Source organism: Streptomyces sp. PH10-H1, from assembly GCF_030063355.1.
In the GTDB taxonomy this organism is placed as follows: Bacteria; Actinomycetota; Actinomycetes; order Streptomycetales; family Streptomycetaceae; genus Actinacidiphila.
Genome location: NZ_JASISZ010000068.1, coordinates 3035 through 44903 on the forward strand (window position 1 = coordinate 3035; position 41869 = coordinate 44903).

Genomic DNA, 41869 nt, shown 5'->3' on the forward strand with positions numbered 1-41869 from the left:
GCGGCGTGCGGGCGCGCAGCGTCTGCACTTCCCTCGGTGGTGCGCAGCACCACCGTTCCCGCTTCTCGGGGAGTGGTTGAACCTCAGCCCCCACGGCGGGTGTCGCTCTTTCGGGGTACTGGCCGCCGGGCTGCGCATGTCGGCCTTGCTGCGCCGGGGCAGAGGGCCCGTCAGGGCACGGGCTTTCAGCGGCTGCGCCGCTCCGCCCCCCTGAGGGCTTGTGCGCCCGCCTGACGCCTTGCTGCGCCCCGGGAAAGACCTAGGCCCCGCCGACCCGTCACCGGCCAGCGGGAGCCCATATAGGCGCAGGTGTTGCTACTCGGTTGCGCGCTCCTCCTGGCCCTGGCCCAACGCGCGGCGCGCGGATCCCTCCTGTGTGGGCCGCTGCGTTGCGGGGTCGAGATGCGGCGCCCGCTCAGCAGCGCTGAGGGCGCGTTGATGGGACGAGGTCGCGGTCTGGCTTTGCGGTCCGGTCCCCAAGGGCCGGCGGCTGGTCGTCGTCACGCACGTCAGTCTCGCCGACGTATCACCTAGCGCGGCGCCTTGGGGAGCTTGCTCCCCCGCCGACGATCCAGCAGCGCCGTTGTGACGTCGTCCGGGTCGGGCGTGGTGCCCGGTGCGAGATAGCGGATGCCGGGGCCGGTGGGCGGGTCGCCAGCCGCGGCATGCGGCTGCGCAGCATCGGCTGCGGTGCGCCAGCCGTACCGCTCATCCCAGACCAGCGCGCTGCCGTCTTCCAGCGGTACGGCGGCCGCGGCCGCGCCGCCGGGCCGTACCGTGAGCGCAGGTTCGTCGTCCTCCTGGTCGACCGGCGCGCCGGCGCTCCGGGCGGCCTGGACCACGGATACCAGGTAGGGCATCGCGGCACGGCCGCGGATCCGGGCTCCGGCCGTGGCCAGTGCTGTACGCGCCGCCCGCGCCGGATAGCCCAGGCGGGCCGTCACCTGGCTTAGGTCCAGTCCCGGATGGGCGGTCAGCAGCTCCTCGACGCGCGCGGCCCGGACGGCGGCCAGGGCGCGGGTGGCGGTGTCTGGGTGGACGCCAACTGCCGCGCCGGCCTCGGCCGCGGTGAGCGTCGGGTTGGCGTCGAGCAGCTGCTCGATGCGCGGCTGGATGTCCTCGCGCGGGACCAGGTCGCCGGTGCCGGCCGGACGTCCGCCACGGTGACGATTCCCCTCGGCGCCCGGACGGGCGGCGTCCCACGCCACGACGGCATGGCGCGGCCAGTGCTCCACCCCCCCGACGTCGCGGACGTGGTCGGCCAGCGCCTGGTCGCGTTTGTAGACGTCCCAGGAGGAGGCGGTCACGGGCTTGGCCAGGATCGCGCCGGCCTCGTGCCGGTCGAGCAGGTCGGCGGGGTCGTCCTGGACGGGGAGTTCGGGTACGGGTCGGCCGGCGAGGTAGGCGTCGACCTGTTCGCCGTCGAACAGCAGCACCCTGGCGGACGGGGAGGAGATCGGCGCGGGGTAGCCGGCGGCCCGGTAGGGCTTGCGGTTTTTCAGCGTACCGAGCGTCACGCCGTGGGCGCGGGCGAGGTCCGCCAGGGTGCGGACGTCGGTATCACGGCCGGTACGGATCATCGGGCTTCCTTCGTGCGGGGATCAGGCCGGGCGGCGCCGTGGCGCCGCCCGGCATCCGGTCCTACTGGGTGTCAGAAAGGCACAGGTTCGGGATGCAGGGTTCGCGACGCTGGGCGCCGCAGGAGGGGCAGGGGCGCGTCAGGCGGAGGACGGTACGGCGCGCCGCCGTGCTGCGGGCGGTAGCGCCCGCTCGCAGGGAGTGCAGGGCTTTGCGGTGGATGCGGTGGTGCATGACGTCTCCTTCGATCGTGTGCGTCTGGTTGTCAGGGGCTGCCACTGCCACCAACCAGGAAACAGTATCGGAGTTGAGTCATACCCGCTACGGGGCGCGCCGCATCGCGCTTGGCCGCAGTGCCCGCTACCGTCCAGCGGGCCGATACACTGGCGGTAGACGTCGGTCCCCTCGGGGTTCGTGTCTGGTTGGCCGGCGCCCGTGCCACCCGCTTCGGCGGACTGAGGGCGTCGGCCGTTTTCATGCCCCGAGCAGCCCTGTGGCCACCCTCCGGGATGGAGAGCGGCCACAGGGCGGTGCGCGCAGGTCGATCAGTCCGACCGGTAGCCGAACGTCATCGGGGCCCCGGGCGTCGGGTCGCTGATCGTCATCTGTCGTACGTTGTCGAACCGCCACGCCGCGCCCGCCGCACGGGCCCCGGCCTCAGCATGCAGGTAGTGGTCGGTGAAGCTGTTTCCGAGTTTGCCCATGACGTCCTTTCCGCTCTCCCCGTTGAGCCACGCCTGCATCGGCTCGCGCAGCACCTCGCCCCGGAACTCGACGTCGATCTGGTCGCGGTAGCGGTTGTCCTCCATCTGATCGGTACTGATCACGGTGACGTAGGCCTTCATCTGCACCCGCGCTCCGCCGGTCGCGATCCGCTGCGCACGGCGCGGAGAAACTGCCCGCTTCCGGGCCTCCGCACTGTTGAGCACCCCATTGAGCAGCTTGCTCTTGCGTGGATTGGGCGCCTTGTGCGCCGCCTGCGCCTTCGCCTGGACCTCGTGCGCCTTGACGGCCGCCGCGCGCAGCCGGTCGATATGCGCCTGCTGGCGCCGTCCCGGTGCCCGTCCGTCGCGCTCCTGCTGCGCCCAACGCCGTACGGTGCGTTCGCTGACGCCGGCTGCGGCAGCCGCGGCGGCAGTGCCGCCCAGCGCTGCCGCCGCTGACCGGACGTCGGCTCCCGCTGCCTGCGCGGCTTCCTTGGCGGCGACCTCCTGGCGGCGCCACCCGCGCACGGTGCCGGGGGAGACTCCGGCCAGCCGGGCGGCCTTTTCGGTGCCACCGGCTGCGTCCACCAGCTCAGTCACGCTGCGCGGGGCGCTCTTGCCGGTAATGGCCTGCCACAGCAGCAGGGTGGGGTTCTTCACGCCGTCCCCTCCTCAACGAAGCCGTGCAGCGCGTTCCACTCGTCCGGCGAGTGGAACAGCGACTTCTCGAAGATCTTGTTCACGGGCGTCTTGAGGTGTTCCAGGACGTCGGCCATGAAGGCGCCGCCGTTGGGCCGGTAGCTGCCCAGGTCCGGACCGAGCTTGAGCCCGGGGACGGCGGTGAGGAAGTTCGGGTCGTCGACGGCGTAGAACAGCGAGTCGGTCAGTCCCCCGACCGGCCACAGCCCGGTGGCCTTACCGATGCGCAGGATACTGCGGGTCATGTTGACCTGCTGGGCTGCCTGGATGTGGTGGTTGACGTCCGGGCGGAAGGTGTCGGCGGGCTCGATCCCCCGCTGCGGATTGCCTGCCAGCTTGGACGAGGCGAACATGCCGATCCCGTGCGTGTAGATCGCCTTGACCGTGGCCTTCACCGTGGGGTCGACGTCGCTGGGCAGGCTCTTGCGGGCCTCGCGCAACTGGTTGTACCAGGGCTCCAGCATCCGGTAGGAGTCGGTCCACACCTCCGCCTCCTCCACCTGGAAGGCGATGTCCAACTCCTTGGCGGCGTAGGCGAGCGTGGGCGTGGCGTAGTAGCGCGCCTCATCGGGGTGCCGGGGGCCGAACAGGTCGAAGGTGCCCGGGTACCCCCACTCGGGCAGCTTCACCTTCCAGTAGCCCGGCAGCGTCGGATCGAACTTCGGGCGGTCCCGGTGCTCGACCTTGCCGCGTCCGACCCGCAGCGACCCGCACACCGACAGGAACGACCCGTTGGTGTCGTACGTCAGCAGGTAGGCCCGCTCACGCTCGAACGGGGTCAGGCGCCGGTGCCAGGCCTGCCCGCTGTACAGCTTGGGCTGGCGCAGGATGAACGCCGGCATCTGCGCCGGGGCCAGCGGCTCAGCGCGACCGCCCTTCTGCGGCCGGACCGCGCGCAGCAGGTCGTGCCCGGTGGCCCCGGGGCCGCGCCGGTAGGTGATGCCGACCGTGTCGGCGATCTGCTGGAGGCGTGAGGCCAGCAGGACCGGCGCCGGGTGGTCGAGCAGGAAGCGGTCGCCGCGCATCCGGGCCCACGGCACGACTTCGAGGACCAGGCTGATGTTGCCGTCCTCCCCCTCGCGGTAGATCCGGGTCGGCTGCCCCCACTGCGCCACGATCCACCCCGCGTCACGTGCGCGCTGCAGGAAGGGGTGGTCGACGTACTGATCGAGTTCCTTGCGACTGTCTACGAACGAGGTGTCCTCCTCGACCTCCGCATCGAACGAGATCTCGTCGTCGTCCTCGTCTTCCGTCTCGTGGGTGACTGCGGCGGTGGCCTTCTGGCCGTCCAGCTCGGGCAGACCCAGCGCGGCGGCCAGCGCGTCGGTGATGTAGACCATGCCCGTGTCCGGGCGCCACTTGGCGGACGGCCCGGTGCCGCGCTTGCCGCCGCCGTGTCCCAGTCCCAGCTCATGGGCGGCATCCGCGAAGTGTCCGGCGTGCAGCTGGTCGACGCCGGCGGGCAGCGGAACGACTGTGCCGTCCGGCAGGTGCAGTCCGTCGACGTCGGCTACCGCCACAGCAGCGCGCCAGGGATCGGCGGGCGAGGTTGCGCGCTGCCGGGTGAACGTTGCCCGCTGCGCCGGGGCCGGCTGCGACGCAACGGCGGGAGCCTCCTGAGTGTCGGTGGTCGCGGCCTGGGCGGGGCTGGCTTCCTGGACCTCCTCGGCCACGTCCTGCGGCACCTGCGGCACCTGCGGTGCGCCGGGTGAAGGCGCCGGGGCGTCGGCCTGCGGTTCTTCGTCCTCGGCGAACAAGTCCAGCTGAGTCAACGGGTCCTCCTCGGCGCGCTCGGCGTCGTCCGGGATGTCCAGGGTCGGTGACGGTGCAGGGATGGACGCTGCGGCCAGGGGCGACGGTGAAGCCGGCGGGTCCGGGACAAACGGGTCCGGGTTAGGAGCGGGCGGCACGTCCGGGTGGTTCAGTCCCGTGCCGAAGGAGCCGTCGCTGTCCTGGACCGCAGTAGCAGCCAGGTCCCAGACACGCCGTCGGCCGCCCGGCATGGGCTGCCGCGGATTGACCTTCCGCTCCCGTCCGCTTTTGAGGGTTTCCACCTCCGTGCGGATTAGGTTTTTCAGGCGTAGGTCGGAGGTGAGCTGGCTCGGCTCGACGTTGAACGGCACGTCCATAGCCTTCGCCTCCTGGATGGCGGCGCGGGTGGTCGGCACGTGGTCCAGCCACAACCGCTCCTCGGGAGCTCCACCGTCCTCCGGGGTGACCATGGTGACCACGCCCAGTTGAGTGCCGTGCGACTTGAGGACGGGAAGGCCATCACTGTCGGGGCCGATGATGTTGTCGGAGGGCGACCACCCCCAGCGCAGCGCCATGTCGCGATCCGCCGGGCAGGCTCCGTCCGGTCCCACCAGGTGCGCCCGCTTGGAGTTGATTGCGGACATGAAGTACTTGAGGACCCGCTGCGCATTGGTGTGGTCGGCCAGCAGCTCCCGCTCGCGGTCGACCGCCTCCAGCAGGCCCGTCCAGGCCTTCGACCACCACGCGGCGGCTTCCTCCGCGCTCAGGGCGCCGCACTCCTGCAGAAAGCGCAGCAGCATGTGCCAACCTGCGGCGAACCGCCCGATGTGCTCGGCGGGCCGGTCCCCGCAGGAAGGGCGGAACACGTCCGCGTAGTGCTGGTCGAGTCGCTTGATCTCTTTCGCGAACACCGGGTAGCGCTCGGCGACCCAGCGGATGTACGAGGCCGTCAACAGGGAGCAGCTCTCGGCGACTTCGGGCTTTGAGGCGGCGATGACCTGGTCGAGGTTGATCTCCTCGCGGATCATCTCGATCGTGAGCATGCGCTGCTGCCCGGAGTCCGCGGACGCCAGCACCTCGCTGGTCTGGATGAACGAGCCGCGCGGGCCGCGCTGGGCCGCCAGCTTCCGCCGCATTCCCGGCTTGGGAGAGTCCATCTTCAACTTGCCCTCGGCAGCACTTTGGGTGCGGGCCGTCTGGGAGGTGCGGGTGGCGGCCTCGCGCACCGAGCGGTCCGGAGCGGAGTCGTCCGCGAGAACCAGGACGTCCTTCATCAGGTACGTCGCCTCCGTCATCCCGGCCTGGGTGGACCCAGTGCCGGAGATGGAGAGCATGGCGGTATTGCGGTCCAGCTCGGGCGCGAAATGCCGGGTGGCGATCGTCGCGATGCCGGTCTTGACCGAGCCCGGCAGCCCGTACATGCAGATGGACGACGGGCAGTGCCCGAAGGGCGCCCGGTGGGCCAGGCCCAACAGCGGCACGATGGCATGCGTCGGCAGCGTGTCCACCAGGCCCAACGACTTCAACGCCGCACCGCGGATCACGGCGGGATTGGTCGCCGGCGGGGGCAAGGAGACTAGGCGCAGGCGACCGGGGAACGCCGTCCGCAGCAGACGGTGCCCCTCGAAGTCGATGCCGCCACCCGCGTGGACGAACATCCACCGCCCGTCATCGTCCTGGCGCCACCCGGACGCGCCGTACACCGGCACACGGCGGCTATCGGGACTGACCGCACGAATCGCACTGGCGATCATTGCGACGGCCGCCTTGGAGCCCTTGTACGTCACGTTCGTCCACGGCAGATCGTGCAGCCATCGCCCGCTATCAAAGTCTGGCAAGTCCACCCGCATCATCCGGGGACGGTCCAGCTCCTTGGGATGGATCAGCTCCAGCACGTAGGCGCTGGTCGGGGTCTGGGCCGGGATCGCCTCCTCCTCGCCGCTGGACGTCTGGTCGGGGTCATCGGCGGTGTCGTCCACCTCGACCCGCACAATCCGCGCGGCGCAGCCCAGCACCACATCGAAGTTCACGTCGTACGTCTTGGTGCCCTCGATGATGTCGGTGCTGACCAGCTTGCGGGAGACCTTGACCAGCTCACCGTGGCGGACGATGTATTCGTCCTTGCGGTTGGGGCGCCCGTCATCTCCCGGGTACGGCTCCTCCGCCTCCTGCAGCTGGCGCTGCTCCAGCTCCGGCTGCTCCTGGTCGTCCTCCTGGGGCACGTACTTCGGGTCCAGGGTTTCGGGGACCACCTCCAACGCGTCCAGCATCAGGCCGGCGTCGAGGTGGTCGACCAGGTCGGCACCCTTGGTCGGGACGGGGGTACGGACCACCGCCACCGACGCGGCAACGGGCAGCACACAGGCCCGGATGTCGAACGCGCTCTTGTACCCGGTGGGGTCGTTGTCGGCGATGATCACGACGTGGTGACCGGCAAACAGCCGGTTGTCGGCGGTGTTCCACAGCGTGCCACCCGAACCGGGCTTGGTCGTGGCCACCAGGCCCAGACCGGCGGCCCGGTCAGCGCTCTTCTCGCCCTCAACGATGTAGACCGTGGAACCGCCGGGCAGGTCCAGCAGTTCCGGCAGGCGATACAAGGGCGGATCCTGCGGCATCTTGGGCTCGTTGCCCAAGCCGTCGGCCGTTGGGCGCGTCCAACTGATGAACTTCTCCGGCTTGCCCGCAGCCTGGCACGTAGCGCAGCCAGCGCACTCCTTGCGGGTCTTCTCGCCGACCACGAGCCCTTCGGCGTCCGCATAGGCGTAACGGGCGACCTCGCGCCGCCTGCCCTTGCAGGCCGGCTTGGGGGCCTTCTTCGCCGGGGGTGTCGCCTTTGTCACGGTCCGGGCGCGCGGCACGCTGCGCAGCGGACGCGACGTCCTCTTGCTCTCGGGCATCGGATCGTCGTACAGATCCGCCAGCGTCATACCCAGGGCAGCGAGAATGTCCCGAGGGTCACACTTGGCCTGGCAGTGGATGAGCGTCTTTCGCTCTGCCGACTGATAGTCGAGGCAGAGGGATGGGGACCTGTCGTCATGTACCGGACAGGTTGCCTTCGCCTTCTGTGATCGCTGGTACTCAAAGCGTGATCCAGACGACTCCAGGGCAGACAAAATCCGGTCGTATGAGGCGGTGCTCTCGGCGTACGAAGCCGTCATTGCTACTCTCATAGATGTTGGGCAGACAACACGCCACACCGCTAGGAACGGTGAACGCCTCGACTTGCTGGTTGGGCACTGGGTGTGAGGTCAGCTTCGCGGGGTCTTCCGGGTGGTGCCGGAGGCCCCGCACTTCTTTACGGACTCATGCGGCCGCACTCCTTTGATGGATGTGCGCACGGCGATTCACGCGTACCTGGGTCATGGTCTGGTCCGAGACGAGGTGATCCTGGCGCCAGAGGTCGATCAGCGCACGGATTCGAGCGGCCATGGTTCCCCCGTCATCGGCCATCGCCTCCATCAGAGCTGAATGCTGATCCTCGGTTAGATCAAGGGTGATCCGTTTGGGGTACCCAGGGCGTTTTTTCCCCATTGCGTCCCCCTCCCTCCTCTTGGTGTACAGACACTGACTGACCCTAGACCTCTCAGAGAGGATCTAGGAACTCTTTGGCGGCGTGTCATCACAGTTTCTTGACACGTCGTCACGAACCTCAACTGCATCAGTAGCCACTCTCCGGAAGAGAACCCGTCTCAGCAAGAGGGCAGCAACTCGTGGTCAGATGGGGTGCAGTAGGACGGGAGGGCACTTCGCGGTGCGTTCCACAAGACGGGAAGCACTCTCAGCAAAAACGGAGATGGGGGCGTCGCGGTGGCAGGGAGGCGGGCAATGGTCATCACCCTGGCGCAGGATGGCCACGCGTGGGTCGATGGGGTCGAGGTACCGCTGGATACCGGCGCTACCGTCGACCACGCACGGGCGGCGGCCCTGGGAGTCGTGGCCGACATCGCCCACCAGGAACAGCGGGTCATTCCGGTCGAGGCGGTCGACCCCGACGCGGCGGTATGGCGCTTGCAGGTGCACCCTGACGGACGGGTAGAGGACAGCACCGCAGCGGCCCGTCAGTTGACCGCGGATCCCATGGGCCGGGTTGTCCCGCAGGCGTACCGGGACCAGGTACGAGAGACATCCGCTGCCAGTGACCGGGGCCGGGGAGTCGCACCCGCTCAGCAGTTGCTCGCCCAGGTGGTAGCCGAGCACGGGGAGGACCACCCCTACGCACTTCAAGCACAGGAGCTGCAGGCGCACGCCGAACTGCTCTCCGGAGATCCGGCTGCAGCGACGGCAACCTATACTGCGGCCGCCATCGGATGGGCCCAGTTGGGCAGCCATGGCTACTGGGGTGCGGCACAGAGCGCCTACTGCACATGGCACCACGTAGACGACGTGGCCGGCGCGGTGTGGGCCGGTGAGCAGATTGTCGCCATGCTGCGGCTGGGTGGAGCGGACGCCGGCGCGCTGGCGGCTCTGAGAATCGTGCTGGCCCGCATAGACGCGATGTACGAGGGCACCGTCGAATAGACGGCGCTCATAGGGGACCCCCGGATCCAGGCCAGTTGTTGGGCAGACACGGATCCGGGGGCGGTACCCCTGGCAGAGCCCGGGTGGGGTGTGAGGTGGGGTCACCGGGGCTCTGCCGTTGTGCTCTCGATCCCCTGCGGGGGGACGGCAGCGAGACCGAGAGCGGTTTGTGTGGCTGGCGTGGTCACAGCCTTGTGGGGCCGGGCAGTTGGAACTCTGCCCAAACGATCTTTCCGTTGGGCTTGCGAATCTTGGAGTCCCAGCTATCGGCCAGAGCACGCACAAGCAACAGCCCGCGGCCATCATCTGAGGTTGCCGAAGGGCGCTTGATCTGGGGCAGGTGTTGGCTCCGGTCGTGTACCTCTGCGCGTAGCGCGGCCCCACGCAGAGAGAGTTTGACGAGGAATTGTCCGTGCGGCGGTACAGCGTGCAACAGGGCGTTAGTTGCCAACTCGGACATGCAGACCGTGACGTCATCAACCCGTGCGGTAATGCTCCAGCGGCTCAATGTCTGAGCTGTGAAGCGGCGGACAAGCCGCACAGACTGCGCCTCGCGTGCGAAGAGCTGTACGGCCTCCTCGGAGGCAGTGTGAGAAGCAAGGGGACGGACGGTGGTGAGCATGGTGATTCCCCCTGCTTCGTGGCTTGTGGCTCCTGCAGTCAGTCAACGACTGCGCCGGCAGAAACGGGAGTGTTCATCGGGGGGTTCACTTGAACACCGGGGGGTTCACGGCCGGATGGGGGTTCACGGACGAACCCCCATCGTGTGCTCGGTCGTGACACGATGAATGTCTGAGGTGGAGATGGCGGGGACGCATGGGTACAGAGCCAAATCGCCGGTTGGCCGATCTCATGGCCGAGGCGGGGATGTCGAACAAGGGTCTCGCACGGCGCGTCCGAGACGTTGCGATACGGCACGGCGTACAGGTCGGAACCACTCACGTAGCGGTCCAGCGATGGTTGAACGGCAGCGGCATTCAAGCGCAAACCGCAGGGTTCCTAGCGGAAGCACTCAGCGACAAGATGCGCAGGAAGGTCGGGGCTGCGGACCTCGGATTCCCCGGTATGACGACGACTGTGGCTCCGTCCGGCGAGGCGTACGCAGGCTCCCTCCCCGAGGCACTGCGCAGCCTTGATGAGCTGGCCGGACACGAAATGGCCGGCGCAACTAGTGCGCTCCTCGTGCCCGATAGCAGCATTGATGCGGCTATGTTGTCGTGGCTCGTCTCCCGTCCAGACGGTCTGCGGGTCAATGCGCCTACGAGCAGGCGCGTGGGCATGCGGGACGTTGCAGCGGTCCGGACTGCAGCGGACATGTTCATGAGACTGGATTTCCTATACGGCGGCGGCCACGGACACCGGGCTCTCCGACACTATTTTCGGCACGAAGTGCTGCCACTCCTTGATGCGAGCTACAGCGAAAAGGTCGGGTCGTGCCTGTTCAGCGCAGCAGCTGAAATCTCGCAACTTTTGGGATGGACGGCGTATGACTCCGGACAGCACGCGTTGGCCGATAGATACCTACTCTCGACCTTGCGGCTGACACAGGTTGTCGATGACCGCATGATGGGTGCGCGGATCCTGAGCAATATGAGCCACCAGGCGAATTATCTGGGGCACTCAGCTCGCGCGGTGCGGCTTTCGCGGGCTTCGTCCGAGGGCGGTCGGGGTCGATCGACCCCACGGGCAATGGCCCTTTTTGCTGCCCATGAAGCCCGCGCTCTGTCCTTAACTCAGGACCGTGTAGGGGCCTCTCGCGCCATGAATGAGGCAGAGCGGTTTTTCGACCGTGCCGAATCCGGCGATGATCCGGACTGGCTGTCATACATGGATGAGGCCGAGCTCGTCGGTGAGCTCTGCCACTGTTTTCGGGATCTCAAGCAGGGGCCGGACGCGGTGCGCTTCGCCGAGCGAGCGGTCGCCTTGACAGATCCGCAGTATGCGCGAACTCTCGGATTCTGCCGGATGGTGCTCGCGCAAAGCCAACTTCTTAATGGAGAGCTGGAGGCGGCAGTCGCAACGGCAGGACTTGCCGTCGATGGTGGAGATGCCCTCCAGTCCGCTCGCTTTCAGCGGTACGTGAGCGACTTTCAGCGCGCACTCGCCCCTCACGATAAGAGTCCGGGTGTGCAGCAGTTCAACGAGCAGGTCCGTCGGGCCATGTCACGGCTGGATGACGAATAGCGGCATCACCCTGGGCTCCAGCAACGAGTAGCTTCATCGTCACGCAAGGACGCGATCCGCCGCGCGTACTCAGCGGCAACCGAACGGCTTTCGGCAATGTTCTGCATCAGCCACGTGGTCATCTTGAACTCACAGATTGCCCGCAAGGTGGGGAAGCCCTCCCACTGCCGCAGGTCCCGACCATACGCTGCAGAAAATGAGGCGTACTGGTCTGACGTTTGCCACCGCAGTGAGTCGTACTCCGTGGCGGTGACCATTAGGTCCCACTCTGGGTGATCTAGTGAAAAGTTCTCAAAGTCGATCAAGATCACCTGGTCGTCTTGGTCGACCATCAGGTTCTGCAGGTGAGCATCACCGTGGACTGGGCCCCTAGGTGAGTCGAACTGCAGCAGGGAAAGGTGATCGCGCAGTTCCATGGCGCGCTCCCTCAGGAACTCACGATCCTCGTCCGGGATCCCTACTGCTTTCTCGATCCGGAGGTCGGCCCGTCCAAACGCGCTGTAGGCCGGCAAGTGCAATCCGTCCGGTAGATGCAGCGAGTGCAGGTCGTGCAGGACTCGTCCCAGTTCGGCGTAAGTCGGCTGCCGGGTGCCTTCCCGGATCAGATGCCAAAAGGTCACCGGATGTCCGCTAACGACCAGCGGCTGCTCCAGATCATCAATGACGCGGGCAGCAGGAAGCTGCGCGTCCAAGAGCCATTGAGCGACCCGCACTTCGTTCTGCACCGAGTGTAGGTAGTCCATAGACCTCGCGATCCGCACAATCACCGGATGCTGAGCCAACCTGAAGAGAGCGTTCTCGCCCAAGCGGATCAGGCGTGCTCCATCGCTCTGGAGCCCCGCTGCTCGGCACGCTTCCACCACCAGACGTGCGGCTACTGACGAGGTGAATTCCTCGTCTCGGCGCTGGTCAATCTCAGTCGGCATACAGATGCCCATCCATCATGTGTGTCCCTGCTCCTACAGCCATGTTGCCAGGGTCTCGTGCTGGGACTCTTGCCCGGTGCAGCTCTGACGACGCCAAGGCGAGCAGAACGCCGAACGTCCGGATCTTGCTGGGTCTCGATGGAAACTTCGCCTCCCCTCCCCCATGCTGAGCCACCCGGCTACCGTGGGTCCATGGCCCATGAAATCCGTATTTCGATCTCTGACGAGGACTACGAGCAGCTGCGCCAGGTCGCCGCTGGGCGTCACCTGCCTGCCGAGCAGTACGCCCAGGGCGTGCTTGCCCAGGATCTCGCCTACAACAGGTTCATGGCGGCCGGGGCGGCGTTCATTACGGAGCACGGCGCTGCGTTCGCTGAGCGATTCGGTCCCCGTCCGGTTGATGGTCGCGCTGACGCCGCCTGATGATCCTCTTCATTGATGAGCCGTGGCTGCTCGACCTCGCCCAGACCCATCTGCCCGGGGATCCTGATGTGGTCGATTGGGGAGCGCTTACCGCCGCAGTAGCCCGTCATCGTGCCGAGACCATGGGCACCGCGGTCTACCCCGAGCCACATCACCGTGCCGCAGCCCTGCTGCACTCGCTGGTGCGCGTGCCAGCTATGGAACACAGCAATCAGCTCTTCGCGGCATCTGCTGCCGTTGCCTACCTCGCCGCGAGCGGACGGCCAGTCAAGGTCACCGCTGGCGAGGCCGGCGACCTCATCGAGCAAGTCGACTCGGGAACGCTCGACGTGCGCCAGGTCGCCGCTGCCCTTCGCGGTTGGACCGAGTCCTAGCCGTTGCGAGAGCCTGCGCAGGCCTGTTCTGTGCAGCACAGTGGGGTATGGGCGATTTCGTGGAGCTGATGCGGCCACGGGCTGTAGCAACAGTTCCGCAGCCGGAGGCGATGGCCGGCTCCGCTCGGTACGAGATCAAGGCGGACGGGTACCGGGTTGCTGCGCTCATCGGTCGGGATTCCGTGCGGCTCCAGTCTCGTGCTGGTCGCGATATGACCAGCAGATTCCCGCAGATTGCTGCTGCGCTCGCTCGGGTCGAGCCTGGCGCGATCCTTGACGGGGAGCTGGTGGCGTCGACCGCAGGACATATGAGTTTTGGGGCCCTGCAGCGGTTTCAGCCGGGCCGGCCTGCACCCCGTGGTGTGAGCTTGACCCTTGTCGTTTTCGACGTGCTGCAGTTGCCCAGCAGCAGCGGCCAGGGCGAAGGAGTGGACGTCCGGGCCGGGCCCGGCCTTTGAGCGAGAGAGTGGACCTCCTCGCCGGCCTGGTCGACAGTCTCGGACCGCAGGTCCAGATGATCCTCAGCACGACGGACCGGCCTACGGCCCTGATGTGGCAAGCCAGCCTGATCGACCAAGGCGTGGAAGGTCTAGTGATCAAAGGGCTAGCGACCAGGTACAACCCGCGAGATACCCGCGCGTGGCTCAAGCACCGAGTCAGCGACACCATTGACGCGAGGGTGATCGGGGTGGTTGGCACCGTCTGGCGGCCCCGGGCGGTGGTGGTGGAGCTGGAAGGCCGGGCAGTGGTCACGTCTCCCCGGTTGGACGCCACGCAGGCGGCGGCCGTCGCAGCAGCCGTGCACGGGCGCACCGGGCGACCCGAGTTCGTACCCGATCTCGATGCCACAGTCGTTGCGGTAGCTGACGGCCCGATGGCGGAGATCCTGGTGGGCCACGGGCGGCATCGGGCGGTGCGCTTTGCTCGCCTCAGGGATGAGGAGGAACCGTAGGCCTGCGGTGATCACCACGACCGCGTCACGGTTCCGCTGCCGTAGCGCTCGACCCACTCGGCGTACTTCCGGGCCGCCGTCCTTCGGTCGTCCCATACGCCCACGACAGCCGCATGCGGGGTGAGCTGAGCCCGCACCTCGTACGCCATGGGAGCCGGCGCCGCCTCTCCCACCGGGGCATCCCCTTCGGGTGTCGTGATCACGGCAGACGCACCCGGTAGGAGCGATGCCGGCCGGAGTCGCGCGTCAGGAGACCCAATCGCTCAAGCGCTCCTAGGTGGTGGGCCACGGTGCCGGGGCTGCGGAGGCCTACTGCGGCGCCGATCTCCCGCACGGTTGGCGGGTAGCCGTTGAGGTCGTCCCACTCGCGGATGACGTGCAGAATCTGCTCTTGCCTATCGGTCAAGAGTGGGACCCCACTCATGACCGTGCGTCCGAGGAGTTCATCATCATCCAATTCAAGCACGTGTTCGAATTATGCTGCAGCACACGTGCGGGGATGCTCTACGCAGATCACCCAGCTTGCCCTGGTCATTTGGACGAGAGGGCTTTTTCCAGGAGATTTCCCACCCGTTCCGCAGCCGAGGGAGCAACGGCCTGCACGATCCCGAGAGTGATGAGGATCTGCTGCAGATGGGTGCCCGAGGTCCCGGGCAGCGGCATGAACATGGGCAGCAGGATGCCCGCCGCGATGAGAGCTGCGCCAGGCGCCAGGCGAGCCCATAGCCGCCGCAGATGAGTGCGCAGGGGAGCCTGTTCTGGTGCGTTCTCCAGAAGGGCTTGCCGGTCTCCCGCGAGCAGGGCCTCGACCGCGCATGTCAGGGACTCGACCACCTGCTGCACATCGGCGGAACTGAACGCGGTCAGTAGCAGCCTCTTATGAGCACGAAAGACTTCAGCCACCCGCAGCGCCTCTCCGCCAAAGTCGCGGCGTAGCGGCCGGTCCCTCCACGGGGTGCGCTGGCGCAGGGCAAAGACGGTTTCGACCGCGACGGAGATGTCTTCTAGCCGGTTGCACCAGCGTCGGACGGTCCGCTCCGAACGCCAGGCGGACGGATCCCGGGCGATTTCAGACGCCACGTGCAGCACACCGAGTACGAGCCCGTCATATGGCCAGCAGCACCGCGCGATCCGCTCAACCTGCAGCAGCCCTGCCACTACGCTGACACAGCCGCATGCCAGCCACGCGAGCCAGATGGTGTCGATGCCGCTGATCACAGCCCATTCGACCCCATTGCCGGGAAGCTGGCCCGCACGGATAGCTAGTCCGGTCCCGTACAGCATTGCGGCCGGCAGCATGAGGTAAGACGCCAGCGCTGCCACCGAAGGCCCGCGGCGGCGAATGGCAGGCGCCACCAGCAGTAACTTTGGGATAAAGCCTGCTGTGGTCGCGCTTACGGCGAACCACAGCAGGTTCGCTGCGGAGTGTGAGATCGGGCCGGAAAGGCGCGCGAAGAAGACGACCACGCCCGCCACCAGGGCCAACCAAACGACGTGGCCCATCAGTGGCCGGAGCGCGAGATCTGGATACTCGTCCGCGTAGCGAAAGCGTCGGGCAGCGCGCCGCAGCTCCCTGCGGATCCTCAGCTGTCGCTCGGGATCCGCGATGGAAAGGAGATCGAACGCGGCCAAATCGGCCTCGACCTTCTCTCGGCATTTCTGCGCGAGGTCGACCCGCAGTTCTCGCAGCCGCACTTGGACGTCCACAGTCCCCCCGTTCCCCGATCGCTGAGCGTAGCGACCGCTGGGGCGGAGGGACGTCTTTACGGCGTAAAGGTCAGCGGTACAGCTTCATCTGGCGGCCGATCTTGACGTACGCCTCCGCAGCATCGGATTTGGGGCTGTAGAGGGTGACGGGCTGGCCTGCGGTGTAGGCCTCGGCCACCTTCACATCGTCGCGTACCGTCGCGCTGAGGACCACATCGGCGTAGGCCTCGCGTACCTGCTGCTCGATGTCCCAGTAGACCTTCCCTTGGCTCTTGGAGCTGACGCCCTCGCCGATGACCACCCAGTCGACGCCGTCGCGCATTCCGGTGTGGCCGTAGGACTCATGGATTTCGGTGATCTTGCTTTCCAGCTCCGTCAGGCCGCGGGCTTCCTTCTCCTGGCTCTTCGTGCAGCCGACGATCTCATTTGCGGTGATGAGCGCGCCGGTGGTGGCCAGCTTCATATCGCCGGGGCAGTCGATCAGGACCAGGTCGAACCGGCCGCGCAGGGACCCCATGAGGCGATGGAGCCACAGCTCTCGGGCGGTCATGCCGGCGAGCATGAACTCCAACTTGTCGAGGCCGCGCGCCTCCAAGATGACCCAGAGGTTTGGAATGGGCTTCTCGGTCTTGCTGTCGAGAGCGGGCACGACGGCCTCGTCCAGCGAGCACACGTCATTGAGGACATCGAGGATCGTGGGCAACTCCTCCTCGGCGTCCGGGTCGTCGTAGCCGAGCAGCCGCGAGACGTCACGCTGTTTGTCCAGACCGAGGATGCATACCTTCTTCTTACGCGCTGCGGCGGCGTATCCCACGGCAGCGCTGAAGGTCGTTTTCCCCGAGCCGGCGGATCCGTTGACCACGGCGAGCACGCGGGTGGGGCGGCCGGTGTCCTCGGGCAGGGGATGCTGGGCGATGTGGTCGGCGTGCTGGGTCACTGGGTCTCCGGATCTTTACGCCGTAAAGGCGGGCTGCTCGGGCTGGTAGTCGGTGTGGCCTTCGAGCCAGTCCAGGTACGTCCGGGTCTGAGGGCTTTCCGCGTCGGGCCTGGCGGTGGTCTGCAGTTCAAGGTGGGCCAGGGCGAGCGCCAGCGCGGCTCGCTGCTGCCGCTCGTTGTCCTCGGGTGACAACAGCGCCGACAGGTCCAGCGCGGAGGCGCCGACGGCGGCCTGGACGAGCCAGCGGGAAGCCAGTTCGAGGGCGTCCTCAACAGGTGCGGGCGCTTGCAGAGCAGCCAGGTACAGGGCAGAGGTGTCAGCGGTCACGGTGGCCACGGCCAGGGCGCAGGCGTCGCGCCGGGCCGTTCCGGCGCTCGGGTCGCTGTGCGGGCCGGCCTGGGGTGGAATGACGGCGCCGCCTGCTTCGCTGTCGGGTGCCTCGCTTGTCCTTTGGGAAGGCGGCCGATCCGCGGTGCTGGCCTTCTTGGCGGCCTTGGTCTTCTTCGGCTCCGCCGCTCGCGCGGCAGCCGCGTCCTGTTCCGCCTGCCAGGCCGCGAGCTGCTGTTCGCGGCCCTTGATCTTGCCGAGGTCGCGAGCTACTTCAATGGTCATGCCGTTGGCGCCCTCGGACAGTGCTGTCCGTACTTCCGGCTCTAGATTGTGCAGGCGCCGCCGCAAAGAGACCCATGCGGCGCTCTTGCCCAACTGGACCGCCACGGCGTCGTAGGTGCCGAGGACTTCTTTGAGTTCCTCGATCGTCGCGAGTTCCTCCAGCGGTTTGAGGGCTTCTCGCTGCAGGTTCTCAACTGCCGAGGCCACCACGATGCCCTTACGATCGGTGGCCGTTGTGTTGACCAGGATGGGCAGCTTCTCGATGCCGGCCAGCCGCGCGGCGGCCAGGCGACGGTTACCGCCGATGACCACCCAAGGGCCGCCAGCTACGTCGTCCTGGTGCTCGGGGAAGGCATCCGCGTAGGTCGCCGACGGCACGACGACGACCGGCTGCAGGACGCCGACGGTGGCGTAGGTCGCGGCGAGGCCGTCCAGGTCGTCCAGCATCTCGCGGGGGTTACGCGGGTTGTGCACCAGCTCGGTGAGCAGCGCCTCAGTAGGCGGGGCGTCGGTTTCCCCAACCGCTGCGCGGCGCTTGCGTTCGGCTTCCGCTGCCTTCTCCGCGCGCCGTTCTGCGACGGACTTGGTGTTCTGGGCGCCGGGCATGCCGCTCCTGAGGTCGAGCCAATAGCTACGTCTGGGCGGGAGCCTAACGGGCGAAAGCCTCCCGATTTCGACCCGCCCCGTTCTTTACGCCGTAAAGAACGGGGCGGGCCTAGCCGGCTGCCATGTCGCCGCAGGCGGTGCAGACGTTCCAAATCGCCCTCGCTTGCGGCTGGTCGCTACTCCGTCCAGCACAGGTACAGCCCGCAGGGGACGACGTCCGGGGGGTGGCCGGTGATCTGCCACCGGTAGAAATCGTGCGCACTGGTCAGGTTGACGAGGATGTCGCCCTGGTCGTCCTCGTAGGGCTCGGTGACGGCGCGCAGGTCCCAGGCCCAGCCCAGGGGGGTGGTCTGGATGATGCGGCGGCCGTGCAGGTGTGGGACGGTGCGGGCGGGCACCGGGGTGCGGGCACCGGGGGAATCTGGGCCCGGGGCGAGGCGCCGCAGCAGGGCCTGCGGGTCGCCGGCCGGGCCGGGCACCTGGGCGCGGTCGTCTGGTTCCAGACGATGCTCGATCCACAAATGATCCAGGCGGACGGGGCGGGCCTGGGTGACGCTGCCGGGGCTGATCTGAGTGCGCCAGTAGTCGGCCTCCGTCACGACGTCGACCCAAGCGCTGCCGTCGGGGTCGCGCCGGACCGAGCCGAGGACGCGCAGATCGGCCAGCAGGCCGTGCCCCGGGGTGACCGCGATCGCCGGTTTGCCGTGCAGGTCGGGCGGCATCTGGGCCGCGGGCATGGGCACGGCCGGAGGCGGCACGGCGCGATACCACTCGCCATGTTCGACCTCCAGCGCCGGCAACTGCTCGTCACTCATAGCCGCAGTATCGCGTGTGCGGGGCCGCGGGAGGAGAGGCAGGCTCCCGTCGGGTGCAGGTTCGATTGCCGGGGCCGGCGGGCGTCAGAACGCGGAAGGTCGCAAGCAACTGCTTGCGACCTTCCGCGTTCTGCAGGTGGGTCTATTCGCCTGGGGGAGCAGCCGGGGCGCAGGCCAGGCGGACGGCGGTGGGGCGGTAGTCCTCGACTGCGATAGCGGCCAAGTGGTGCTGGTGCCCGTAGTGCTCGGTCAGCTCATCGAGGGCGGCGGCGCTGGATCGGTCGTCCTGCTCCTCGTAGGCGTCCGCGAGGCGGCCGGCCAGCTCACTCAGCGAGTAGAGCTGGACCAGGCGGGCGTTGAGCCAGTGCCAGTGCTCGCGGGGGTCGCTGGACGGTTCACTGTCGAGCAGGGCGAGGCTGGCTGCGACGAAATGCAGATCGGCCTTGATCCGGTCGGGATGATCGGTGTCAGGCGATTCGCTGGGCATGGCGTTCTTTCCGGGGGTCAGTTGGTGGTGTGGCGGGGGAGTGCGGCCTCCGCACGCTCAGCGAGAGCTTGGGCGGCCTGCGGGTCGCGCTGGTGAGGGATGGAGCGCAGCTGGCGGCGCAGTCGCCGCGCGTCGAGGACGATCACGCCATCGAGGGAGAGCCGGCCGCCGCGGACGGCCGCGCCGTGCACGGCGATGACGGGGGAGACGGGCACGCCCAGGGCTTTGGCGGCCTGATGCGCCTCCCACTGGACGCTGGCCAACTGAGCTGTTCGGTTTGCCTCGCCGTAGTACAGGATGCCGTTGCGCACCGCGACGTGGGAGCGGGCGTGCCACGCCTTGGTGGCGATATAGACCGCTCCGCGTCCGTCAGGTAGCAGGGCGAGATGATGGCCGGGGATGGCACGGTCATGCAGGACGGTCCAGCCGCGTGGGGTCAGTGAGTGCAGCAGGCGCGCGGTGCGGCGCTCTCCGTCGGCACCGTGCCGCCACCGGCGCACCTCTTCTCCGGTGCGGTAGATCCGTGCGGCGACGCTGGCGGGCACGGCGAGGCCGGCCAGCAGGGCGGTACTGCTGCCGTTGGCGGGCAGGACGCGGCTGGCGAGAACCAGGACGCCGAAGCCCACCAGGGCGGAGGGGATGAGCCACAGAACGGCCTGCCGGTGATGCTGGCGGATCTCGGTACGGCGCAGTTGGGAGGCGTAGCGCCGCGCGGAGCTCCCGGCGTGGTGCTGGCGGTGCGTCCTCATCGCGAGGCCTTCTCTCGGCTGGGTGCGGTCGGCTGCGTGGTGGGCATGAGTGCGGACGGGCCGTAGAGGCGGACCAGGAGGCCAGCGGTGCTGCTGCGCACGGCGGCGTCGTCGGGGTGGTCGCCGTAGGCGTAGCCCACGGTCGCGATGGCGTGGTCGATGCCGAACCGGCCCAGCTCGTCGGCGATGGCCGCGCGGATGGCGGCGAGGCTGGGCGGGCCGGTGAACGGCAGAGGGCTGGCGGCGAGAGCGGTTGCGAGGTCGATGTCGCTGTACACGGTGTCCTCCGGGGGAGCAGGCAGGGCCGGGCGGCCTGGGGCCGCCCGGCCCCGGGGTCACTGGGAGTCGGAGTCGTCGGAGTCGTCGGGAATGGTGTCGAGCACCGCCTCGTACAGCGCGGGCAGCGCCCCTTGCAGGTCGCACGACGCGTTGTAGAGCAGCGTCATCGTGGTCTCCGCGACGGGACTGGCTACGGCGCTGTCGACCACAGCGAGCACGGTGCGGGTGGCGTCGAGCAGCTGCTGAACGCCCGCCAACAGCTGCTCTTGGCGCTGGCGCGGGGTGCTGGCCTGCGGGGTGGGGAACGTCTGCGGGCGCAGGGTGGCGTCTTGCAGGGCCATCAGGTGCAGGGCCAGCGCACTGGGGTCGCTGGTGGTGAACGGGGTCGGCGCCTGGGGGCGCCGCAGGGGAACGCGGATCACGTTGTTGCCTTTCGGCGGGGTGTCAGGGAGTGCCGGGGCGCGGGCGGATGTGCGGGCTCGGGCCCCGGCGGAGAGATGCGCTGGAGGAGCTGCCTCAGCTAGGCGAGGGGATCCACAGTTCGACGGGGTGTCCGCCGTGGGCCGTGCGCACCTTGAGGTAGCGGCGCCCTGCCTCGCAGTAGCTGGCGACCTTGCCGCCCAGCACGCGGTATGCCTGGCCCACCACGGCGGCCGGCGGCTGCCCGGTGGCCAGCTCACCGCGGATGGTGCCGGTGCGGACGATCTCCCACCGGACCACCGGGGGCAGCTCGTCCCCCCGGGTACGCAGGAAATCGCTCAGCGCCAGCGCGGCGGAGACGTGATTCGCGCGCAGGAACTCTTGCTGCACGCTCTCCAGGGCGCTCACCGGGCGCCCAACGCTGCGGCGGGGACGGTGAACCGGTCCCGCAGCAGCTGCTCGACCGCGAGCGCGTAGGAGTGCCAGGCGGCAGCGGACGGCGCCCAGGACCGGCCGCCGAACGGGTCGGCGTCCAGCACCGTCGTCATCTGCAGATCCCGGGCGGCGGCGTAACTTGCGTCGAGGGACGGGTCAGACGGGGCATCGGGCATCACGATGCGCGACACCGTCGCCTGGCGCGGCGTCAGCCCCTGCTCGATGCCTTGCAGGGCGGCGGAGACGCCGTACGCGTAGGCATAGGCGGCCTCGTGCCAGACGCGTGCCAGGGTCGTCTCCAGCGCGCTGTGGGCGACCGTCAGGGCCTCGATCGTGGCGGCGTACGGCCGGTGCTCGCAGCCGCGCCGCAGCACGGTCGCGGTGTAGATGCTGGGCTCCGTCGCGGCAGCCGCCGTGTCGGCCTCGTCGCGCAGCATCCGGGCGGCTGCGCGGGCGCCCCCGTGGGCGTTGCGGGCGCGCTCCGCGCTGACCTTGAGACCGGCGAAGCTGCCGGCGAGGTCGTGGAACCAGTCGGGCATGTCAGTGGTGTGCATGGTGGGGTTCTCCCTGGTGTTGGGCAGGGTGTGAGGTCAGGTGGTGCGGGTCCGGCGGGGTCGCCCGTTGGTGGCGGGCGCGGTGTTCCCGGTGCCGAACTGGTAGCGCTAGGTGGTGCTGGTCATGCTGGATACCAGTGCGGCGGAGACACCCAGCAGGGCGCCGGCATCGCGGGTGGAGACTCCGGCCTTCACCAGCCGGGCCGCCAACGGTGCAGCGGCTTTGCGGGCTTGGGCCGCGAGTTCGTCGGCGCGGGTTCGAAGGGTGCGGGCCTCCTCGATGTGCTGGTCGAATGCGGGATCTCCGGTGCTGGCGACCATCACCAGCACCAGGGCCTCGGCATCGGTGCCGAGGCCCTGGTGCTCGGCGATGGCCTTTCGCACGCGTCGCTGGAGTTGAGAGAGCGAGCGGTGCGGCGCGATGCGCACCTCGGGCAGCTCATCCACACGTGCCTGCCACATGCCGCCTGAGGTCAGGACAGCAGCGGCGTGGTAGCTGCTCGGGGTGTCAGTCATGAGGTCAGTTAGCCCTTTCGAGGACCACGCCGACCGCCTGCGCGAGGTCGAGCCAGTCCGAGTCTCCGACGCTAGTGTCTGCGCCCGTGGCGTGCTCCAGCTTCGCGGCGAGCGGTACCAACTGCTCGGTAGCGCGGGCCTGCAGGGCGACGTCGTCGGGGTAGCAGCTGAGTTCCACAAGGATCTCGGCGCCGCTGGACAGTTCGGCCTGGCTGATGGTGTGCCTGGCGGGTACGGCGTGGTGGGTGGTCGTGGACAATGGAGCCCTCCGTAACTGGAGGCGGGGCGCGGCGAACGTGGGTAGCGGGAGCCGCGCTCCGCGTTTTTCGTGCCGGGCGGGTGCTTGCCCCGACCCCTCCATAGTGTTCAGTAGCTGAACACTTGTCAATAACCCGCGCGAGTGTCGCGGGTTATTGACCGCTGCCCCGGGCGGTCCCTGCGGGGTCAACCGCCCACGCGTCGCGCACAGTCGAGCCGGCCTGAGCTGCTGGGTACGTCAATGCCCGGTCGGGTACGTCTGCGAGATGACGTACCCGACCGGGCATTGACGCACTGGCGTTGCGAAGGGTGGCCACGGCGTGGGTGCTGACGTGCGTCAAGCCGGGCTTTCGTCTGGGGCCGGCTGGTGGTCCCACAGGTGCACGGTGCGTCCGGTGCGCAGCGGTTTGTCGTCCGGTCCTTTGACATATCCCGGGATGAGCCGGTCTTCGTGACGGCAGTCCCCGCTCGAGTGTTTGCCGGGATTCATGCAGTGGTCCCGCCGGTGGGGGCGCACGGGCCAGCGGCAGGACCAGGACGGCTCACGCCGGCCGGTGCTGGCCGCGGCGTCGGCGTCGACGGCCTGGCGGGGCGGTTGGTGCGCGGTGTGCACGCGGACCACCTTGACAGCACCGGGGCCCGTGATGCCTTGACGTGCGTCCCTTTTGGCGCCTGCGCGGGCCCGGGGGATCTCCTCGGTCTCCGTCCAGCGGGTGCGGCCGTCGGAGGCCATGAGTTGCCACGCGGTGTAGACGACGTGGGCCCAGGTGTCGGTGGTATCGGGCTGGGCGGGTTGGAATCGGAGGTTTTCGGCGAGGACGTTCTCGTTGTCCCATCCGAGCGTCGGACCGTGCGCCTCGCGGTGGTTGTCCACCATTCCGGCGGTCATCGCGGTGCCGTCGTGCAGGGTGCCGATCGCCGTGTCCGTGGGCAGGCCGGAGAACAGGCCGCGCGGGCTGTAGAACGTCACCCAGATCCCCGGGTAGTGCCGGGGCAGGGTCCGGCGGACGCCTCCGCTGCGCCAGGTCCATTCAATGGTTCCGCCGTCCAAGAGCACTGCGTCCGGGCTCCATTGGGACCACGACACGGCGACGATCGGCGTGGTGACCTTCGCATCCACCCCCGGCCGGGCGGCGAAGGTGCCGGCCAGTGCCGCGCCGATGTCCTCGACGTAGCCGCCGATCGGCTCCGCGAACACCATGAGGCCGGCTTCCGTCGGCGGGCGCGACAAGCTCACCGGCTCGACCGGTGGTGTCTGTGCGGCGGCCAGGGCGAGCGCGGTCATGTCCGCAGTGGCGTAGAACAACTCTGCACCGGCGAGGCGGTGCCGCTCGGACTCCACCAGCACGGCCGCGCCCACCGATTCCGGCGACGCCGCCATGCCAGGCACACGCGGCGTGATCGTGCTCCGGCCGGCACGTAGCGCCTCGGCCATGGCCAGTTTGGCGGGGTCGCAGTCGTAGTAGTCCAGCAGCTCCGCGCGGATGTCCGGCAGCTCCCGGGGGTCCGGCGGGTCCCAACGGATGGGAGGGGGCGAAGGCATGGGCGGGCTTCCTGTCGGAGGACGATGGCGACGGCCGCCCCTGCTACGGCGGGAGCGGCCCATGGTGGTGCTGGCACCGTAGCGTCGGAGCGGATCCGCGGCTGGTGGTTCAGCAACAGATCAGGCAAGGGCGTGACGTTCGATCGCCGTGCCGATGAACGGACGTGAGCGCGGCGGCCCGGTGAGGCTGGGCCGCCGCGCTGCGGTGCGCATCAGGCGGTGGAGTGCAGCGCCGACGTGGGGAGCCGACCGTATTTGTAGTCCCCGCCGGTGCTCGCATAGGGCCGCACGCGCACGTCCAGGCCGGTGCGCGGCGCCTCAACGAGGGTGCCGGCCTTCACCACGATCATCACGTGGCCGGGGCCGGGGCCCTGCTCGCCCCACCCGGTGAAGATGAGGTCGCCGGGCTGCTCCTTCCCTGCCGGGATGGGGGTGGCGATGTTGTACATCTCCTGCGAGACGCGGACGCTGACGTCGAATCCGGCCTTGTGCCAGCTGTAGACGATGAGTCCGGAGCAGTCGAAGGAGTCGGGGCCGGTCGCGCCCCACACGTAGGGCTTGCCGACCTGGGCCAGGGCGGTCTGCAGCATGACACCGGTCGGCCCCGCCGGCATGTCGGTGACGGGGGTGCACCCGCTGGTGTCGACGGGGGCTGCTGAGGGAGCTCCGGTTGCGGTCACCGGGCTTGTCGGGGTGCCTGCGGTGCTCGGGGCGAGCTTGGCGACGATGTCGACGGCGTGCTGCTCGTGCTGCGCGTAGGCGTCGGGGAATCCCGAGTGCTGCACGGCCTGGGCGGCAGCGGTGATGCTCATCTGCTGCCACCCTGCGACCGCTTGCAGGTGCCGGTAGAACGAGCGGCTGCTGTAGGCGGGATCCATGATCTGTGCGGGGGTTCCCCAGCCCTGCGAGGGGCGTTGCTGGAACAGACCCAGGCTGTCTCGGTCGCCGTGGTTGAGGTTCTGCAAGGTGGATTCCTGCAGCGCGGTGGCGATGGCGACGACTTGGCCACGGGTGGGGATGCCCATTTGCTGGCCGCTGGAAATGATGATCTGGGCGTTGCGGATCTGGTTGCCGTCGAGCTGCAGGGCGTTGTCGCTGGCGCCGGGAAGCAGGGGGCAGGTGACGCTGGCCAGACCGGTGCTGACCCGGGGCACGCTGAGCATGCCCCCGGTCAACACCATGGCCACCACCATGCCCGAACCCATCAGGCCCACAACTCCGGTGGCCGCTATTTTCCTGATCAAGGGGGCCGCGAGTGCGGCGGCGGGGGCGGCCATCACTCCACCGCTTGCGCGCCGGGCCGGATGTTGTCGACCCGCCAGTGCAGGTTGTCGCCGCTGACCAGCGAGACCGACACCACGCCCTTATCGGTGGTCACCGCGGCCTGGGTTCGGTAGCTCGTGCCGGTCATGGTGACCCGCGCCGTCAGGGCCTTGGTCGGCCCGATGTTGCGCGGGTCACCGGTGGCGATCTTCTGGGCGAAGTCGCCGGTGGTGTAGGGGCGCATGGCGTCCACCCAGGCCGCATGCGTGGCCGGGTGCGAGGCCCACGCGCTCACGAAGGAGCGCGCGGTGTCCATGGCTGCGGCCAGGTCCGATGCGGTGGGTACGGGCGGGGTGCTGGTGGCGCCTGCGGCCGGCTGGGTGCTGGCGGCGGGGGCCGCCGACGGGGCGGTGTGCCCCGTCGGCTGGTGGGAGGAGGAGCCGTTGCAGGTGTTGAGGGCGATCAGGAGCACGGCCAGGCCGGCGACGACGGCCAGCAGCCGGCGCGGGCTGTAGAAGGGCCAGCGCCACGCGCGGCGAAAGAAGTCCTCAGGCACCGGTGTCTCCATTCTCGGGCGTGCTGGCACCGTCCTGGCCGGCGTTGGTGACGCTGTAGCCGTCGGACGGGCTGTAGATCACGAACACGTCGTCACCGCTGCTGTCCCGGGACGACTCGACCACACGCGGGGCGCTGGCCGGTTGCGGACTGTCCCCAGAGGAGTGGGAAGCGGCGGACGACAGGGCGGCCCTCTCCGGCGCCCCGTTGACCGAACCGGCCGGGGACGGCGCGACGCGTTCGACGGTGATCCCGTGGTCCTCCGCCGGTGAGGTGCCCTGCGGCCGGGAAGGGCGCGGCGGGGGCGTGCCACCGTTGCGCGAACCCGTGCCGCCGACGGACGTCCGGGCTGCCGGTACGTTCTGCGCGGGTCCCTGATGGGGCGAGGACGCCGGCCGGGGAGGCGCTGCGGGCGGGTTCGGGACCTGGTCGCCGGAGTCGTGGGCGGCTTCCGGGACCGGCGGCTGCCACCAGTCGTCGCGGTCCGCACCGGCAGTCGGTCCGTCGCCGGGTGCCTCGCGCCGTTCCCACCAGGGGGTGTCGCTGCTTTCGTCGTCGCGGTTGTGCTGGTTCCAGTCGTACCCCGCGCCCCAGTTGTCCTCGTCGGCGGTGCGTCCGGGGGGCTGGTAGCCCTCCTCCAGTGCCCCGGAGTCTGCCCCTTCTCCGCCGGGCCAGATCGTCGTGGTCTCGGTCTCAGGGGCGCCTCCGGCGTCCTGGGTGCCGCCGTTTCCGCGGTTGCCGCCGCCCAGGTAGCGCTTCATGTGATGGGCGTTGAGCCGACCCTTGGCGTAGCCCAGGCCGGCCCCGATGATCGCTGCTTTGGTCTTGGTCAGGCCACCGGTGCCGTTCTGCAGGAAGTTCGCGTTCGGGTTCATCATCGAGTGCATCTTGCGCAGGGGCCGGGCCATGCCCCACAGGATGATGGTGAGGATGTAGAGGATGAACACCGCGAACCAGTTCGGGATGTGGGAGTCGGGCTTGAGGAGCACCCGGACGAACACCACGTCCAGGGCGCCGGCCAGAACGAACAACGGGGCATTGAGCAACGCCGCCGCGACGGATTTGCCCAGGGTCTTCACCAGTCCGGAACTGCGCTGGAAGATGGCGAGCGGGGCAATGGCGGGCAGGAAGACCACCAGCATGCGCAGGATCAGGAGGCTGGTGAGCACCACTGCGGAGGCCGCGATCCCGAAGACGTTCGCGGGCAGCGCACCGAGGCCGGCGAGCCCGGCTTCCCCCAGGCGTCCGCTGGAGTGGCCGGTCACGTACCCGTACGCGACCGGGTCCTCGTCATGAATCTTGGAAGCGAGCGACTTCCAGGCGTTGGCCTTGCTCTTGATCACTACGTTGCGTTGGTCGCTGGGAAGCTTGGACTCTGCCCAGGTCAGGGCTTGGGCGTCGAACATGGCCATGCCGTATTTCTTGGCCACGGCGGAATCCGAGCTGCCGAACTCACCGCGCAGCCAGGCCTGGTAGAGCGTCGAGCCGACCAGGAGGTTTCCTTGGCTGACGGCCGGATCGGAACCCTTGGTGCTGTCGCCTGCCACGGACTGCTGGATCTGCCCGACCGTTGAGGTGACGGCGGTGTCAGCCATCCGGCCGGCCTCGGTGGGGTAGCTGAAGGCAAACGTCGTCACCGTCATGACCAGCAGCGCCCAGGCCACGGCCTGCATGATCGACGGGAGGTTCTTCTTCCTGGCCTGGAAGACCAGCAGGCTGCCGAGGAGCGCCAGGGACACCGCGATCCAGGGGTTGTAGATCGCCTCACGCACCTGGTGGGTGGCTTCGGCGAACGCCGGGTTCAGGCTGTTGAGGTACCCCGAGTCCGTCGCCTGCTTACCCAACTCGACGGTGAGACCGGTCCACCACTTGTCGATGTCGAACAGGATGTTCGCGAGGTTCGTTTCCCCCCACGCGCCCGCGTCCCCGATGCACCCGGTGTCGTAGTTATGCCAGGTCAAACCCCCAAAGCCGTAGCTCTCATACAGGTGAAAGGGCGCCTTGGGGTCGGCCGGGTCGATCGGGGTCGGGATCGTCTTGGGCTCGCTGGCGAAATACCCGAAGATGCCCTCATTGGGGCGCTGCGGGGTGGGCGGTGTCTTGCAGTCGGTGATGTCGCCGACGCCGGAGTCAGGGCCGCCGTTCTCGCACGCGTCCTTGGCCGGACCGTGGATGCCGTCGCACGGCCCGGCATAAGCGGGCGTGCTGGCGGGGCCCAGGACGACGGCGCCCAACAGGGACACCAGCACGCCCAGGTAGACCGTCCAGCGCCGGGCGCTGAGGTACCGGCGCCAGCCTCGCTGAGGAACAGTCGATCGCTTCATCGGGTGCCCCCCTTGAGCAGGTCGAGCACGCCATCGTCGGTGTACGGGTTGTGGCCGTTGTGCTCCTGGCGCGCACGCGGGTTGGCAGTGGAGTCGAGGGCGGTTTTGAGGCTGGGGCGGTGGTCCAGGGTCACTGTGATCCGCTCGATTCCGCCGTCGCCGTCGGAGAAGATGAACTCACGGTTGCCCCGGCGTTCCTTGTTGCCCCGGGCGCGCGGTGACAGGCCCGCCAGGACCTTCTCGTACCCGTTGCCGGGCTCAATGTTGACGAGCTTGAGCGCGGCGCGCTGCGCGTCGTCGCCGACGGTGCGCCCGATGAACACCGAGTCAATCCAGTTGGCGATGTCCGCCGTCAAAATGTCGCCACCGTCCTGGGTGGCGTACAGCGCCCGCACGTTGTGCTTACGGGAGTCGCGGCCGGTCTTGCGCAGCAAGGTGCGCCCGGAGGAGACGCGCAGCATCTCGTGGCACTCGTCCAGCCACAGTCCCTTGCGGTCGCCCATGGGCCTGTCGTAGATGCTGCGCTGCGCGTACCAGCCGGCCAGGTAGAGCAGCGGCATGGAGTACTGCTCCTCCAGGCTCCACTCATTGGGGTTCGTGCCCTCGGTCGGAAGCGTCAGGCCGCGCAAGGACATCACGACCAGGCGCAAATGCTCGGTCTTGTAGCGGTCGTCGCCGCCGTCCACCCCGGGGAAGATCAACTGCCCCTGGGGGAGTTCGGCGGCCTCCTCCAGGAGCTGCGCCAGGTGCTGGCCGTGCTCGCTCATCTCCGCGCCGTCGAGCTTGCGCAGGGCGGCGAGGATGTCACGGGGGGAGGCGTTGACCGTGGCGTCGACCCGGGAGGCGGCCAGCATCAGGGCCCGCTGCGTGGCCTCGGAGTTGGTGATCTGGGCGCGCAGCAGACCTGACATCACGTCGACCGCGAGGGCTTTGCGCTGTGCGCGGGCGTTGGTCACCGCCCGGTGGTAGGCCGATTCCGCGGCTTTGACCGGGTCGTCCTCGTTGATGTAGTCGGCGTGCTGCGGCTGGTAGTGCTCCGGCAGCGGGTCGGGGATGATCCGGAACGGATTCAGCGTTCCGGGCTCCGCGTTGATGAGATTGATCGCCTTGGAGTACGGCTTGAGCTCCGGCAGGTCGCACATGCGGGTCACGGGCCCGGACGGGTCCAGAACGACCCACGGTGCGCCCATGCGCAGCGTGTTGTAGACGATGGATCCGCAGAGCACGGTTTTGCCGCCGCCTAGGGTGCTCACGACCGGGGTTAGGCCGGAGCCCTCGCGCACTTCCTGGTTGTGCCACGGGTGCCACATCACCGCACGCCGTGTGATGCCGCTGGTGAAACCGAGGTTCGGGCCGACGCGGTCGCCGACCTCGGCGGACGCGGCGGGCAGCGCGCCGGCCATCGTGGTGACCGGCATCCTGCGCTTGTGTGCGTCGGTGGACAGCGGCTCTTCCGGGATGAACTCCCGCGCGAGCTTGTACTGGTCGGCGGGCCGCACGACGGTGATCGCGCCCTTGTAGAGCTTCTGCAGGGCGTCGACGCGGTCGCGGACTTCTTCGGCGTCGCGGCCTGCGACCGCGACGCGCACCCAGGCCTGTACGCGGGTCGCGCCGCCGGCGAAGTTGGAGCGGTTGTCGTCCTCGATGGCCACGCCGATATCGCGCTGGCGGACCAGGCTCAGCGGGAGGTCGACGTCGTGCTCGCGGTGGTGCTTCTCCTGGGCGCGGATCCGGGAGAGCTGGTCAAGGATCTCCTTGCCGACCTCGTCGCCCGCGCGGACGTCGAACGTGACGCTGACCTCGCAGGGGAAGCCGAGGCGGTCCAGGCGCTGCAGCCATGGGCCGTAGCCGCTTTCCGGGATCGGCGGGAGCTCCATCTGTCCGAAGGAGCAGACTGACACGCACCGTTCGACCTCGCGGCCGGCCCGCAGGCCGCGGACCTCGATGTGCGGGGTGTACGGCTCGGGGGAGGACCAGGAGATGCCGTCGGTCCACTCCGCGACGTCCTGCTCGTGCCACACCCCGGACGGGCGCGGCAGCGCCACCGGGGCGGGCAGTCCCAGACCCAGCGAGCGGGCCAGGAGCCAGTCCATCTCTGCGGGGGTGGCCGGGGCCGCCTCCATGCCGGGCGCGTCCATCGTCCGGTCGAGTTCGGCGATGTCCTGGCGCAGCGCGGCCAGCGCGCGGGTGAGGGCGCTGCCGCCCAGTTTGCTGGCGGTACGGCCCAGGCCGGAGACGCGGCCGATGCGCACGCCGTAGTAGACCGTTTTCAAGTCCAGCGGCAGGCGCGCGACCTTGCGCTGTTCTTCTTCGAGGTAGCGGTCCCATCCCGCGATCGGGGCGATGGCCTCGCCATGCAGCGACTGCGCCCACTGGGCGATCGGGTAGGGGCGGTGGGTGATGCGCAGGTGCACGCGCCGCCCGGACAGTTCCGACAGGCGCAGCGCGTGGTCCGTCAGCACCCGGTTGCGGTCGTCATCCGTGCGAAAGCTCCAGCGCTGCGGGGCGCAGACGTACCAGGCGGTGACGTGGCCGGTGCGCGCCACGGTCAGGTTCCCGATGACGTGGGTGAGGTTCAGGCCGCTGCGGTAGGCGGCGTCGGGCTCCGCGCGGGTGGTGGTCAGCAGCCGGGCGAGCGGGCCGCGCCGCTGCGGTGAGCCGGCGGAAGTCTCTTTGGCGTTGCGTTTCACAGGGGTTCCCTCGTCTGTTGGGCAGTGCGGTCAGCACGTGGTGCGTGTGCCGGGGTCAGAAGGTGTGGCGCCGTACCTCGGTGAGGGTGGGCCGGGTGGTGGTGGCATCCGGCCGGCGCGGGGTGCGGGGGGCACTGATCTCATGGATCAGCGTGGTGACGGCTGACTTGACGGTGCGGTCGTGGTCGATGTGCGACATGGCCTTGGTGGTGAGCCAGACGACGATCAACAGGCCGTAGACGGCGGGCCAGAAGCCGATGAGTCCGGTCCAGATCTCCAGCGCGAGGACCAGGGCGTACAGGCCGCCGCCGATGCCGTAGGCGCGGTAGCGGACCCGGAAGGGCAGGGTCTGGCGGGCGGGGCCGAGGAAAACGTCGTCGACCCGGTACAGCTCATCGTCGGTGGTCATCCGCATGAGCGGCGTCCTTTCTGATCAGGAGGGGGTGACGCCGAACAGCGACACGGCCCAGGTGCCGACCTGCTGCGCGGTGGTGCCGAAGGACAGGGCGAAAACCATGACGGCCACGATCACGCCGGCGACGATCTGGACGGTCGCGGAGTGGTCCTTCTTGCGGGCGTTGAACAGCAGGACGACGCCGACCAGGGCGATGCCCAGGGGCAAGGCGTTGGCACCGAGCCAGGTGGTGATGCCGCCGGTGGTAGGGGCGACGGCCGCGGTGACCACCAGGCCGCCGCCCAAGGCAGGCAGACGGTGGGGGGAGGTTGCGGCGTGCAGCTGGTGGCGCGCGATGTGCTGGCGCAGGACGCTGCGGAGGGTCTGTACGCGGGTTCGGAGGTGCATCGTCGGGGGTCCTTCCTGAGGGTGGGTCATGTGACGTCCAGTTACATGTGACTAGCTGGACATGGTTGGTTACAGGTTACGCCGAACGGACGTGCTGCAACAGGGAATTGCGGTTTGTTTTGAAGCATTGCCGCAGGCCGGAAGGGCAGCCCTACCATGTCCCATGTAACTACCAACGCGGGGACAACATGATCGGCAACGGGGAGATCGGCGGATGGAATGTGGATCGGCGTGGGCAGATCAACGGGCGGTGTCGGAGGCACCACCGCGGCGCTGGAGCTGGCGTACGCGGCGTCCCGGCGCAGGAAGGGCCGGCGCCTGCGTCGGGTGGCGTTCATCGACCTCAACCCGTCTGCCGAAGCCACGGCCTGCCTGGAGCCGTGGGAGCGACGCGGCGGCATCAAGGACGTCCTAGCGGCCGATGACCCGGTGCCGCTGCGCGACGTCCTGGTGCCCACCGCGTGGCAGCGCGTCTACCTCGCCCCCGCCGAACGCACGTTGACCAACCGCGCCGCCGACCTGCTGCCGGCCACCATCGACGTCCTGCGCCGGGCCCGTCTGAGCGGCGACGTGGCCGACCTGGTCGATGACGTCATTCTCGATCTGCCGTCCGGCAGCGGGAAATTGACGACGGCCGGAATGCTCGGTGCCGAACATCTCCTTATTGCGACCCGCGCGTCACTGTGGGCGGCCCAAGGAGCAGAGGAGACCCGTTACGCCGCTACCCGTATCCAGAAGGCGGGAAATCCAGAACTGCGGATTGATGGCTATGTTGTCTCTCAATATGAGGAAACGTCAGAAGCCCGCAGAGTTTTAGAATTGATGCAATCCAGGTATGGGATTCTGGCAGTCAATAAGATTCCCAGAAATGTGCTTGTGCGCGAATCTATTGAGAGCTATCACACGCCATGCCGCCTCTTCGGAAGCGATGAACTAATTTCCATCGCCGACGGCTACCAGGACATATACGACCGGCTGCTGAAGAAGGGCGGACCACTCGATGGCGAGTGACAGTAATTCCCGTGGAAGCGGGTCCTCCGGTCGCGGGAAAAGAGTCCGCCGGCAGCCTGCCGGGATAATCGAGCGGGCCGAACCGGACCCGGTCGACGTCGCTTTGGGGAGCGCTGCGTCATCCGGCGGCGACACGCGCCACGACACCGACAGCGCTCCGGCGACGCCGCAGCGACGCCGCGGCGACACGTCAGCCGACGACGCGGCGCCTTCCGATGACGCCGACAACGACACGACGCCGAAGCGTCCGGCGACATCGGGGCGACATGACGCCGGATCGCGTCACGACATCGCATCCGGCGACACGACGCCTCACGGCGACATGGCGACACGGCGACACCGAACGCAGCGACACCGCGACGCCCCGGATGTCGCCGACATCCCCCCGGACGACACGACCCACGCAGAAGGAGAAGGCGACATGACGCCGACAACATCAGCGCCCCCGGCGCCGGCCCCGACACGCAAACCGTCCGCCGCCAAGTCGCCGGGCCGCCGCAAGCCCGCCCTCGCGCTCCCGCTGGAGCCAGCCGAGCAGGAGCCGGTGAAGTCCCACAGCTTCTCCCTGCCCGACTCCCTGATGGCCCGGCTGCGCGCAGCGGTGTGGCACACCCAGACCAAGGAGGACGGATACGAGAACGCCAGCCAGCTCGTGCGCGAGGTCCTGGCCGATGAGATCGAGCGCCTGGAGGCGAAGTACAACCGCGGCCGACCCTTCCCCAGCGTGGGGAGACTGCGCACCGGTCCGAGCCCCGAGGGCGCTGTACGGGGCGCCCAGATCCGGGCTGCCAACCGCCGTGCAGCCAAGGAGGCAGGCGGCTCAAGCGGCGACAGAACGTAGCCAGGCGAACGAAAAATCCCGCCCTCGAAGGGGCGGGGAGTGGATGGAAGCTAAGCCCTTAGCTACTCGTTCCTGCGTTGCAGAGCCTTAGCTTAGCATCCGCTGTCAAGCCCAGAGAGAAGGGGCGCGCCCCTTCCCCAGGTCACAGGAGGTGAACCATGGCACCACCCAGTCCCACCCCCGACACCGCGGATCGCTCGCCCGTCGTGGCGGCACTGATGTACGGCATCGGCCTGGCCTTGATCGGCTACGCCGCAAGCAGCCTGCTCCACCAACCCCAGATCCTTCCCCCCGCTCTGGGCGCGGCGGTCGCGCTGGTGGTCATCGCCGCGATCGTCGGCACATGGCACCAGCGCCGCAGCCGGCCGATACGCGATCTCACCGCCGCCCTGGCCCTGGTGCTGCGTCCGGACTCGACGCAAGGCATGGTCCAAGGCAGCCGCCGGAAGAAGGGCATCCCCACCCGGCTCAAGATCAAGTACCCGCCGGGCTTTGACGAGAAGGACGCCAAGGCGCGCGCCAAGGTCCGCGAGATCATCGCCACCCGGCTCGGCGGCACGGTCGAGGCGACATGGCAGCCGACCAAACGCGTCATCGTCTGCCGTATCGAGCTGACGCCCGGGGCGACGGACATCGTAGACAGCGACACGCCGCCCGTGGCTACGACGACAGACGACACCCAGGAGCAGACGCGTCTGCGCGGACGGGCGTCAGGCGTCATCCAGTCGATCATGGGAACGACGGCGACAGTCGAGCGAGTGTCGTTCGACGGCGACACGCCCAACCGCATCGACGTCAGCTACACGACCACGACACGCGATCTCTCCCACAACTTCCGCAGCCGTGTCGTCCTGCAGCTCGACACGAAGATGCCCGGCCAGTGGCGCGACATCTGGGATCACGAGAACGACAGGGTTCATTTTGAATTGCGCCCGCCCTTTCCGGAGAACGTGCGCTATCCAGTGGACCGTAAGCCCGAGGGATTCGAGCTTCCGTATGCGGTGACAGAGACCAACCAAATCGAGGCATGGAAACTCGGAAGCAAGAATCCGCACTGCCTGGTAGTCGGCCCGACGGGAAGCGGCAAGACGGTATTTATCCGCAACCTTGTCGCGGGAGCACGCGCCCTGAATGTTCCGGTCGTCCTGTGCGACCCCAAAATGACCGAGTACCTGGATTTCGAAGGCATGCCCGGCGTCACTCTTGTCACCGACATCGAGGACATCGCGTCGGCCATCACCCGGGCGAACTACGAGATGATGGATCGCTACGAGCAAATCAAGAACCGTACGGCACGAAAGGGCTCGTTCGGGAAGGTGTTGATTATTCTCGATGAGTTCTTCATCTTCAAGGAGGCTATTCACGAGGTCTGGCAGCAGATGAAGGCGGAGAACAAGGAGCTAAAGGGCCGGGAGCATCCGTGCCTCAGCCATTGGAAGCGCATGGTGGTCCTGGCCCGGACCGCAGAGATGCACCTCGTAGTGGGCATCCAGCGCCCGGACAGCGAGTTCTTGACCGGCCTGGCCCGCGACTCGTTCCGCAAGCGCGTCAGTCTCGACCGGGCCACGCCCGAGGCCGCGAAGATGATGTGGGGCGACTATCGGACCGGCACCGACTTGCCCAGCATCCAAGGCCGGGCGATGACCAACACCGACGCCGGAACGGAGCAGGTCCAGGTTCTGCGCCTGCTCACCCCAAGCGATGAAGACGCCTACGACGCAGCCGACGCCGATGTATGGGAGCGGCTGGTCGAGAAGTTCGCCCAGCCGGCGAACCGTGCTGGCGGCGACCCGCTGGCGTTCCTGGGGAACATCGGCTCTCGCACGGCAAGGGAGCTGCGGTTCGACAGCAGCAAGGCGCTACCGCCCGCAGTCGACCTTGGGAAGGCTGAAGAGCCCAGCGAGGCGGTCGAGACCGCCAGCGTTATCGGTGAGGAGGAGTTGGAGGAGGTTGGGGTCTACGAGCTGGAGGCCGGCGACGAAATCACCCTTGAAGACGACACCCCCGTGACCATCACTGACCTGCACTACGGCGAGGAGGACGACCGCGAGTGGGTCGAGATCACGTACAGCAGTGAGGACGGAGACACCGGCAGCATCGACCTGGACGTCGATGACGTGGTCACCCGTCGACCCAGGTCCGCTAGCTGAACAGGCGCAGGCACAGCGCCCCCATTGGACCCGAGTCCTGCAGGGGTACCGGGGCAGACAGAGCGAGTCCGCAACCGGCTTCCGTGGTTGCGGACTCGCTCCGTCTGCCCCGGGGCGGGCTCAGGCGCGCGCTCGCAGGTGGCGGATCGTCGCGCACGGCCCGGTGGTCGCGCAGTGGGACTCCGAAGTCGTCACCGGGTTGTTCAGGTTGTGGATGTCGTTGGCCACTGCCGTGATGACCTCCGCGATGCGGGAATCGATGGGCTGGCACTGCTCGGCGTGGCGGCGGATGTGTACACGAGCGTTGCGGGCGATCCAGCGCCGATCCTGCGGCCCGCGGTTGGGGAATCCGACGTGGTTGTCGCTCTTGGCCGAGGGATGGCAGCGCTCGCAGTGGTAGCCCACCATTAACGTCGCCACTCCGTCGGGGTCTGTCTCGATGTACTCGTACACAGTGACCTTGCCGCCCAGCGGATGGTCGAACTCGGTGATGATCCCTTGGCCGCCCGGGTTCCAGGTGTTGGTCGGGATGTAGTCGTCCCAGGCCTTCTCCTGCGGCCAGAACGCGTACACCACGCCCTGGGAGACATCGAGCACGGCGCTGCCGTCGGTGATGGCGTGGTACGCCTCGATCTGGTGGACGGGTCCGATGTAGGTGAGGGAGTGCTCCTCGCTCTCCAGGAACGCCAGCCCGTACCCGTCGGGTCGGCGGTGTTCGGGACGGATGAAGTCCTCCCGCGCCTGGAACGTCGGGTCGTCCGGGGTGAGGACGCTGACGATCGAGACCCGGTACGCGTCGGCGCGGGTCACGTAGGTGGGGTTGTCCTCGCTGACGGTGTGTGCGGTCATGGCGGTGTCCTTGCTGCCGTGGGGATCAGGCTCTGTCGTCGGGGTCCACCAGGAGCGTCATCCCGGCGGGCAGTTCAGGCCGGGGTTCGCCGGCCTCCTTGGCTTCCTTCCGGCGCTGCAGATAGTCCCGGAAGGCGTCGACCGCAGCGGCGTCGCCGGGCGTCAGTCGGGTGCGCCGGTCGTTCCCGCAGCGGCCGGCACCCGTCACGTGAGGGCGCCGGCCTGCCGCATGACACCGAGGGTTTCGGCCGCGAGGTGGCGCCGGCGTTCGTGGGTCTGGTCGAGGTCCTGGAGCAGCTGCTCCGCAACGGCCCCGGGGTCGAGCGTCAGGGGTTCGATGGGCGGGTGCCCCTCGGCCAGGATCCGCTGTTCGTAGACCGTGATCTCATCACCTACGAAGCCGCCGACGTTGACGGCCGCGGTGGCGCTCTCGACCCAGGCCGCGATGGAGCGCCGGGCATCGTCTACGGCGACCGTGTACGCGTGGTGGGCGGCCAGCCAGTTGGCCGCGCTGCTCAGGGCCTCCCAGCGGGTCTCGACCAGGTGCAGGGCGCGGTCACGGTCGCGGCGTGCGTGCAGTTCGGTGGCGAGCAGAGGGCGCAGTTTGTTGTAGCGGTGAACCGTCATGAAGAGCGGGAAAGTACGGGCGACCTCAGCCCTGATGACGTCATCCGCCGCGTCGGCGGGGTGGTTCTGCTTGAACTGCTCGATGAGGTCCTGGACTTGCTCCAGGTTGCTGCCGTCCATGCCGTCGATGACTACGGGTGCGCTCATGTCGGTCTTCTCCTTGGGTCGCTGGTCAGGGTCGATGTCGCGGGATCGCAGATCGCTGTAGACGGTGGGCCGTGTCACGCGGGCGGCCTCGGCGAGTGCGGAGATGTTGTTCTCCCCTTCGTCCCACGCAGCGGCGATCAGGTCGGCCCGGCGGCCGGGTGTGGACCAGGCCCGCAGTGCGGCTAGGGCGTTGTCTCGTCTCGTCATGCTTCGACGTTACTGTAAAACGAATTTACATGGCAAGAAATTTTACACATGTGGCCTGCTTCTTCTGTGGTGGCTGAATTCGCATGCAGCGTGAGCAGCGCGCCCTGACCACACGTCACCCGTACGAGGCCTCGCCTGTGTTGATCGCGCGCATTACCGTGCTGGTACCGCCTGGGGGCGGCGGCCCGTCCTTCCATTCGGTGAGGACGGGCCGCACCCAGGGGGCCCGTGCTCGCGCAGTCCCTGCGCACCCAGCAGCCGCACGTCGACGCAGGCCACCCTCTGGTGTGTTGTCTTGGCGGCTGCTGACAGCCCGAAGGCCCGCACCAATCGGCGCAGGCCTTCGGGCTGTCAGCAGCCGACCTGTTCGAGGTCGGCTGCGGGAAGTGCGGGTCTATTCCGGCCGGTGCAGTAGGGCGGCGATCCAGTCGGGCAGCGGCGCCACGGGCACGTCGCGGACGATGGCGTACGCCCGCCCGCCGACGACTGAGCCGGGCCCGACGAGGTAGCCGCCGCTGCGGCGGCCGGGGCCACGGACGTCGATCCCTGACCCGAGCGCGGTACGCCCGCCGGAGGTGCTGCCGATGGTGCAGTCGGCCAGCACCCGGAAGTAGAGGTGCCGGCCTCCGGAAGGGGTGGCCACGGCGAAAGTCGTGGGGACCGCCTCTCCGAGCCGGTCGGCCAGGGCGGCTAGGACGCCGGGCCCATCGTCGTCGCCGTGGACGTCCAGGTCCAGGGCGACGACCTGGGAGGCCCGGCAGCCGATGCCGACCCCGCGCCCGGCGAGCAGTTCGGGCAGCAGGGTCTCGTCCAGGGTGGCTTGGCGTTGCCACCCGCGTTCGGGGACTCGGCCGCCGATCGGCAGGGGGAAGACGGCCAGGCCCCGCCGGAGCGCGGTCCGCGCGGCGGCGAGGACCTGCGGGCACTCTGCGGACCAGTGCCAGAGCTGCACCGGGTTGCGGCGGTGCTCTGGGCAGTCGTCGCGCTCGCTGCCGTCGGCGACGGCTCCGCAGTCGACCTTGGGGCAGGTGCACGCACGGAAGGCGCTGCCTCCGTAGGGTCTTCCGTGCCGTACGGATCCGCTCGCGGTGATGACGGCCTGGACGTCGCGAATGCTCACGCGACCTCATCCTCCTCGTCGTCATAACAGCAGCATTCGCCGTACGGGTCGTTGCCGCTGCCGGCGCCGCACTCCCGACAGCCGTAGGAGTCGTGCTCGTCGTCGTTGGCGTATTCGGCGTGGCGCCAGCCGGTGCAGTCGTGGGAGCAGCCGCAACCGTCGCATTCGGGGCAGGCCATGCCGCCGGTCCAGCCGCAGGTGCGGCAGAGCAATGGGGAGCCGGCTTGCCGCACTCCCGCGTACGCGTCCGGATCCTGGTCGTCATCGGCATCGGCCTGGGTGTCGCCCCAGGGCAGGTCCGGCTGCTCGATCTCGGATTCCTCGATGTCCCCGCAGACGGCGCACTCGTGGACGTCGAACCAGGTGGTGATGACGTCGCGGGCGGCGAGTCGGTCGACGTGGACCTGGAGGCCGGCGCAGTGCTGCGGATCGTCTGTGGGCAGGATGTCGCAGGGTTTGCCGTGGTCGCAGCCGCCGGAGCAGCGGCACGGCGCGTGCGCAGGGCTGCTGCGCCAGAGGGATTCGGCGCGGGCTTTCTGGGCGGGGGTGGCGTGGGCGGGCAGCGCGCGGACGCCCAGTTCCTCGGCGGTGATGCCGTCGGCGGCCTCGGCCGCGGTGGGCTGCAGGACGTAGACGAGGGTGCCGGCCTGTTCGCGAACGCTCGCCAGGGCTTGGGTGTAGCCCATGCCTTCGGCTGCCTGGAGTTCGCGGGCGCGCTGCTGGAGCGTGCTGCGCTTGGTCATGGTGTCTCCTGACCCGGCAAGGGGTTCCCACGCAACCCGCCGGTAAGGAGCGGGACAGGGCAATGCACGCGGTGATCACGGATCCCGGAGGACCTTCTACCGTCGGTGCCTGGCTGCGTGGGCGCTCAAGCGGCGGTATGGGCGTACGGCGTTGCCCTGGAAATCAACGCTACCGGAGAGGGCCGACAGCAGGATGCAGTCTGACTGCGCGCGTCATGAGGATGGCCCGGCGCCAACCGCTGCGCCGGGCCATTCCCTCACCGCTAATGGGGTCAGTTCGTGCTCGTTGGGGTGGCGTCCTCGGGGAGAAGGCCGTTCTCCTGCATGGTGCGGATGTGGCGCTGGACGGTGCGCACGCCCACGGTGTGGTGTTTGGCGATCTGCGGACCGCTGATGCGCTCGCCAAGCTTGATGGCGTCGTAGACCAGCTGCACGGTGCGCTGGTAGGTCTCGTCGGCGCTGGCCTGGGCGGCGCGCTCGTCCTCGCGCTCTTCCCGCCGCTCCCGCTCGTCGCGGGTCTCGATCACCGGCTCCTGCCGCTGGCCAGACTCCGAGCGCTGGGCACCGATCCAGGCCGCAGCGTCGTGGCCGTCCTCAACGTCGGCCAGCGAGTCAACCGTCTGCGGGGTGTCGCCTTCGGGGAGGGTTGCGGCAGTGGAGCCCGTAGGCAGGGCCGTCTGGACGTCCGGCAGCTCCAGTTCAGGCACTGGGGCAGGGCGCTCCAGTTCGGCCGCCAGGGCCGCGTAGGGGCTCTTGGGCTGCGGTTCGCCGTTCGCGGCAGTCCTCGCGAATCGTCGTTCCCCTTCTGCGAGCACCGTCACCCGCATCTGGAGGCGTACGTGGCGCGGGGCGTCGCGCCACTTGCCGTACTTCTCTGTGATCCTCGCCCGCTCGATCAGCAGCGCATGGCGTACCCACATGGCGTGATCGGGCGTGGCGATGGTGCTGTGCAGCGCCATCAGGCGCCACCGGGCGAAGGAGTTGAAGAAGTCGAGGCCCCATTCGATGCTGCGCAGACGCGGAAGCGGCGGTGGGATGAGACCCATGTCGACCAGGGCCTTCCGTCGCGCGGAATGCACCATCCACTCGAAGCAAATGATGAACATGGCGACGGGCACCACGTGAGTGAGCTGTCCTGCAATGTCGGTGGCCTTGGAGTGCGCGTTGGTCACCAAGGTTGCGATGGCACCCAGGCCGACCAGGATCCGCAGGAAGAGGGCGCGCTGCCCCTGCCGTGCCTCGCGCAGCACGCGCAGGGACAGGATGATGATCCCGCCCTCGAAGGACAGGGGCACGATGTGGCTCATGCCCTCGCTGAATGCCCCCTTATCGACAGCGATCTGACGGATTGTGCTGTACGAGGCAGTGAACCCGAGCGCGATCAGGGCGTAGGTGCCGGCAGCGGTGACGATGTCGATGCCAAGGTCCAGAAGCTCGCCCGCGCTGCGGTTCGTGTTCGCCTGCTGGCGACGTGCTCGCAGGAGGCTCCATCGGTCCGTGCCCTGAGGGGGCGTGGGTTCGTGCTCGGGCGCTGTGGTGGTCGCCTCGTCCATGACTGTCCTCCTCCGTGACGGGGACTCAAGATCCCGCGCCATCAAGCCGGTTCAGGGTACCGCTGTGTTCCACAAGTCGCATGTAACTTAACGACCTAGCAAGAGAACAGTATATGAGTTGAGTCATGCGGTCAAGCTCCAACACACATAAACCTTGATCCTGCGGCATCTAATTTCTAGATTCGGGAAACTGCATGCGTGCTGGGCGTATATCATGACGTCACGGGAGACAAGATGAGGCGACGCAGGGACGGGCAGTGTAAAACGCTGGGTCATCCGTGAGGGAGACCCAGCCGTTCCGCCAGATCTCGGTTATGTTCGTTGGGCGGATAGCAATTCAAGAGACAAGGGAGAATCATCGTGAGCGCTGGACACGCGGAGAGGCCGGCGGCCCCACTGCTGGACGCGGGGGAAGTCCTGGCGGCGGCGCAGCGCTGCACGTGGGCGCTCACCGACCCGGGCCATCTCCTGGCTTTCGATGCGGCACAGGAGATCCTGACCGTGGCACTGAGCGCCGTACGCGAGGAGGAGCGGGACGGGTACGCGCAGCGCCTGATGGCGTTCGCTGCCCAGCACCGCGAGCGCCTGGCGGAGCTGCTGCGGGCGTACGGGCCTGACAGCACGCCTGCCTCGCACGGGCGCTACATGCTTGCGGGTCAGCCGGAGAGTCTGATCATCTACGAGCGGATGGAGAGTGCCCCTATGCTCCTGCGAGGCCGCTGGGAGAGTGCGCTGGAGGCCGTCCTACTGGACGACCTCGAATTCGCTTGGGGGCCGCCAATTCGCCTCGCTTGGTGACCTGAGTGTTTAGTTTCTTCTATTTCGCGAAGCGGAATTGCTCGATGGGTGGAAGTTTTTGCCTTTCAATTCGCAAGGCGAATTGTTGGCTTAGTCGGTTTGCGAGGCGCTTTAGCGCATCGCCTGGTATTGTAATGCTCGCCTTGGCGAGCATTTGAAGC

Annotated in this window: 42 protein-coding genes; 10 read left to right on the forward strand and 32 right to left on the reverse strand. The window is 68.3% G+C overall.

The annotated features are described in order from the left end of the window. Positions 1–530 precede the first annotated feature (530 nt). The 3 genes from QMK24_RS31315 to QMK24_RS31325 all read right to left on the reverse strand — a co-directional run bounded on the left by QMK24_RS31315 (position 531) and on the right by QMK24_RS31325 (position 7630). Positions 531–1580: a DUF6292 family protein gene (locus QMK24_RS31315; protein ID WP_283470221.1), complete on the reverse strand. Its 1050-nt coding sequence runs from the start codon at positions 1578–1580 to the stop codon at positions 531–533. Between the two features lie 543 nt (positions 1581–2123). Beyond that, positions 2124–2942 (reverse strand): hypothetical protein, encoded by an 819-nt coding sequence (locus tag QMK24_RS31320; RefSeq protein ID WP_283470222.1) that lies wholly within the window; start codon positions 2940–2942, stop codon positions 2124–2126. Further along, positions 2939–7630 (reverse strand): hypothetical protein, encoded by a 4692-nt coding sequence (locus tag QMK24_RS31325; protein WP_283470223.1) that lies wholly within the window; start codon positions 7628–7630, stop codon positions 2939–2941. Before QMK24_RS31325 ends, QMK24_RS31320 begins: the two co-directional genes overlap by 4 nt. 928 nt (positions 7631–8558) lie before the next feature. On the opposite strand from QMK24_RS31325, the gene QMK24_RS31330 reads away from it, so the two are divergent. Then, positions 8559–9251 carry a hypothetical protein gene (locus QMK24_RS31330; RefSeq protein WP_283470224.1) on the forward strand — a complete coding sequence of 231 codons (693 nt, stop codon included), beginning with the start codon at positions 8559–8561 and terminating at the stop codon, positions 9249–9251. Between the two features lie 184 nt (positions 9252–9435). Here QMK24_RS31330 and QMK24_RS31335 read toward each other — a convergent pair whose 3' ends face one another. Next, positions 9436–9873 (reverse strand): ATP-binding protein, encoded by a 438-nt coding sequence (locus tag QMK24_RS31335; protein WP_283470225.1) that lies wholly within the window; start codon positions 9871–9873, stop codon positions 9436–9438. Between the two features lie 194 nt (positions 9874–10067). On the opposite strand from QMK24_RS31335, the gene QMK24_RS31340 reads away from it, so the two are divergent. Then, positions 10068–11435: an NsdA family TPR-like regulatory protein gene (locus QMK24_RS31340; RefSeq protein WP_283470227.1), complete on the forward strand. Its 1368-nt coding sequence runs from the start codon at positions 10068–10070 to the stop codon at positions 11433–11435. A gap of 5 nt (positions 11436–11440) precedes the next feature. On the opposite strand, the gene QMK24_RS31345 is transcribed toward QMK24_RS31340, so the two are convergent. Beyond that, positions 11441–12361 (reverse strand): phosphotransferase enzyme family protein, encoded by a 921-nt coding sequence (locus QMK24_RS31345; protein WP_283470228.1) that lies wholly within the window; start codon positions 12359–12361, stop codon positions 11441–11443. Between the two features lie 192 nt (positions 12362–12553). Here QMK24_RS31345 and QMK24_RS31350 point away from each other — a divergent pair, with 192 nt between their 5' ends. The 4 genes from QMK24_RS31350 to QMK24_RS31365 all read left to right on the forward strand — a co-directional run bounded on the left by QMK24_RS31350 (position 12554) and on the right by QMK24_RS31365 (position 14110). Beyond that, entirely contained in the window at positions 12554–12784 is a 231-nt protein-coding gene (locus QMK24_RS31350; protein ID WP_283470229.1) for a hypothetical protein, read from the forward strand. Further along, a complete protein-coding gene (locus tag QMK24_RS31355; RefSeq protein ID WP_283470230.1) occupies positions 12784–13158 on the forward strand; it encodes a fic family toxin-antitoxin system, toxin component in 375 nt (124 codons plus the stop codon). Before QMK24_RS31350 ends, QMK24_RS31355 begins: the two co-directional genes overlap by 1 nt. Before the next feature lie 110 nt (positions 13159–13268). After that, positions 13269–13616, forward strand: a complete 348-nt coding sequence (locus QMK24_RS31360) for an ATP-dependent DNA ligase (RefSeq protein ID WP_283470264.1) — start codon at positions 13269–13271, stop codon at positions 13614–13616. Positions 13617–13624: 8 nt separating this feature from the next. Next, on the forward strand, positions 13625–14110 hold the full coding sequence (locus tag QMK24_RS31365) for a DNA ligase-like domain-containing protein (RefSeq protein ID WP_283470231.1): 486 nt from the start codon (positions 13625–13627) through the stop codon (positions 14108–14110). Positions 14111–14121: 11 nt separating this feature from the next. Here the strand turns inward: QMK24_RS31365 and QMK24_RS31370 are convergent, their stop codons facing one another. The 21 genes from QMK24_RS31370 to QMK24_RS31470 all read right to left on the reverse strand — a co-directional run bounded on the left by QMK24_RS31370 (position 14122) and on the right by QMK24_RS31470 (position 31662). Continuing rightward, on the reverse strand, positions 14122–14313 hold the full coding sequence (locus QMK24_RS31370) for a hypothetical protein (protein ID WP_283470232.1): 192 nt from the start codon (positions 14311–14313) through the stop codon (positions 14122–14124). Beyond that, positions 14310–14516, reverse strand: coding sequence for a LexA family protein (locus tag QMK24_RS31375; RefSeq protein ID WP_283470233.1), 207 nt, complete (start codon positions 14514–14516; stop codon positions 14310–14312). Before QMK24_RS31375 ends, QMK24_RS31370 begins: the two co-directional genes overlap by 4 nt. Before the next feature lie 125 nt (positions 14517–14641). Next, positions 14642–15817 (reverse strand): hypothetical protein, encoded by a 1176-nt coding sequence (locus tag QMK24_RS31380; RefSeq protein WP_283470234.1) that lies wholly within the window; start codon positions 15815–15817, stop codon positions 14642–14644. 70 nt (positions 15818–15887) lie between these two features. Further along, positions 15888–16754 carry a ParA family protein gene (locus QMK24_RS31385; protein WP_283470235.1) on the reverse strand — a complete coding sequence of 289 codons (867 nt, stop codon included), beginning with the start codon at positions 16752–16754 and terminating at the stop codon, positions 15888–15890. 15 nt (positions 16755–16769) lie between these two features. Next, a complete protein-coding gene (locus tag QMK24_RS31390; protein WP_283470236.1) occupies positions 16770–17972 on the reverse strand; it encodes a ParB/RepB/Spo0J family partition protein in 1203 nt (400 codons plus the stop codon). Between the two features lie 176 nt (positions 17973–18148). After that, positions 18149–18787: a hypothetical protein gene (locus tag QMK24_RS31395; protein WP_283470237.1), complete on the reverse strand. Its 639-nt coding sequence runs from the start codon at positions 18785–18787 to the stop codon at positions 18149–18151. A 142-nt stretch (positions 18788–18929) separates the two neighbouring features. Further along, entirely contained in the window at positions 18930–19274 is a 345-nt protein-coding gene (locus QMK24_RS31400) for a hypothetical protein (RefSeq protein WP_283470238.1), read from the reverse strand. A gap of 17 nt (positions 19275–19291) precedes the next feature. Next, positions 19292–20023 carry an NERD domain-containing protein gene (locus QMK24_RS31405; RefSeq protein WP_283470239.1) on the reverse strand — a complete coding sequence of 244 codons (732 nt, stop codon included), beginning with the start codon at positions 20021–20023 and terminating at the stop codon, positions 19292–19294. After that, positions 20020–20301: a hypothetical protein gene (locus QMK24_RS31410; RefSeq protein WP_283470240.1), complete on the reverse strand. Its 282-nt coding sequence runs from the start codon at positions 20299–20301 to the stop codon at positions 20020–20022. Before QMK24_RS31410 ends, QMK24_RS31405 begins: the two co-directional genes overlap by 4 nt. A 57-nt stretch (positions 20302–20358) precedes the next feature. Further along, entirely contained in the window at positions 20359–20724 is a 366-nt protein-coding gene (locus tag QMK24_RS31415; protein ID WP_283470241.1) for a hypothetical protein, read from the reverse strand. 94 nt (positions 20725–20818) lie between these two features. Then, on the reverse strand, positions 20819–21130 hold the full coding sequence (locus tag QMK24_RS31420; RefSeq protein WP_283470242.1) for a hypothetical protein: 312 nt from the start codon (positions 21128–21130) through the stop codon (positions 20819–20821). Continuing rightward, the gene (locus QMK24_RS31425) at positions 21127–21711 is read right to left on the reverse strand and encodes a hypothetical protein (protein ID WP_283470243.1); all 585 of its coding nucleotides are present in this window, start codon (positions 21709–21711) and stop codon (positions 21127–21129) included. The genes QMK24_RS31420 and QMK24_RS31425 overlap by 4 nt, the downstream gene beginning before the upstream one ends. Positions 21712–21819: 108 nt before the next feature. Beyond that, the gene (locus QMK24_RS31430; protein WP_283470245.1) at positions 21820–22227 is read right to left on the reverse strand and encodes a hypothetical protein; all 408 of its coding nucleotides are present in this window, start codon (positions 22225–22227) and stop codon (positions 21820–21822) included. A 4-nt stretch (positions 22228–22231) separates the two neighbouring features. Continuing rightward, positions 22232–22486, reverse strand: coding sequence for a hypothetical protein (locus QMK24_RS31435; RefSeq protein WP_283470246.1), 255 nt, complete (start codon positions 22484–22486; stop codon positions 22232–22234). Between the two features lie 336 nt (positions 22487–22822). Next, positions 22823–24028: a hypothetical protein gene (locus QMK24_RS31440; protein WP_283470247.1), complete on the reverse strand. Its 1206-nt coding sequence runs from the start codon at positions 24026–24028 to the stop codon at positions 22823–22825. A gap of 212 nt (positions 24029–24240) precedes the next feature. Further along, positions 24241–25305, reverse strand: coding sequence for a C40 family peptidase (locus QMK24_RS31445; RefSeq protein WP_283470248.1), 1065 nt, complete (start codon positions 25303–25305; stop codon positions 24241–24243). Further along, the gene (locus QMK24_RS31450) at positions 25305–25847 is read right to left on the reverse strand and encodes a hypothetical protein (RefSeq protein WP_283470249.1); all 543 of its coding nucleotides are present in this window, start codon (positions 25845–25847) and stop codon (positions 25305–25307) included. The genes QMK24_RS31445 and QMK24_RS31450 overlap by 1 nt, the downstream gene beginning before the upstream one ends. Continuing rightward, positions 25840–28170: a hypothetical protein gene (locus QMK24_RS31455; RefSeq protein WP_283470250.1), complete on the reverse strand. Its 2331-nt coding sequence runs from the start codon at positions 28168–28170 to the stop codon at positions 25840–25842. Before QMK24_RS31455 ends, QMK24_RS31450 begins: the two co-directional genes overlap by 8 nt. Next, on the reverse strand, positions 28167–30860 hold the full coding sequence (locus QMK24_RS31460) for an ATP-binding protein (protein WP_283470251.1): 2694 nt from the start codon (positions 30858–30860) through the stop codon (positions 28167–28169). The genes QMK24_RS31455 and QMK24_RS31460 overlap by 4 nt, the downstream gene beginning before the upstream one ends. Positions 30861–30915: 55 nt before the next feature. After that, the gene (locus tag QMK24_RS31465; protein ID WP_283470252.1) at positions 30916–31275 is read right to left on the reverse strand and encodes a hypothetical protein; all 360 of its coding nucleotides are present in this window, start codon (positions 31273–31275) and stop codon (positions 30916–30918) included. Between the two features lie 18 nt (positions 31276–31293). Beyond that, entirely contained in the window at positions 31294–31662 is a 369-nt protein-coding gene (locus QMK24_RS31470) for a hypothetical protein (protein ID WP_283470253.1), read from the reverse strand. 219 nt (positions 31663–31881) lie between these two features. Here QMK24_RS31470 and QMK24_RS31475 point away from each other — a divergent pair, with 219 nt between their 5' ends. From QMK24_RS31475 to QMK24_RS31485, 3 genes are all read left to right on the forward strand, one after another. Then, positions 31882–32673: a ParA family protein gene (locus QMK24_RS31475; protein WP_283470254.1), complete on the forward strand. Its 792-nt coding sequence runs from the start codon at positions 31882–31884 to the stop codon at positions 32671–32673. Positions 32674–33094: 421 nt separating this feature from the next. After that, positions 33095–33514, forward strand: a complete 420-nt coding sequence (locus tag QMK24_RS31480) for a ParB family protein (RefSeq protein ID WP_283470255.1) — start codon at positions 33095–33097, stop codon at positions 33512–33514. A gap of 158 nt (positions 33515–33672) precedes the next feature. Beyond that, positions 33673–35664 carry an FtsK/SpoIIIE domain-containing protein gene (locus tag QMK24_RS31485; protein ID WP_283470256.1) on the forward strand — a complete coding sequence of 664 codons (1992 nt, stop codon included), beginning with the start codon at positions 33673–33675 and terminating at the stop codon, positions 35662–35664. A gap of 120 nt (positions 35665–35784) precedes the next feature. Here the strand turns inward: QMK24_RS31485 and QMK24_RS31490 are convergent, their stop codons facing one another. From QMK24_RS31490 to QMK24_RS31515, 6 genes are all read right to left on the reverse strand, one after another. Continuing rightward, positions 35785–36513 (reverse strand): hypothetical protein, encoded by a 729-nt coding sequence (locus QMK24_RS31490; protein ID WP_283470257.1) that lies wholly within the window; start codon positions 36511–36513, stop codon positions 35785–35787. 25 nt (positions 36514–36538) lie between these two features. Continuing rightward, the gene (locus QMK24_RS31495; protein ID WP_283470258.1) at positions 36539–36721 is read right to left on the reverse strand and encodes a hypothetical protein; all 183 of its coding nucleotides are present in this window, start codon (positions 36719–36721) and stop codon (positions 36539–36541) included. After that, on the reverse strand, positions 36718–37494 hold the full coding sequence (locus tag QMK24_RS31500) for a hypothetical protein (RefSeq protein ID WP_283470259.1): 777 nt from the start codon (positions 37492–37494) through the stop codon (positions 36718–36720). Before QMK24_RS31500 ends, QMK24_RS31495 begins: the two co-directional genes overlap by 4 nt. 394 nt (positions 37495–37888) lie before the next feature. Next, complete coding sequence (locus tag QMK24_RS31505) at positions 37889–38614, reverse strand: bifunctional DNA primase/polymerase (protein WP_283470260.1); 726 nt, start codon at positions 38612–38614, stop codon at positions 37889–37891. Further along, positions 38611–39357 (reverse strand): hypothetical protein, encoded by a 747-nt coding sequence (locus tag QMK24_RS31510; protein ID WP_283470261.1) that lies wholly within the window; start codon positions 39355–39357, stop codon positions 38611–38613. Before QMK24_RS31510 ends, QMK24_RS31505 begins: the two co-directional genes overlap by 4 nt. Before the next feature lie 272 nt (positions 39358–39629). Beyond that, a complete protein-coding gene (locus tag QMK24_RS31515; RefSeq protein ID WP_283470262.1) occupies positions 39630–40910 on the reverse strand; it encodes a DUF2637 domain-containing protein in 1281 nt (426 codons plus the stop codon). 360 nt (positions 40911–41270) lie between these two features. Here QMK24_RS31515 and QMK24_RS31520 point away from each other — a divergent pair, with 360 nt between their 5' ends. Beyond that, positions 41271–41708: a hypothetical protein gene (locus QMK24_RS31520; protein WP_283470263.1), complete on the forward strand. Its 438-nt coding sequence runs from the start codon at positions 41271–41273 to the stop codon at positions 41706–41708. Positions 41709–41869: the final 161 nt, after the last annotated feature.

Excerpts from the sequence above, each read along its gene's own strand:
- QMK24_RS31315 (WP_283470221.1), bottom strand. The coding sequence starts at position 1,580 with ATGATCCGTACCGGCCGTGATACCGACGTCCGCACCCTGGCGGACCTC.
- QMK24_RS31325 (WP_283470223.1), bottom strand. The coding sequence starts at position 7,630 with ATGCCCGAGAGCAAGAGGACGTCGCGTCCGCTGCGCAGCGTGCCGCGC.
- QMK24_RS31330 (WP_283470224.1), top strand. The coding sequence starts at position 8,559 with ATGGTCATCACCCTGGCGCAGGATGGCCACGCGTGGGTCGATGGGGTC.
- QMK24_RS31335 (WP_283470225.1), bottom strand. The coding sequence starts at position 9,873 with ATGCTCACCACCGTCCGTCCCCTTGCTTCTCACACTGCCTCCGAGGAG.
- QMK24_RS31340 (WP_283470227.1), top strand. The coding sequence starts at position 10,068 with ATGGGTACAGAGCCAAATCGCCGGTTGGCCGATCTCATGGCCGAGGCG.
- QMK24_RS31345 (WP_283470228.1), bottom strand. The coding sequence starts at position 12,361 with ATGCCGACTGAGATTGACCAGCGCCGAGACGAGGAATTCACCTCGTCA.
- QMK24_RS31350 (WP_283470229.1), top strand. The coding sequence starts at position 12,554 with ATGGCCCATGAAATCCGTATTTCGATCTCTGACGAGGACTACGAGCAG.
- QMK24_RS31355 (WP_283470230.1), top strand. The coding sequence starts at position 12,784 with ATGATCCTCTTCATTGATGAGCCGTGGCTGCTCGACCTCGCCCAGACC.
- QMK24_RS31360 (WP_283470264.1), top strand. The coding sequence starts at position 13,269 with ATGGCCGGCTCCGCTCGGTACGAGATCAAGGCGGACGGGTACCGGGTT.
- QMK24_RS31390 (WP_283470236.1), bottom strand. The coding sequence starts at position 17,972 with ATGCCCGGCGCCCAGAACACCAAGTCCGTCGCAGAACGGCGCGCGGAG.
- QMK24_RS31395 (WP_283470237.1), bottom strand. The coding sequence starts at position 18,787 with ATGAGTGACGAGCAGTTGCCGGCGCTGGAGGTCGAACATGGCGAGTGG.
- QMK24_RS31400 (WP_283470238.1), bottom strand. The coding sequence starts at position 19,274 with ATGCCCAGCGAATCGCCTGACACCGATCATCCCGACCGGATCAAGGCC.
- QMK24_RS31405 (WP_283470239.1), bottom strand. The coding sequence starts at position 20,023 with ATGAGGACGCACCGCCAGCACCACGCCGGGAGCTCCGCGCGGCGCTAC.
- QMK24_RS31425 (WP_283470243.1), bottom strand. The coding sequence starts at position 21,711 with ATGCACACCACTGACATGCCCGACTGGTTCCACGACCTCGCCGGCAGC.
- QMK24_RS31430 (WP_283470245.1), bottom strand. The coding sequence starts at position 22,227 with ATGACTGACACCCCGAGCAGCTACCACGCCGCTGCTGTCCTGACCTCA.
- QMK24_RS31440 (WP_283470247.1), bottom strand. The coding sequence starts at position 24,028 with ATGCCTTCGCCCCCTCCCATCCGTTGGGACCCGCCGGACCCCCGGGAG.
- QMK24_RS31445 (WP_283470248.1), bottom strand. The coding sequence starts at position 25,305 with ATGGCCGCCCCCGCCGCCGCACTCGCGGCCCCCTTGATCAGGAAAATA.
- QMK24_RS31455 (WP_283470250.1), bottom strand. The coding sequence starts at position 28,170 with ATGAAGCGATCGACTGTTCCTCAGCGAGGCTGGCGCCGGTACCTCAGC.
- QMK24_RS31465 (WP_283470252.1), bottom strand. The coding sequence starts at position 31,275 with ATGCGGATGACCACCGACGATGAGCTGTACCGGGTCGACGACGTTTTC.
- QMK24_RS31470 (WP_283470253.1), bottom strand. The coding sequence starts at position 31,662 with ATGCACCTCCGAACCCGCGTACAGACCCTCCGCAGCGTCCTGCGCCAG.
- QMK24_RS31475 (WP_283470254.1), top strand. The coding sequence starts at position 31,882 with ATGTGGATCGGCGTGGGCAGATCAACGGGCGGTGTCGGAGGCACCACC.
- QMK24_RS31480 (WP_283470255.1), top strand. The coding sequence starts at position 33,095 with ATGACGCCGACAACATCAGCGCCCCCGGCGCCGGCCCCGACACGCAAA.
- QMK24_RS31485 (WP_283470256.1), top strand. The coding sequence starts at position 33,673 with ATGGCACCACCCAGTCCCACCCCCGACACCGCGGATCGCTCGCCCGTC.
- QMK24_RS31490 (WP_283470257.1), bottom strand. The coding sequence starts at position 36,513 with ATGACCGCACACACCGTCAGCGAGGACAACCCCACCTACGTGACCCGC.
- QMK24_RS31500 (WP_283470259.1), bottom strand. The coding sequence starts at position 37,494 with ATGACGAGACGAGACAACGCCCTAGCCGCACTGCGGGCCTGGTCCACA.
- QMK24_RS31510 (WP_283470261.1), bottom strand. The coding sequence starts at position 39,357 with ATGACCAAGCGCAGCACGCTCCAGCAGCGCGCCCGCGAACTCCAGGCA.
- QMK24_RS31515 (WP_283470262.1), bottom strand. The coding sequence starts at position 40,910 with ATGGACGAGGCGACCACCACAGCGCCCGAGCACGAACCCACGCCCCCT.